This is a genomic window from Rhizobium terrae, from assembly GCF_003425685.1.
In the GTDB taxonomy this organism is placed as follows: Bacteria; Pseudomonadota; Alphaproteobacteria; order Rhizobiales; family Rhizobiaceae; genus Neorhizobium; species Neorhizobium terrae.
The window spans coordinates 1-57,492 of sequence record NZ_QJKM01000012.1; the positions used below are offsets into that span (position 1 = coordinate 1).

General features: G+C 60.5%; 53 protein-coding genes and 1 pseudogene (1 of these 54 only partly in view). 21 read left to right on the forward strand and 33 right to left on the reverse strand.

Annotated features, from left to right (window positions below; genetic code table 11):
* From DMO26_RS21830 to DMO26_RS21840, 3 genes are all read left to right on the forward strand, one after another.
* The coding region (locus DMO26_RS21830) for an MOSC domain-containing protein (RefSeq protein WP_162895019.1) at positions 1-558 on the forward strand (558 nt) is incomplete at its 5' end.
* Positions 555-1,028, forward strand: coding sequence for a GNAT family N-acetyltransferase (locus DMO26_RS21835; RefSeq protein ID WP_226951380.1), 474 nt, complete (start codon positions 555-557; stop codon positions 1,026-1,028). The genes DMO26_RS21830 and DMO26_RS21835, both read left to right, overlap by 4 nt.
* A gap of 292 nt (positions 1,029-1,320) precedes the next feature.
* Positions 1,321-2,877 carry a putative bifunctional diguanylate cyclase/phosphodiesterase gene (locus DMO26_RS21840; RefSeq protein WP_117194281.1) on the forward strand — a complete coding sequence of 519 codons (1,557 nt, stop codon included), beginning with the start codon at positions 1,321-1,323 and terminating at the stop codon, positions 2,875-2,877.
* Between the two features lie 132 nt (positions 2,878-3,009).
* Here DMO26_RS21840 and DMO26_RS21845 read toward each other — a convergent pair whose 3' ends face one another.
* Entirely contained in the window at positions 3,010-3,456 is a 447-nt protein-coding gene (locus DMO26_RS21845) for a CBS domain-containing protein (RefSeq protein WP_117194282.1), read from the reverse strand.
* A 134-nt stretch (positions 3,457-3,590) separates the two neighbouring features.
* Here DMO26_RS21845 and DMO26_RS21850 point away from each other — a divergent pair.
* A pseudogene (locus DMO26_RS21850) lies at positions 3,591-4,015 on the forward strand (NuoB/complex I 20 kDa subunit family protein); the annotation flags it as partial.
* Between the two features lie 345 nt (positions 4,016-4,360).
* On the opposite strand, the gene DMO26_RS21855 reads toward DMO26_RS21850, so the two are convergent.
* The 6 genes from DMO26_RS21855 to DMO26_RS33815 all read right to left on the reverse strand — a co-directional run bounded on the left by DMO26_RS21855 (position 4,361) and on the right by DMO26_RS33815 (position 9,070).
* The gene (locus DMO26_RS21855) at positions 4,361-4,747 is read right to left on the reverse strand and encodes a DUF982 domain-containing protein (RefSeq protein ID WP_226951381.1); all 387 of its coding nucleotides are present in this window, start codon (positions 4,745-4,747) and stop codon (positions 4,361-4,363) included.
* A 1-nt stretch (position 4,748) separates the two neighbouring features.
* A complete protein-coding gene (locus DMO26_RS21860) occupies positions 4,749-5,126 on the reverse strand; it encodes a hypothetical protein (RefSeq protein ID WP_226951382.1) in 378 nt (125 codons plus the stop codon).
* Between the two features lie 4 nt (positions 5,127-5,130).
* Positions 5,131-7,125, reverse strand: a complete 1,995-nt coding sequence (locus DMO26_RS21865) for a protein-L-isoaspartate(D-aspartate) O-methyltransferase (RefSeq protein WP_117194284.1) — start codon at positions 7,123-7,125, stop codon at positions 5,131-5,133.
* A 104-nt stretch (positions 7,126-7,229) separates the two neighbouring features.
* Positions 7,230-7,379: a hypothetical protein gene (locus DMO26_RS33810; RefSeq protein WP_162895020.1), complete on the reverse strand. Its 150-nt coding sequence runs from the start codon at positions 7,377-7,379 to the stop codon at positions 7,230-7,232.
* A 231-nt stretch (positions 7,380-7,610) separates the two neighbouring features.
* Positions 7,611-7,862, reverse strand: coding sequence for a YMGG-like glycine zipper-containing protein (locus DMO26_RS21870; RefSeq protein WP_117194285.1), 252 nt, complete (start codon positions 7,860-7,862; stop codon positions 7,611-7,613).
* Positions 7,863-8,839: 977 nt separating this feature from the next.
* Positions 8,840-9,070 (reverse strand): hypothetical protein, encoded by a 231-nt coding sequence (locus DMO26_RS33815; protein ID WP_162895021.1) that lies wholly within the window; start codon positions 9,068-9,070, stop codon positions 8,840-8,842.
* On the opposite strand from DMO26_RS33815, the gene DMO26_RS21875 reads away from it, so the two are divergent.
* Positions 9,069-9,551, forward strand: coding sequence for a ProQ/FINO family protein (locus DMO26_RS21875; RefSeq protein WP_117194286.1), 483 nt, complete (start codon positions 9,069-9,071; stop codon positions 9,549-9,551). The genes DMO26_RS33815 and DMO26_RS21875 overlap by 2 nt on opposite strands.
* On the opposite strand, the gene repC is transcribed toward DMO26_RS21875, so the two are convergent.
* From repC to DMO26_RS21925, 10 genes are all read right to left on the reverse strand, one after another.
* Positions 9,544-10,818, reverse strand: coding sequence for a plasmid replication protein RepC (gene repC, locus DMO26_RS21880; RefSeq protein WP_117194287.1), 1,275 nt, complete (start codon positions 10,816-10,818; stop codon positions 9,544-9,546). The genes DMO26_RS21875 and repC overlap by 8 nt on opposite strands.
* Positions 10,819-10,974: 156 nt before the next feature.
* Complete coding sequence (gene repB, locus DMO26_RS21885) at positions 10,975-11,952, reverse strand: plasmid partitioning protein RepB (RefSeq protein ID WP_117194288.1); 978 nt, start codon at positions 11,950-11,952, stop codon at positions 10,975-10,977.
* 71 nt (positions 11,953-12,023) lie between these two features.
* Positions 12,024-13,232 carry a plasmid partitioning protein RepA gene (gene repA / locus DMO26_RS21890; RefSeq protein WP_404947073.1) on the reverse strand — a complete coding sequence of 403 codons (1,209 nt, stop codon included), beginning with the start codon at positions 13,230-13,232 and terminating at the stop codon, positions 12,024-12,026.
* A 201-nt stretch (positions 13,233-13,433) separates the two neighbouring features.
* Positions 13,434-14,876, reverse strand: coding sequence for an amidohydrolase family protein (locus tag DMO26_RS21895; RefSeq protein ID WP_117194290.1), 1,443 nt, complete (start codon positions 14,874-14,876; stop codon positions 13,434-13,436).
* A gap of 80 nt (positions 14,877-14,956) precedes the next feature.
* Positions 14,957-15,340 (reverse strand): hypothetical protein, encoded by a 384-nt coding sequence (locus DMO26_RS21900; RefSeq protein ID WP_117194291.1) that lies wholly within the window; start codon positions 15,338-15,340, stop codon positions 14,957-14,959.
* Entirely contained in the window at positions 15,337-16,197 is an 861-nt protein-coding gene (locus DMO26_RS21905) for a DODA-type extradiol aromatic ring-opening family dioxygenase (RefSeq protein ID WP_117194292.1), read from the reverse strand. Before DMO26_RS21905 ends, DMO26_RS21900 begins: the two co-directional genes overlap by 4 nt.
* Positions 16,198-16,233: 36 nt before the next feature.
* A complete protein-coding gene (locus DMO26_RS21910) occupies positions 16,234-17,424 on the reverse strand; it encodes a CaiB/BaiF CoA transferase family protein (protein ID WP_117194293.1) in 1,191 nt (396 codons plus the stop codon).
* A gap of 9 nt (positions 17,425-17,433) precedes the next feature.
* Complete coding sequence (locus DMO26_RS21915) at positions 17,434-18,246, reverse strand: citryl-CoA lyase (RefSeq protein ID WP_117194294.1); 813 nt, start codon at positions 18,244-18,246, stop codon at positions 17,434-17,436.
* Between the two features lie 22 nt (positions 18,247-18,268).
* On the reverse strand, positions 18,269-18,844 hold the full coding sequence (locus tag DMO26_RS21920) for an NADPH-dependent FMN reductase (RefSeq protein WP_117194295.1): 576 nt from the start codon (positions 18,842-18,844) through the stop codon (positions 18,269-18,271).
* Between the two features lie 129 nt (positions 18,845-18,973).
* Entirely contained in the window at positions 18,974-19,789 is an 816-nt protein-coding gene (locus DMO26_RS21925) for an IclR family transcriptional regulator domain-containing protein (protein WP_117194296.1), read from the reverse strand.
* Between the two features lie 119 nt (positions 19,790-19,908).
* On the opposite strand from DMO26_RS21925, the gene DMO26_RS21930 reads away from it, so the two are divergent.
* The 5 genes from DMO26_RS21930 to DMO26_RS21950 are packed head-to-tail and all read left to right on the forward strand — an operon-like array spanning position 19,909 to position 24,493.
* The gene (locus tag DMO26_RS21930) at positions 19,909-21,177 is read left to right on the forward strand and encodes an amino acid ABC transporter substrate-binding protein (RefSeq protein WP_162895022.1); all 1,269 of its coding nucleotides are present in this window, start codon (positions 19,909-19,911) and stop codon (positions 21,175-21,177) included.
* Between the two features lie 53 nt (positions 21,178-21,230).
* On the forward strand, positions 21,231-22,109 hold the full coding sequence (locus tag DMO26_RS21935; protein ID WP_117194298.1) for a branched-chain amino acid ABC transporter permease: 879 nt from the start codon (positions 21,231-21,233) through the stop codon (positions 22,107-22,109).
* Complete coding sequence (locus DMO26_RS21940; protein WP_117194299.1) at positions 22,106-23,056, forward strand: branched-chain amino acid ABC transporter permease; 951 nt, start codon at positions 22,106-22,108, stop codon at positions 23,054-23,056. Before DMO26_RS21935 ends, DMO26_RS21940 begins: the two co-directional genes overlap by 4 nt.
* Entirely contained in the window at positions 23,053-23,766 is a 714-nt protein-coding gene (locus DMO26_RS21945) for an ABC transporter ATP-binding protein (protein WP_226951383.1), read from the forward strand. The genes DMO26_RS21940 and DMO26_RS21945 overlap by 4 nt, the downstream gene beginning before the upstream one ends.
* Positions 23,759-24,493, forward strand: a complete 735-nt coding sequence (locus DMO26_RS21950; protein ID WP_117194300.1) for an ABC transporter ATP-binding protein — start codon at positions 23,759-23,761, stop codon at positions 24,491-24,493. Before DMO26_RS21945 ends, DMO26_RS21950 begins: the two co-directional genes overlap by 8 nt.
* A gap of 119 nt (positions 24,494-24,612) precedes the next feature.
* Here DMO26_RS21950 and fhuB read toward each other — a convergent pair whose 3' ends face one another.
* The 12 genes from fhuB to DMO26_RS22015 all read right to left on the reverse strand — a co-directional run bounded on the left by fhuB (position 24,613) and on the right by DMO26_RS22015 (position 40,652).
* Positions 24,613-26,586, reverse strand: a complete 1,974-nt coding sequence (fhuB, locus tag DMO26_RS21960; RefSeq protein ID WP_117194472.1) for a Fe(3+)-hydroxamate ABC transporter permease FhuB — start codon at positions 26,584-26,586, stop codon at positions 24,613-24,615.
* 7 nt (positions 26,587-26,593) lie between these two features.
* A complete protein-coding gene (locus DMO26_RS21965) occupies positions 26,594-27,478 on the reverse strand; it encodes an ABC transporter substrate-binding protein (RefSeq protein ID WP_117194302.1) in 885 nt (294 codons plus the stop codon).
* 60 nt (positions 27,479-27,538) lie between these two features.
* Positions 27,539-29,761, reverse strand: a complete 2,223-nt coding sequence (locus DMO26_RS21970; RefSeq protein WP_117194303.1) for a TonB-dependent siderophore receptor — start codon at positions 29,759-29,761, stop codon at positions 27,539-27,541.
* 163 nt (positions 29,762-29,924) lie between these two features.
* The gene (locus DMO26_RS21975) at positions 29,925-30,809 is read right to left on the reverse strand and encodes a helix-turn-helix domain-containing protein (RefSeq protein ID WP_117194304.1); all 885 of its coding nucleotides are present in this window, start codon (positions 30,807-30,809) and stop codon (positions 29,925-29,927) included.
* A 202-nt stretch (positions 30,810-31,011) separates the two neighbouring features.
* On the reverse strand, positions 31,012-32,568 hold the full coding sequence (locus DMO26_RS21980; protein ID WP_117194305.1) for a flotillin family protein: 1,557 nt from the start codon (positions 32,566-32,568) through the stop codon (positions 31,012-31,014).
* A 22-nt stretch (positions 32,569-32,590) separates the two neighbouring features.
* Complete coding sequence (locus DMO26_RS21985; RefSeq protein WP_117194473.1) at positions 32,591-34,072, reverse strand: aldehyde dehydrogenase family protein; 1,482 nt, start codon at positions 34,070-34,072, stop codon at positions 32,591-32,593.
* Between the two features lie 13 nt (positions 34,073-34,085).
* Positions 34,086-35,375 (reverse strand): ABC transporter ATP-binding protein, encoded by a 1,290-nt coding sequence (locus tag DMO26_RS34975; RefSeq protein ID WP_117194306.1) that lies wholly within the window; start codon positions 35,373-35,375, stop codon positions 34,086-34,088.
* Positions 35,368-36,096, reverse strand: coding sequence for an ABC transporter ATP-binding protein (locus DMO26_RS21995; RefSeq protein WP_117194307.1), 729 nt, complete (start codon positions 36,094-36,096; stop codon positions 35,368-35,370). Before DMO26_RS21995 ends, DMO26_RS34975 begins: the two co-directional genes overlap by 8 nt.
* Complete coding sequence (locus DMO26_RS22000; protein ID WP_117194308.1) at positions 36,093-37,034, reverse strand: branched-chain amino acid ABC transporter permease; 942 nt, start codon at positions 37,032-37,034, stop codon at positions 36,093-36,095. Before DMO26_RS22000 ends, DMO26_RS21995 begins: the two co-directional genes overlap by 4 nt.
* On the reverse strand, positions 37,031-37,897 hold the full coding sequence (locus DMO26_RS22005; RefSeq protein ID WP_117194309.1) for a branched-chain amino acid ABC transporter permease: 867 nt from the start codon (positions 37,895-37,897) through the stop codon (positions 37,031-37,033). The genes DMO26_RS22000 and DMO26_RS22005 overlap by 4 nt, the downstream gene beginning before the upstream one ends.
* Positions 37,898-37,960: 63 nt before the next feature.
* Positions 37,961-39,163, reverse strand: a complete 1,203-nt coding sequence (locus DMO26_RS22010) for an amino acid ABC transporter substrate-binding protein (protein ID WP_117194310.1) — start codon at positions 39,161-39,163, stop codon at positions 37,961-37,963.
* A gap of 31 nt (positions 39,164-39,194) precedes the next feature.
* Entirely contained in the window at positions 39,195-40,652 is a 1,458-nt protein-coding gene (locus DMO26_RS22015; protein WP_117194311.1) for an aldehyde dehydrogenase family protein, read from the reverse strand.
* Between the two features lie 159 nt (positions 40,653-40,811).
* Here DMO26_RS22015 and DMO26_RS22020 point away from each other — a divergent pair, with 159 nt between their 5' ends.
* From DMO26_RS22020 to DMO26_RS22030, 3 genes are all read left to right on the forward strand, one after another.
* The gene (locus tag DMO26_RS22020; protein ID WP_117194474.1) at positions 40,812-41,735 is read left to right on the forward strand and encodes a helix-turn-helix domain-containing protein; all 924 of its coding nucleotides are present in this window, start codon (positions 40,812-40,814) and stop codon (positions 41,733-41,735) included.
* A 173-nt stretch (positions 41,736-41,908) separates the two neighbouring features.
* A complete protein-coding gene (locus DMO26_RS22025) occupies positions 41,909-43,243 on the forward strand; it encodes a Gfo/Idh/MocA family protein (protein WP_117194312.1) in 1,335 nt (444 codons plus the stop codon).
* A 138-nt stretch (positions 43,244-43,381) separates the two neighbouring features.
* Positions 43,382-44,197, forward strand: a complete 816-nt coding sequence (locus DMO26_RS22030; RefSeq protein ID WP_117194313.1) for an ATP-binding cassette domain-containing protein — start codon at positions 43,382-43,384, stop codon at positions 44,195-44,197.
* 76 nt (positions 44,198-44,273) lie between these two features.
* Here the strand turns inward: DMO26_RS22030 and DMO26_RS22035 are convergent, their stop codons facing one another.
* A complete protein-coding gene (locus tag DMO26_RS22035; protein WP_117194314.1) occupies positions 44,274-44,966 on the reverse strand; it encodes a GntR family transcriptional regulator in 693 nt (230 codons plus the stop codon).
* A 169-nt stretch (positions 44,967-45,135) separates the two neighbouring features.
* Here DMO26_RS22035 and DMO26_RS22040 point away from each other — a divergent pair, with 169 nt between their 5' ends.
* From DMO26_RS22040 to DMO26_RS22075, 8 genes are all read left to right on the forward strand, one after another.
* Positions 45,136-47,070, forward strand: coding sequence for an ABC transporter substrate-binding protein (locus DMO26_RS22040; RefSeq protein ID WP_117194315.1), 1,935 nt, complete (start codon positions 45,136-45,138; stop codon positions 47,068-47,070).
* Between the two features lie 205 nt (positions 47,071-47,275).
* Positions 47,276-48,262: an ABC transporter permease gene (locus DMO26_RS22045; RefSeq protein WP_117194316.1), complete on the forward strand. Its 987-nt coding sequence runs from the start codon at positions 47,276-47,278 to the stop codon at positions 48,260-48,262.
* On the forward strand, positions 48,259-49,413 hold the full coding sequence (locus tag DMO26_RS22050) for an ABC transporter permease (protein WP_117194317.1): 1,155 nt from the start codon (positions 48,259-48,261) through the stop codon (positions 49,411-49,413). The genes DMO26_RS22045 and DMO26_RS22050 overlap by 4 nt, the downstream gene beginning before the upstream one ends.
* Complete coding sequence (locus DMO26_RS22055; RefSeq protein ID WP_117194318.1) at positions 49,410-51,134, forward strand: ABC transporter ATP-binding protein; 1,725 nt, start codon at positions 49,410-49,412, stop codon at positions 51,132-51,134. The genes DMO26_RS22050 and DMO26_RS22055 overlap by 4 nt, the downstream gene beginning before the upstream one ends.
* Before the next feature lie 3 nt (positions 51,135-51,137).
* Positions 51,138-52,346, forward strand: coding sequence for a D-mannonate dehydratase ManD (gene manD / locus DMO26_RS22060; protein ID WP_117194319.1), 1,209 nt, complete (start codon positions 51,138-51,140; stop codon positions 52,344-52,346).
* A gap of 13 nt (positions 52,347-52,359) precedes the next feature.
* Entirely contained in the window at positions 52,360-53,514 is a 1,155-nt protein-coding gene (locus DMO26_RS22065; RefSeq protein ID WP_117194320.1) for a mandelate racemase/muconate lactonizing enzyme family protein, read from the forward strand.
* A gap of 170 nt (positions 53,515-53,684) precedes the next feature.
* Positions 53,685-54,170: a type II RES/Xre toxin-antitoxin system antitoxin gene (parS, locus tag DMO26_RS22070; RefSeq protein WP_117194321.1), complete on the forward strand. Its 486-nt coding sequence runs from the start codon at positions 53,685-53,687 to the stop codon at positions 54,168-54,170.
* Positions 54,167-54,676, forward strand: a complete 510-nt coding sequence (locus tag DMO26_RS22075; RefSeq protein WP_117194322.1) for an RES family NAD+ phosphorylase — start codon at positions 54,167-54,169, stop codon at positions 54,674-54,676. The genes parS and DMO26_RS22075 overlap by 4 nt, the downstream gene beginning before the upstream one ends.
* A gap of 67 nt (positions 54,677-54,743) precedes the next feature.
* On the opposite strand, the gene DMO26_RS22080 is transcribed toward DMO26_RS22075, so the two are convergent.
* The 3 genes in view from DMO26_RS22080 to DMO26_RS22090 are tightly spaced (at most 4 nt apart) and all read right to left on the reverse strand, a layout consistent with a single transcriptional unit that may run on beyond the window.
* Positions 54,744-55,625: an ABC transporter permease gene (locus DMO26_RS22080; protein WP_117194323.1), complete on the reverse strand. Its 882-nt coding sequence runs from the start codon at positions 55,623-55,625 to the stop codon at positions 54,744-54,746.
* 2 nt (positions 55,626-55,627) lie between these two features.
* Positions 55,628-56,569, reverse strand: coding sequence for an ABC transporter permease (locus DMO26_RS22085; protein ID WP_117194324.1), 942 nt, complete (start codon positions 56,567-56,569; stop codon positions 55,628-55,630).
* 4 nt (positions 56,570-56,573) lie between these two features.
* Positions 56,574-57,492 carry the 3' portion of an ABC transporter ATP-binding protein gene (locus DMO26_RS22090; protein WP_117194325.1) on the reverse strand. Its footprint extends 200 nt past the window's final position, so 919 of the gene's 1,119 nt are visible here — the last part of the coding sequence; the start codon falls outside the window, past its right edge; the stop codon is at positions 56,574-56,576.

Sequence of the window (57,492 nt, forward strand, 5' to 3'; positions counted from 1 at the left end):
CTCACCCTGCATCCCTCTCGACAATGCAGGATTCACCGAAATCTCAATCGTCATCTATTGCTCCTCTCAAAACAGAGGGGTCACTTCTTTATGCCGTCCGGGGGTCAATTGTGCATGTCGCCCGACAAAAATGTCTCTACCGCGGGCTTGACGGAAGAGAATATCGCTATCGGCGATGTATTCAGGCTGGGGTCGGCTGTCCTTGAGGTCAGCCAGGGCCGCCAGCCCTGTTGGCGGCTGAACGAGCGCTTCGGCAGAAAAATGATGGCGCGCCATGTTCAGTCGACGGGCAGAACCGGGTGGTATTATCGCGTGCTTCAGCCTGGAACGGTGGAAATCGGAGATGGCCTCATGCGAATCGAGCGTCTCACGCCGGACTGGACGATTGCCCGCATCTGGCGGTGCTTCTACATAGATACGCTCAATCGTGACGAACTCGCCGGGATTGCCGGCCTCGCCCGCTTGGCGGCGGGTTGGCGCGCCTACGCTGCCAACCGTCTTGCCAGCAGCAGGATCGAAGACTGGACCAGACGCCTCGACGGCCAGGAGACAATATGAAGCCGGACACGATGCGAATTCGGGCGGCCGAGAGCGGAGACGTGATCGCCATCAGCGAGATGCTGCAGCAACTGGTTGCTGTCGGCAAGCGCTCGTCTCCGATCGATCCGGATTTCGTGACGGACACTTACATCCACAATCCCCACGGGATCTTGTGCTCACTGGCCGAAGATGATGACGGCCAGCTGCTTGGTTTTCAGTCGCTGATCCGGGCGCATGAAGACAATCGATACGGAACGCCGGTAGGATGGGGCATCATTGGCACCCATGTCTCTCCTCTCGCTGCCCGTCGGGGCGTCGGCTCCCGGCTGTTTGAAACCATCGTGGCAGCAGCGGTCGGGGCTGGGCTGGACAAGATCGAGGCCTTCATTACGTCGACCAATCTCGAAGCCCAGGCCTTTTACGAGAAGATCGGGTTTCGAACTCACCGCATCGCCGACGGTGCGGTATGCAAGGTCTGGTCGACATGAAAACTCTACAGCCGAGACGGCGGCTAACTCTGCGCTTAGATCTTCAACAAAGCGACGAATGTGCCATCCAGTGCGTCAGACATGGCTTTGGATCATCAGCCTGCGCCGGGCGCTCTGAACACCCCCTCATCTGAGATCAAGAACTGAGATCTATATCAGGAGTTGACGGCGCACCGTTCGAATGCCGTCAGCCCCCTATGTTGCCACTCAATTGCGCCGAGTACATAAGGAAAGGCTTAATGGAGCCGTGTTACCGTCGCTCGGTCGCCGATGAATGGCGTGAGCCGCTGCCATGACCGCAGCCTCGACGGTGTGTTGTATGGCGTTCTTTCGTACCAGGGCTGGCTGGCAAGCCTCGATCATTCTCTTCTGTGGAACTGCCGTTCTTGTTTTCGCGCACGGAACGGATGCCCATGAGAGAATCCTAATTTTCCTTCATCGCTACGAAGCCTTTGAACTGGACGAGTTGCTCCTCGCTCTCGATGTCGTCGGCCTGATGAGCATCGTTTACGCATGTCTCCGATTGTTGGACCTGCGGCAGGAAAAACGGCGACGTGACCACGCGGAAGCGCGCGCCGATTGGATGGCGCGGCATGACGCCTTGACCGGGCTTTACAACCGCCACGCCCTTTCGGAGCGGCTGGAAATTCTGCGGCAAAAGCGGAATCAGCGTTTCGGCATCATCCTTCTGGATCTCGACGGGTTCAAGAAAATCAACGATGCTTTCGGGCACGCCGCCGGAGATTGCGTGCTGCAGGAAGTTGCGTCCCGCATCACCTCGTTGACCGCGGCGGGTGACACATTTCGCTTTGGCGGTGACGAGTTCGTCGTCATCATACCCGAACCGTCGAAGCTCGTAGAAACAGCTCAGCAGATCGTTTCCGCGCTTTGCGTACCGATCGCGTTCAACGGTATCGTGCTCGATATCGGAGCCAGTGCCGGGTTTGCGGAACACCCGAAGAACGCACCGACGCCGGCGGAATGTCTGACAAACGCGGATGCGGCAATGTATGCGGCGAAGGCTTCGGGGCGAGGTCGCGTCTATGCCTATGACCAATCCATGCAGGAGCGTCAGTTCGCAAAGGCCCGTTTGGAGCACTCGCTGCGAGAGGCGCTCCGCGCGGGCGAAATCAAACCTTATTATCAGCCCATTTTGGATCTTCAGACCGGAGCCGTCATGGCGTTCGAAGCCCTGGCACGGTGGGAGCAGGCTCCGGGAAAGTTCGTGCCTCCATCTGAATTCATATCGATTGCCGAGGACATGGGGCTTATCGTCGAACTGACGGACCAGTTATTGCGCATGGCCTGCCGAGACGCTCTTCACTGGCCGGAGCACGTCATTCTCTCATTTAACATTTCGCCGACGCAGCTTCAGGAACGCGGTTTGGGTCTCAGAATACTCAATATCCTCATGGAAGCGGGGCTCACTCCGAACCGGCTCGAGATCGAAATCACCGAGACGGCACTGGTCCACGAATTGGAAACGGCTGCTCTGATCCTGAACGACCTCCACGAGGGTGGGATCAGGATTGCCCTGGATGACTTCGGAACCGGATATTCCAGCCTGGCGCAGCTTTCAAACTTCCAGTTCGACAAGATCAAGATCGATCGCAGCTTCGTCTCCTCTTTTCAAGATCAGGAGAAGCAGGAGAAAATCGTCAAAGCCATTGTCGGTTTGGGAATTGGACTTGATGTTCCGACAACCGCTGAGGGCATCGAAACACCGGAGCAGCTTAGGTCGCTCATCGAGATGGGTTGCAGATTCGGTCAGGGATATCTTTTCGGAAAAGCGGTGCCCGCACACGAGATTCCAGAAGCCGTCCTGCAAATTCGCAGCGCCGTCGTCTAATCGACAGCAGTACTCGCTCCCGTACTGCGCCTGTCTGCAGCCGGGAATCCTCAAGCGATTGGGTCCACCGCCGCCATGCAAGCGGTGAGCATCGTGAAACGATGTCACGCTGGGTTCGGATTGCCTTACGGATTAGAGCATCGCGCCACCGGTTTGGGAATGTTCGCCGCCCGGTCGTGATATTCCGGAGAGTGCCGATCCAGCCGCACCGTTACCGGATGTCACGGCGATGTCTCCGAGTGAGAGAATGCCGACAAGCCGCTTGTCTCGATTGACCACCGGCAGACGACGGATTTGCTGATCGCCGAGATTCTGCAGCACGTGATCCACATCCTCGTCTTCAAAACAGTATTTCACTTCGGCGGTCATAATATCTGCGATCTTCACCTCGGGTCCCTTGCCGCGGGCGACGGCTCGGACAGCAATGTCCCTGTCGGTGATCATTCCAACCAGACGATCATTGTCGCCGACAGGAACCACGCCGGCATCGATTTCGGCCATAATGGTCGCGGCATCCTGGATTGACTGTTCGGGACGCGCAAGGCGAACGTCGCGTGTCATAGCTTCACTGACTTGCATGATGGGTCCTCCATTGGCTGATTACGGCAATCGAACTTTCGGGCTGAACCATTGTTCCCCTTTGGTTGTCGTTTTGACTTCTTAGCTGCCTTCGCAACACGGCGGCGATGAAATCTCCGGCACGATCTTTCCACGACCTGATTACGTGGGCGCGAACCGGGTCGCTCATGTGGATGACCTTTGGTCTGGCCTGCTGCGCAATCGAAATGATGCAGGTTGCCATGCCGCGCTACGACATGGAGCGGTTCGTCGTGGCGCCGAGAGCAAGCCCTCGGCAATCCGATGTGATGATCGTTGCCGGAACGGTCTGCAACAAGATGGCGCCGGCGCTGCGTAAAGTCTACGATCAGATGCCGCAACCTCGCTAGGTGATCTCGATGGGCTCGTGCGCCGCCGGCGGCGGCTATTATCACTACTCCTATTCGGTGGTGCGCGGCTGCGATCGCATAATCCCGATCGACATCTATGTTCCCGGATGCCCACCGACCGCAGAGGCGCTGCTTCATGGTGTCATGCTTCTGCAAAAAAGATCAGGCGAAGCGGTTCGATCGAGCGTTGAGGAAAACACTGCCTCTTGAGCAATCCGCCACAGACTCAGTGGCCGCAATCATAGCTTTCGCCGATGTTGATGACGTGAAATATTCCGAGTTCCAGCGTCGTTGAGATGTGCTGCAGCGTCACGGAAACTCACTCAAACGCGCGGCAGAGGCCCGGCGATCCCCTTTTGCCAGGCCTCTTGCACCTGGAACAACTCTTGCGACGTCAATGTTTGGAAGGAACTGCTGCAAATTCCCTTCCATAAGCCACAGTCGGAGACCGGTCTCGCTTTACTGTGGGCACGCCAGCCATCTTGAGCAACGAGCCGGGCAGCAGGCAACGATGAAGCAATAGCTTAGTGAAAGCGTTAAGCACCGCCGATGTTGCGGTCGTTGGCGCCCTGCGAGAGGAACGGGATGTCCTCGATAGAGGCCAGCATGTCGTTCTTCCTGAGAAACCGTTCGAAGTTATCCCTCACGGCATCCAGCGGAAACTTGCCAACTGCGGCATCTCTGCAGGCCCGCAGCATCGTGTCGTGCGCGACGCCTCGCTTTTCCTCCGGCCATTCCTCAAGGAAATCGAAGATGTCGTCAAGGCACCCTATTTCCTGGATGAAGTGCTTCTTTTTAACGAAAAGAGGGCGGTCAAACATGTCTCTTGTCATTGCTTCCTCCTTCACTTGGAATGCCGATGCCCAAAATTTAGAAAACGTATTCTTCTCCGCAAGAGGCTGAAACTCGCGACTCTTCTCCAAATCACGCCGCGCCCGGGCAGGACGAAGGCAGAATGGATCGCCTTTGCGATCGCAATTCCCCTCGCTCGATAGTACAGCTTGATATCGCCCAGTCTGGCGAGCGCGAACAGCTACATGGCGAGATAATGAAAATACTGACCATCCCGGTCTTCCGCTTCTCCGATACGATAGCCACGCGGTCGTCCCTGCACGCGGTCGACTTCCGCGACCAGTTCTTCGGCCGCATCAGCCAGCGCTCTTCGCCCCTCTCTTCATAAAGCGACAAATAGAGCACGACGCCAAAGGCGTCGGTCCAGAGATAGCGTAACCCGTTCGGCCAGATGCCCTCGGTGCGCATCCAGTCGATCTTGGTCAGGATATAATCGACGTCGCGAAGCATCGCTCTATTCACCGAACGGATACGTTTCCGGCATGCCGCGATGGTGCTCAGGCCCGAGCGGCGTCACCGCCTGGGTCTCATCGAACCAAATATAGGCATCGAATTGCTCGGGAAGGATCGCCTGACTGTAGTGGCTCCACAGCTCTGTGTCGGGCCTGTAGATGACGCCGATGAAGCGCTCAAGCCGCGGCTCCGAGAGGCGACGTCTCAGCGGCTCGTGCTGGCCGGGCGAAAGGTCAAGCAGGAACGGGGTCTTGCCCGCCTCATGGCACATCCGCTCGTAGCTATCCCGGCGCGAGGGATTGATACGCATGACTTCCATATCCCCGTCCCAGTCGTTCGCGGCAGCCACCGTGCCAGTATGGGTGCCAAAACCGATGAGAACCGCCTCGTCTCCGAAGGCCTCGCGGCAGAGCTGGCCGATGTTGAGTTCGTCACGCGTTGCGCCCATATCGGTAAAGCGTGCGTCGCCGATGTGACTGTTGTGCGCCCACACGATCGCCTTGGCATCCGGCCCCCTGGCATCAAGAAGATGCCGCAACGTTTCGAACATGTGGGTGTCACGCAGGTTCCAGCTTTCCGCTCCGCCATAATACATGATGCGATAGTAACGCTCCGCGAATGCAATCAGCCGAGCGTTCTGGGCGGCATCGAGGAAGGCATCGCCGTCGTTCCCGGCATAGTCCAGCCGCCTGCGTAAGAGCTCCTGACATTGGTCGATCACCGCCTGCTCGCATTCAGCATAACCGCGGCTGAGCGCCGCCCGGCCATAGGTTGCGGGGTTCTTCTGCCAAGGCGTCAGACAACCATAGCGCTCGCGCGCGACCGCTGCCGCCTGCGGATCGACCCGATCCAGATAGTCCAGCACCGCACCGATAGAACCGGACATGTTGTAGATGTCGAGCCCGTAGAAGCCGGCGCGATCCTCCATGGCGCCGATTCCCATATTATGCTTGCGCATCCATTCGATCAGCGCCTGGATCTCCGTGTTGCGCCACATCCAGGTCGGGAAGCGCTGGAACGGTGGCTCGTCACGTTCCGACGCCGGTCTGTGTCGAACGTACCGATCAACCCTAGCCGCATCCGGCCAATCCGCCTCGACCGCGACAATTGTATATCCCCGATGGACGATCAGGTGACGCGTGATCGCGGCACGGGCTCGATAGAACTCGGCGGTCCCGTGGCTCGCCTCCCCCAGTAAAACCAGGCGTCGGTCGCCGAAGCGGTCGAACAGGCGGCCGAAAGCTGGATCGTCGAAATCCGGCAGGTCTTCGGCCGCTTCGGCAATCATTGTCGGCAGGCTCTGCTTGCGAGAAACGCCCGGCTTGTGATTGCTCGCCGAGCGCCGGCCGTCCTCAACCCAGCCCTGCTCGCCAATGAGCGGCACGAACATCACAGCCCCGAGATCCGATTCCTCATAGCTGGTCGCTGTGCGACGGATAATCTTGCAGAGCGTCTGGCTTCGTTCTTCTCCCACAGGGATAACAAGCCGCCCGCCGATCACAAGTTGCTCCTTCAGCGCTTCCGGCACCACAGGGCCGCCCGCCGCCACCAGAATGGCGTCGAACGGCGCTTGCTCGGGAAGTCCCCGGGTGCCGTCGCCGGCAAGCACCTCCACATTGCCATAGCCGAGATCAGCTACGCGCTGCCCTGCCGATGCGGCCAAGGCTTCGTGGCGCTCGATCGCATAGACGTGCTCCGCGATCTGGCCGATCACCGCGGCCGCGTAGCCGGAACCTGCTCCGACCTCAAGCACACGATCGCCCTGGCGCACCTCCGCCGCCTCGATCATCGCAGCAACGATATAGGGTTGCGAAATAGTCTGCCCCTCCTCTATGGGAAGAGGCGCATCCTCATAGGCGAATTCAGTCATGCCCTCGGCGACGAAGCGCTCTCTCGGCACGGCACGCATCGCATTCAGAACATGATCATCCCGTATCCCGCGCCGCCTTATATGCACCTCGACCATATCATCGCGCATGCGCTGGTAGTCCGCCATCCTGGCTTCCTCTTCTCGTGCTCACCTCCCGTTCCGGTCAGCAGGCAGGGACGAATTCGGCCGAGGCGGATCAAGTCTTGGTCAGCGACGTTGCCGCTCGGGGATCATTTTTCGTCCTTCATGATCTTCTCGGTCGCCCAGGCAGCTTTTTCCCGGGCCGCCTCCCGTTCCTTACGGCTCCGCTCCGTATCAGCGGACCTTGCGTCATCCGTCCCCGGCTCCGGCGGAATACGTCGTTCCTCCTTCTCTTGCATGCAGATCTCCTCAGGCGTCGACTATCTATTGATTCGATGGACTCGTTCTGGCCTCCTCAACGGAGGCATCGCCTACCCTATGGTTCTGGAAATCCTCCATCAGCTCGCGCGGCCAAAGCTAAATCCATCACCAGCATCGTTGCGATGTAGCAATTCCTGCTGGTCACCGAGTATGTTCAGCCCGTGTCAAGGGCCGGTCTAACCCCCTTGCCGACGAAGATCGGGAAGAACTCAGCATCGATCGACATAGCGGTTTCCGTTGCGGTCGCGGTAATAGCAGCGGCCGGGTTGCCCAGCGACATTCCCGATCAAGGCGCCGGATACGCCACCCACGACCGCACCAACTGCGGCGCCGCGAACATTCCCCGTTGCTGCGCCGCCGATGACGGCACCCGTGGCGGCGCCGATCCCAGCACCCTGTTCTGTCGAAGTGCAAGCTGTCAGGCACAACCCTACACACCCGATGACGATAAGCTTCTTCATTTGAACCTCCGTTTCATTTTTGTTGGCTGATAGATCCGGCTTGTCTCTTTGCGCCGTCATGGCTACCCGACAGGCCAGGTGTCGGTTTTGGCTGGACCGTCACGTTGAGGCCATCAAACCGAGTCAGCTGCCGGAAGTTCCAAAGCAATTGAAGGCCCGCTCAGAGGGACCTGACACTCAACGCATATTGGGTAGCTCCCCGCGCTCATCTGGGTTGAGATCAGCTGCCTCGTCCGGCAATTCCCCAATCGTTTGTCGCTGAAGGCACATCGCGTAGTATCGTGTACACGGCATGAGCCGAATTGAGCTTCGAAGAACTGATTTGCCGGTCTGGACCGGATGAGATTAGGCGCAGCTTTAGCTTGCGCATCGAGTGCCGCCATCGCCAACCGCAAAGTCGCCATATTGCCACCGTTCTCGCCGGCATTCGCAATACCCATGCCGCCCCTCCCCGTCAAAAGAAAGCCGTGCTGCCGGAGCATCCGACTGACATGCTGGAGATGTTTGATCGCGACACATTACGGGCTTGCGTAACCGGACGATGCTGCTCTGGATTTCGTCGTCCCGAAATTATCAGCCTCGACGTCTGCTTCTCACTGACACTGAACGTGCAGAGAAATCCTCAGGTCACACGCTGCGTGCCGGCCTTGCCTCGTCGGCGGAGGTCGACAAGCGCCACGCACAGAAGCAGCGCGCGACCCTTCCGCTTAGCTGACGCGAGGATATCACCGCCGGCGCGACTACTTTCGGATCAACCTGTCAAGACGTTGATTTCATCGGTGATGCAACAGTCGCCATGCCGGATAAATAATTTCGATAAATCTAGTCTATTGAATTCATGGTAAATGAATTCTTAAATGGACGGTATTCAATGTTTAATGTCCGTCACCGCCCATTCATTCGAAGCCTCTCCAACCATCAACAATAAACCCTTCATCGATGAACGTGGCATGCGCCTTCCATCTCACTTTCTCGCCTTACCGGAGTTCAAACTGGTAGGCTTTCGGCTGTAGAGAGAATAACAGGGGACCTGTCACCGCTTTGCTTCCAGAAACGGCAGCTTGCAAGCCGCCTTTGCAGATGCCAACTGGGTGCGACCAAGTTTTCTCACGGAGAAAAACATCAAAAACATTCATATACAACGCCTCTTCCGTCAAAATCACTACACAAACAAGCCATACAGAGATCGGCGAGAGGTGAAAATTCATGGACGAACCTTGGACAACCAAACGCGGGCCCGTTGCTTCGAACGAAGTCGATATCCGAAAAGCCGAAGCGATCAATGCCCTGCTGGTACGTCCGATCGGCATTCTTCCGGCCGTACCAGGCGATCCTATCCGTCCGTTCGCGATTGGCCTCTTCGATGACATTCGTCTGCTTATCAAGCCGGATATAGGTATCACTGTCCTACGCCGTGCAGTCGGCGCGTTCGTCCATTCGAAGCGTTATTACCTAGCGAGCGCCCTGTCCGATGCCTTCCGCCATGATATCGACGGCATGCCCGTGGAACCGGTTTCGGCCAGCGACAGGCTGGTCGCCCAACGACGCTTCCTTTCCTTGAAACACAATAATGGCCAGACCGCCACGCCTGCTCCCGAGCCCGCGCCGCCGCCTGCCCCAAGCAAGGCCGATCAAATTCGGGCGGGCTTGCTCAGCCGCAACAGGCAGGCTCGGCACTCGGTCAGCTGACACGTTTTGCCGGCCCGCTGGTACGCACCAGCGCCATCAGCATCGGACCGAGTGCAAATTCACCCCGCTCGGTCCGCCGTGTGAGATCGCGCAAATAGCCTCCCGCAGAGTTGATGTGCCCTCCCCTTTCGAGAATGCAGGCAATCACCGTCGCGGCATTTTCCGGTCCCATCACCGAACACGCATCCTGATAGGCCGACGGACTGACGCCGAGCATGGAACGAACCACGACTGCGGCCGACATCAGGTCCCGCCAGCTGCCGACCGCACCGCCCGGCCCATAGTCGGTGATTTGCGGGCAGGCCTGCAAAACCAATCCCAGTGGGAAGGATTTGAGCGGGCCATATCCTTCGGCCGCCTCTTGCCTTGGCAAGTGCCTTTCCTTCTGTTGACCCTTTTGCGGCACGCTCAATGGTTCGGTTTGATCCGCCGACTTTGCGTTCTGCTTCGTTTCGAAGCGTGGTTCAGATTCATAGTTGGAGTCGGGGTTTGAATTCTGTATGTGCCGCTCGAAATGATAGGCATTGCCGCTACGATTTCGTGTTTTCAGCTGTATTTGCAGCTGGTTGACGATTTCCTCACGCAGCAGTTCCATTTCGCCGAGCGTTGCCTCGATTTGCGCAGCGGCCGGAACCCGCGGCAATCTTTGCAAGAGGTTCTGCAAGCGCGCGAGGACAAGCGTCCAATCACCATCGGCCCCCTCTTCTATGGCGGCTTCGATCAACTTCGTGATGTCGCGCCGGCAAAGTGTCAGCCGCTCACGCAGCCGCTGAAGATGCATCCGCTGCGCCATCACGTCAGCAGCCATATGCTCGATCTCCTCCGATCGGGCAAGCAGCGGCGCCAGGGAGAACCCGAAGGCTTCATTCACTTCTCCTGCTCTGCCTTTGTGAGCATAACGTTTGCCGTTCGGGCTATCCTTGCGCACGACGAGGCCGGCCTTGATGAGAACCGCGAGATGCCGCCGGATCGTTTGCTCGGCCATGCCGTGCGAACGCAGCGAGAGCTGTGCATTCGACGGAAAGACAATCAGCCCGTGCTCTTCTGCAAGTTCATTCTTGGGATAAAAACTGAGCAGCGCGTTCAATACCGCCAATGCCCGGTCAGGAACCCCCAGCAATGGCTTTGCCTCGCACAGCGTCCGGTATAATTTCCACTTGTCGACCGACTTGCCCGCCTCGATCTCACGAGACGCCATCTGACTTGCAAGCATGCCAAGCGTCATTGACCGCCGCCCAAAGGGCGTCGTTACATTTCCATTCTGCATTTTCCTTCACCTTCCTGAAGGCAAAAGAAATCCGCCTACCGAAAACGGTACCAAAGACTCTTGACTGTGATTCGGGGAAATGCGATTCTCTGGTTGCTTAGGTCAGAGGAAGGCTTCCACGACGGTAACGTTTGGGGGCCTTTTTCTTTTGCTGTTCTAGTCTCCTTTGCTTCCGCCCTCTGCCAGGAACTGCTCATAGAGAGCATCCAGATTTCGGGAGAGATATTCGCCGAACGGGCCGGCATTTCTCGCTTTCATCGAAATCGAAAACGCCTTGCCCGTGTTCTTGATTTCCGCCATGATTGCCTTGTCTTTCGGCTGCCACTGGGCTTTTCGCGCGGAGGCCCCGGCCTTCTTGACCGGCCGTGCGGTTCTGTTGAGCGCTGCATAGAGTGCCGAGAACCGTTCGTCCGAGATCATAGCGTCAAAGCCGGCACTGGCCAAAACTTCTTCGACCCTGGCCGCGTTTCCAGCCTTTCCGGCCAATAGGGAAAGCTCGACCCATCGCTCGCGGCCGACGCCTGGCGCGGCTCCGATCCTTTGGATGACGCCCGATGAAATCCGCTCGGTCACCGACATCATCTTCGAGACCGACGCAGCATTGGCTGCAAGCGCAGTCGAGATGACCTCGCGGTCATAACCCAGTTCTTCGAGGCGCCTGGCGAACAGAGCCCGCTCGATGAACGTGAGATTGGCGCGCGCGGAGTTTTCCTGCCCCTGAGCAATGACATGCGTACGGTCGTCCATCGACTTGACCACCGCCCTGACCTTCCGGCCGAGTTCACGTGCTGCCCTGACGCGGCGGTGACCGAACACGACCTGATATCTGCCATCGCGCGTGGAATGTGGACGCACGAGAATAGGTGAATCCTGCCCTCGCGCGCGTATTGCCTCGACCAGGTCCCGGAAATCCTGATCTTCTTCTGCAAGCCGGTCCTTGACGAAGGAACCATCGATCTGATCCGGATCGAGCTCTACGATCGTCTCGCCTTCCAGAAACTTTTCCGCCTGCTTTGCGATTTCGTCGAGCGACCGCACCAAGGATTTTCCGGCACCCCGCATCGGATAGGCTGCGGCAATCCTGTTGTCTTCCGGCAGATCGGCAAGCCCCTCAAGCAGATTTTTCCTTGCCATCTCAATTGCTCCGATTGGTCACTAGGCACTTGTTTTTCTGCGCCAAATTCCGGTTTTTGTCAGCTGACAAGTTACCGCCCCCACGATTGGTGGATGAGGGCGGCAATCTCGCTGTTGACGGCATCCACCGATTCCAACGCCCTGTCATATGTACCCCGGTTCATCGAGGATCGTTCCACCTCGTACAAAGTCTGCTTAGTGATGCCTGCATCGGAAATCGCTGTGGACTTCACCATCTGGTTCTTCAGCATGAACTCGTGGAACATCGTTGACATGAATCCGACCATCTGCGCCTGCGGAACATCCGTCGGCTCGTAGCGGGTGATCAGATATCGGTACCAGGAAAGGTTCACTTCCGCGCCGGCAGCACGAATAGGTTTCAGGATTCCGCCCAGCATCAAAAGAAACTGGCCCATCGACATCACGTCCAGCATCTGGGGATGAATCGTGATCATGACGCTGGTAGCAGCCGTAAGCGAAGTGAGGGTCAGATAGCCGAGCTGCGGAGGGCAGTCGATAACTACGACGTCGTAACAATCGTCGACCTCAGCCAAGGCCCGCGAGATGCGGGTAAAAAACGTCTTGCCTTCGTTGGAGCTCTTGTCTGCCATGGCAAGCGGCGTATCGTATTCGTATTCCTGCAGGTCGAGATTCGCCGGTACGATGTCAAGTCCGGGAAAGTTCGTGCTCTGGATAATTTCAGAAAGAGGTTTTTTGTCGCCATCATATCGGATGGCGTCATAAATCGATGGCATCTGGTCGAGTTCCGGCTGGAACCCGTGGAGTGAAGACAGCGAGGCCTGCGGGTCGAGATCAACCGCAAGAACGCGATGCCCCGTCAGGGCCAGATACTGAGCAAGATGGGCAGCAGTCGTCGTCTTGCCTGAGCCGCCCTTGAAGTTGACAACCGCGACGACCTGAAGCTTTTCGCCGTTGCGTCGATGGGGTAGGTACATGCGGCTTTCGGAACGACCGTGCGCGTCAAGATACTGTCTGAGGTCCAGCATCTGTTCTGCCGTGTAGGAGCGGCGGCCGGAAGAAGAGGTTTGAGGAGAGGGGCCTTTGCCCTCCAGATGCAGTTTCTTCAAAGTGCTTTGCGAGACCCCAACGTAGTTGGCGACCTCGGCAAGCGAAAAGCTCCGCAGCGTCTTCTTTGCATTCGGCGGGAAGCGTTGAACGCTCAGCAGATGCAACTTCTTCGAAATCAGATCGCCCTGTTCTAGGATCTGGTCTTCGAAATGCATCCGTGTCTCTGGCGAAGACATCAAATTAGCGTTCATTCTGCGCAATCTTTCAGATAACGATTTTCAAGCGAAAGGACTTTGAGAACCGTTATTATGCGCGATTCCCCGATTCCAGCAAGGAATTTTAAGGTTAACCAACAGTAACCCTTTCCCTCATCAGATCGCACGCAGATGTCGAGGTGGAACAGGTCGGCTCTTGTCTTCCGGAACCGGCCACCGATTTCGGTGGTGACAGACTCAAAAGAGGTCTGGTCTGATCCCGGCTGCATTCAGGAGATAGTCCCGACTCAACTCCAGGTCCGACCTGAGCTTGGCGACGTCATGGCCAAGAAGCACGCCCCGCCACTTGCGGACCTTGCCGGCGCACAGCACCGTTGAGACGTTCGACCGCTCCATCAACGTCACCACCGATCCCGGCACATGATTGAGCGGCGCGACATTAATGGCATTCGCATCGAGCAGAATGACATCGGCCTCTTTGCCGGGCGTCAGCGTACCGGTCTTATGGTCGAGCTTCAGACCGCGAGCGCCTTCGATCGTCGCGAAGCGGATGACGTCTATGGCCGACAGCAGCTTCGGATAGTCCTCACCGCGCAATGCCTTGTCATTGGCGAGCATACGCTGCAGGGTGATCGCCGAGCGCATCTGAGTGAACATGTCGGCGGTCATCGTGCATTCCACGTCCGTCGATAGCGACGGCTGGAGGCCAAGATCAAGCGCCTGCTGCAGCGGCGGGTTACCATGCCGCATCTGCATCTCGACCGGCACGGAAAGCGAGACATGCGCACCGGCTTCCGCCACGCGCTTCCAGGCCATATCACTCATGCCGGTCATGTGGATGAAGATATTGTCCGGTCCGAATGTTCCAGCTTCCGCCAACTGATCGAACACCGGCTGCATGCCGAACGTGCCGACCACGTGTAGCGCGATCGGAATAGCGAGTTCGCGGCCGAGCGCCCAGGCCTCCTCATGGAAGGGCAGGTAGATCTCGCCGCCCATGACCATGGTGAGCAGCTGGTCATCGCTTGCAAAATGCTCGGTCTTGATGCGCCGCGCATCGCCCGGATATTTCGCCGCGTCACCCCAGCCTTCGAAATAACCGAAAGCGGCACGACGTCCGGCATTACGAAGTGCGGCGATGGCCGCATCGGAATGCTCTGGAGAATGATGGATCTGGCTGACATCCATGACTGTCGTCACGCCAGCATCGATCTGCGACAGTCCCCCGAACAGTTCCGAGATATAGACGTCCTGCGGCCGGTAGAGGACCGAGAACTTTTGGAGCATCCACTCGTAATAGTTGACGGCGCTCTCCGGCCGCCCATCATTGATAAGGATCGCGTCCGCGAGCAGGCTTCGGAGTGCAGTCTCAAACTGGTGGTGGTGCGTATCGATAAAGCCTGGCATGACGACCGTGCCGGATGCGTCGATAACGGCGGCTTCGGATGCGTCGATCGAGGCGGCCACCTCGACGATCTTCGCGCCACGGATCAGCACATCGCCCTTGGCGAAATTGCCGACCATGCTGTCCATCGAGAGCACTGCGCCGCCGCGGATGAGGGTTAGGCGATCGGCATCGCCAATGCCGGCGGGCATATTGGCCGGCACCGCAGTGATTTTACCGGAACCGCCAGCGAGTTCGGCCGGCGCATGCGTCCGGTTACCGCAGAATTTGCACATGATCTTTCCCCTCCCGATCAAAAATCATGATACCCTCCGCCTTCGGATGGACGATGGAGAGCCTTGCTCGGACATTTTTCTCAGCGCGGGGTTGCCTGCCACAGTGCTACGGATGGATAATCCTTGCCCGCCCAATGCTGCAGCTTCTCGGCGAACTCGCGCTGGAAAGAGAGGGGGCCGCTCTTCGCCATGTAATCATCGTCGTAGATGGCGATGAAGATTGTCAATGACAGGAAAAAGTGCGCGCCCATCTCGAACAGCGCGACGTAATCGTGGTTGATCAGCGCCTCGCGTTCGGCATCCGTCAGCGAATTGATGGTCGAGAGTTCCGCATCGTTCAGCCGCGGGCCGATCGACTGTTCCCAACTTTCGACGAGCGCCCGCGGGTTCTCCTTGTAGCGGCGGAGCAGTTCCGGGTCCCGGTCGACGGTGAAAAGGAACTTGTTCACATAATACTTGCTCATGCGGCTGCTCCTTCCGGATACCAGGTGAAATAGGCCTCCATCGTATGGAAGAGGTCGAGATTGTCGTGATAGGCGGTTGGCACCGGTCCGGCGATGCCCATCATCAGGATGAGGTCCATGAAACCATGCGTGGCGTTGCCGCTCTTCGTCATGCTCTCGTGGGTGACGTTTTGAAGGATCGCGTCGATATTGCCGGTAGACAGCCATTCGATCGCCTTGCGGTCGAAGTCCGGATCGGGACCGGTCTCCTTGAACTGGCGCGGTCCGCCGAGCTCCAGCGACAGATGCCCGCTGCCGACGGCGGCGATCCGCTTGCCGGAGGGGTAAGCGTCGATGATCTCGCGGATGGCGCGGCCGAGATCCCAGAAGCGTCTGGGGGAGGGGAGAGGTGGCGCGAAGATATTGGTATAGATCGGCACGACCGGCAGGTCGGCATCCGGCCGCGTGGTGATGATCGGGCATATGATCGAATGGTCGAGCTTCAGTTCGTGGCTGAAGGCGAAGTCGAAGCCGCGATCCATCAGCCCCTGGTGCATGAAGTTCGACAGTTCCTCATGGCCTTCCAGCACGTATTTCGGAATGCCGAACTCGCGCTCCTCGTTATAGAAAGTGGCGTCGTAACGCGGCGCCTTGCCGATCAGGAACTGCGGATAGTTGTCGAGGAAGAACTGGTGGAAATGGTCGGCGCCGACCATGACCAGGATGTCAGGTTTGGCACGCGTAAGGGTTTCGCGATAGGCCTCGACCTTGCGCTTCCATTCTGGAGCCTGCGGCATCTGCTGCTCTGGCGGCATGGTGGTCGCCTTCAGGTAAAATGGGTGATGGGTGGTCGCCAGGACCGCTGCCAGTGTCGCCATGTCTCTCCTCCAAATCCGCTAAGTGAATACACCGATTTATTGCGCAGCTGCCATCGATTCCGCTTCCGGTTTCATGGCCGGCCATATGCCGGGATTTTGCGTGAGAGCGGAACGGATTTCCTCGCTATGCTGATTGACGACGGGTGCGGCACGAACGGTCCTGGCGCGCTTGCCGTCGAAGGAATAAGCGGGGCGAACCGTCTGTTCGGCGCCTTCGATGCGTCCGGAAAGCGGGACGAACATTTCGAGGTGCTGCGCCTGCGGGTCGCTGATGACATCGGGTATCGTGTTGATCGGCGCAAACGGCACGTCAAATTCGGAGAAGCGTTCCACCCATTCCGGCCGCGTCCTTGTCGCAAAGATGGCGTTCAGCTCTGCGTTCAGCGCCTCGTAATTGTCGATGCGTCTCAGGCGCTGCGAGAAGCGTTCGTCCTTGGCCAGCTCATGGCCGTCGATCGCATCGACAAGGGCGTCCCAGAACTTGTCGAGGGAGGAAAGGTGGAAGGCGAAAAGCTGGCCGTCCTTGCAGCGGACGATGAAGGCCTGAGCGAGGCGGGGACGGTCGACGCCGCTCGGCTCCTCGCCGAGCGCGAAATAACCCATGAAGGGTTCAACGGCGAAATGCATCATCGCCTCGACCATCGAAATGTCGATGCGCCGGCCCTTGCCGGTACGGCTGCGTTCGACGAGCGCCGCGGATATGCCCAGCGAGGCATAGATGCCGGTGATCGCGTCGGCGAGTGCGGGGCCGATGAAGCGTGGCTGTTCCGGGTCGATGGAGACGCTGAGGAAGCCGCTGACAGCCTGGGCGACGGAATCATAGACCGGCCGCTGCGCATAGGGGCCGTCCGGGCCGAAGCCGCTGATCGAGCAGTAGATCAGCTTCGGATTGATCTTGGACAAGGTCTCGTAGTCGGCACCGATACGCGCGGCAGCACCAGGCCGGAAATTCTGGATGTAGACATCCGCCTGGGCGATAAGCTGGTAGAAGACCTCCCGGTCCTTCTCGCTTTTCAGATCAAGGCCGATCGCTCGCTTGTTGCGGTTATAGGCCTGAAAATGGGCGCTGTAAAAACCGGTCTTGAAGCTGCGATAGGGGTCGCCGTTTCCGGCCGATTCGATCTTGATGACGTCGGCGCCAAGATCGGCGAGCATCATGCCGGCGCAGGGACCGGTAATGAACGTACCCTGTTCGACGACGCGGATTTGATTCAAAGCAGTCAGCATTTCCGGATCCTAGTTCTCGTTCGCGACGAAGCCTTCGGGGACGGGGCCGTCGTATTCGATGGCGGCAGCCGCCGCATGCGACATGATGAAGCCGATCGGGCGTGTCTGTTCTTCCAGCAGATGGCCGATCAGGCCCGCGGTGCGGGCCAGAAGCGGCACGCCCTTCAGGCCCAGCAGCGGATAGCCCGCATCGAGCAATACGCAGGGAATGGCGCTCGAGACATTCATGACGAGCAGCTTGCCGATGATGTCAGGGATCAGCTTCTCGACCGTCTTGGCGATCTCGCAGTGAATGCCTGCAAGGCCGACTTCACGGGCGATGGCAAGCAGCCGTTCGGCGCGTGGATCGCGCCCCTTGTGCAGCGGGTGGCCATAACCCGGCACGACTTTCTTCTGTTCCTTATAACGGCGCAGCAGCTTTTCGGCCGCAGCTTCGGTCGAACTGCCGCTCGCCTCCTTTTCTTCGCGGATATCGCGGAAGAAGGCGCCCGAAGTCTCCGATGCGCCGAGGATGACGGAGCCGCAGCCTAGCAGGCCAGCGGCAACAGCGCCTTGTACCGCTTCGGGAGAGGCAGCAAGCGTCATGCGAGCAGCCTGCACGCTCGGCACCAGGCCGTGTTCGGCGATCGCCACCAGTGTCGCGTCGAGCATGCGGCGCTGGTTCTCGTTCGGCAGCGAGCCTGCGACCAGCAGCCAGGTATATTCGGTGAAGGAGATCGAACCGACCAGGTTTTCGACAAGATCATGGCCGCGAACGATGATCGTCTCGGGATTGGAGGTGCAGATCGCCTGATAGGGTGCAGACTGCTTGCCGATTTTCATGCTGATTTCCTTGATCTGAAAGCTAGGCCGCAGCACTCGCCCTGTCGGCGAAGCGGGTGGCCCATCGGCCAAACTGGTCCATGAAACCCTGCAGGAAGAGGCGGGTCTCGTCGTTGGTGACCTCACCTTCCGGCGTGACCAGTCCGGGATAAAGATGGATGAAGGCTTCCGGCTGGCCCATAACAGCGACATCTAGGCAACCGAGGATGGCGCGCAAGTGCTGCTGCGCCGCAGCCGTCCCGATGCGTCCGTAGGAAGCGCCGGTGATCGCCGCCGGCTTGCCGGCCCAGACACTAGAGTCTCGTGGCCGTGAGCCCCAGTCGATCGCGTTCTTCAGCATGGCTGAGATGGAGCGATTATGCTCCGGCGTCACGAAGAGCAGCGCGTCGGCACGGGAAATTTCGGCCTTCAGGCGTTCGACCTGCGGCGGCGCGCCGGCATCCAACACTTCCTGATCGAAGATCGGCAGGTCGCGGATGGTCACCCACTCGAATTCCATCTTCAGCGTATCGAGTCTCGTCAAGGCAAGCGCCAACAGCCTGTTCAGCGACGCCTGGCGTGCGCTGCCGACAATGACGGCGACCCTCAATCGCGCCATAGTAACCTCCCAAATCGCTTCAAATTATTCGCTCAGCGAATTTATATTCGTATAATGAATTCGCAAAATCGGAAGAGTGTCAACCCCCGCCAAGAGAGGCCCTGAAAAATTCCGGGGGATCGAAGCAGGTCAGCGGGTCGGAGCAGCCGTCGGCGTCAGCGAATGCAGCAGCGCCGGAAAACGGGTGAAAAGCTGCGAAAGACGGTTCGCTGCAAGCCGCATTTCCGGAAGGCGCTGCTTGATCAACTCCTCTGGCGTCAGCCGCGGCGTATAGCCGGAACTGTTGATCGAACAGACGGTGCGGCCGCTATTGTCCTTCACCGGCACTGCAATTGCGGTAATTCCGTAATCGAGCTGATCGACGGTGATCGAATAACCCTTGGCGCGGGTCTCGACCAGGATGTCGCGCAACTCTTCTTCCTCGGTCACGGTGTAGTCGGTGAGCTTCACCGGATTATAAGCCCGGAAATATCGGGCGATCTCCTCTTCCGGCAAGGCGGCGAGCAGAACGCGACCCATGGATGTCGCATAGGCCGGATAGGTGACGCCGAGCGTCGCGTTACGCCGAACGCCGCGGCTTTCGGAAAGATGGGCGATGTAGAGCACGTTCGTCCCGTCCAGCACCGCCATGTTGGCCGCATCGCCGAACTGCGAGGTGATGCGCTGCAACTCGGGATTCACCGCTTCCTCGACGTTGAAGGCGTTGAGATAGGCAGAACCGAGGGTGAGGATACGCGGCGCCAGCAGGAAATGCTTGTTGTGCCGTCGGATGAAGCCCAGTGCTTCCAGGGTGAGCACGTTGCGCCGGACAGTGGCAATCGACATGCCGACTTTTCGGGAAAGCTCGGCAAGCGTCATTTCAGGATCCTGGGCGTCGAAAGCTTCCAGAACGGACAAACCCCTCGCCAGTGCCTCGACGAACTCGGGCGAATTGCTGTCGATCATCAGAATTCTCCTGCGCTTCTTTTTTCGTTCGCACACGGGATTGACAAGCGCAAGGCCTGCTGCATATCGTTATGCGAATATTTATTCGTCTAGCGAATTTTTCTTGGGAGGGAAAAGTTATGAAAACAAGGCGTGAGTTTCACAAGCTCGCGGTCGCCACGGCCGCGGGACTTGTTGCTCCTGCAGTCTTGGGGAGCAGGGCTTTTGCACAAGACAAGCCGATCCGCGTCGGTGCGAGCGTTTCGCTGACGGGCCCGCTCGCCAGCACAAAGAATGGCCTGATAGGCTACGAGCTGTGGCGCGACGACGTCAACGCGGCCGGAGGCCTCCTCGGGCGCAAGGTCGAGCTGGTTATCTACGACGACCAGAGCAGCGCGGCCAACGTGCCTGCGATCTATTCCAAGCTCGTTGATGTCGATGCCTGCGACGTGCTCTTCTCGCCCTACGGCGCCAACCTGTCGGCACCGGTCATGCCCTTCATCAAGCAGCGCAACCTCTTCATGATCGGCATGTTCGGTCTGGCCGGCAACGATGTAGCCAAGCATGACAAGTTCTTCCACAGCGGCCCTTGGGGACCGAATTCCGGTCGTGACTGGGCACGTGGCTTCTTCGACCTTGCCAAGGCGCAAGGGGTCAAGAAGATCGCCATCATCAATGCCGATCTGGAGTTTTCGAAGAACGCCGCCAAGGGTGGCGCGGAAGTCGCCAAGGAATACGGCATGGAGATCGTCTTCAACCAGAGCTATCCGCCGAACACGACCGATTTTTCGGCGATCATCCGCAATATCAATGCCGGCGATCCGGAAGCGATCTTCATCGCCTCCTATCCAGCCGACAGCACGGCGATCATCCGCGGCGTCAAGGAGATCGGCATTTCCGACAAGGTGAAGCTCTTCGGCGGCGCTATGATCGGCCCGCAATATGGCGCTCTGCTCAGCTCGCTTGGGCCGGAACTGAACGGCCTCGTCAACTCGCATACCTTCGTTCCCGAGCCGACCATGCAGACCCCGGCGATCAAAGGTTTCTTCGACCGCTATACGCCGATCGCCGTCAAGCAGGGGGTCGATCCGCTCGGCTACTACATCCCGCCCTTCTATTATGTCGCCGGCCAGCTCGCGGCAGCCGCGATCATCGGCTCGAAATCAGTCGATCCAGCCAAGATGGCGGCGTTCTTGCATGCCAATACGGTCGATACGATCGCCGGCAAGATCGCTTTCAACGAGATCGGCGACTGGAAGGATCGACGTGTGCTGATGGTGCAGCTGCGCGGCATCAAGGGTAACGATCTCGAACAGTTCCGCAACCCGGGCCATCAGGTCATCCTCGACCCGCCGTCGCTGAAGACTGGAGAGCTTGCCGCTCCCTACAACAAGGCGCGCACGAGCTGATCCTATTAACAGATCCAGAGAGCCGGCGAGCTGCCGGCTCAAGGACCCAATAAATGTTATCGATCGATATTCTGCTGAACGCCGTCGTGACGGGCATTCTGTTGGGCAGCGTTTATGCATCGCTCGCCCTCGGGCTCGGGATTACTTTTGGCATTCTCCACATCCCCAACATCGCGCATCCGACCCTGGTGATCGCCGGCGCCTTCTTTGTCTACACGTTTGGCCAATGGGGGTTCGATCCGATCTTCGCAGCGCTGATCGGCCTCGCGCCCTTCTATATCCTCGGCGTTGCGCTCTACATCTTCTATTCCCGCGTTTTCGAACGGCGGGGCGGCGCTAACGTGCTGCAGAGCCTGACCCTGTTCTTCGGCCTGTCGCTGGTCATTGAAATCCTGTTGGCGCTGAGCTTTGGCTCGGAACTGAAGTCGGTCAGCGTCTCCTATATCGGCTCCAGCCTGAAACTCGGCCTGCTCACCATTCCCTACCGGCTGCTGATCCCGGCACTGCTCGGCCCGGTCATGATCGCCGCCGTCTGGCTGTATCTGAGCCGCACCAATTCCGGCACCGCGATCCGCGCTGTCGCGCATGAGGAACGGGCGCTGTCGATCGCCGGCCTCAACCCGGCTTCGGTCAAGCAGCACGCCTTCGGTATCGCCACCGCGACCGCCGTAGTCGCCGGCGCCGCGCTGATCATGATCGGCCCGGTCGAACCCTTTGCCGGGCGCTTTCAGATCGGCCGCGTCTTCGCGATCGTCGTGCTCGCCGGCATGGGCTCCATTCCCGGAAGCCTCGCGATCGCCATCATTATCGGCGTCGCCGAGGCTCTTGTCGCCAGCTACCTCAATCCGTCCTGGGCGCCGGGCGTGGCCTTTGCCATCCTGCTCCTGGGTCTCGCATTTCGCCCGCAGGGCCTGTTCGGAGCGGCGAGATGAGAAAGAATTCCATCCTGTTCCTTGCCGGCATCGTCATCATCCTGGCGCTCGGCTTTCTCCTACCTTGGACGATTCGCAACCCGTTCTATTTCTTCGTCGGTTACGTGGTCCTGCAATATGTGACGATCGCCACCGGCTGGAACATCCTTGGCGGCTATGCGGGCTATATCAATTTCGGCGCGGCCGGCTTCTTCGGTGCGGGCGTTTATCTGGCCGCCTTCCTGTACACGACCCTCGGTCTGCCGCTGCCGCTTTGCATCCTCTCCGCGGCTGTCCTCGGTGCCATCCTAGGCGTGCTGATGGGATACCTGACGCTACGCATCCAGGGCGTCTATTTCGCTATCGCCACGCTCGGCCTCGTCATCGTGCTGGAGACGATCGTCCACAACATCTCGGCGCTCGGCGGGGCGAGCGGCATGGCGGTTTACGGTCCCCGCCCACCGGGCTGGAGTCCTGGTCCGTCGCAATACAATTTTACCGTCATGCTGATGATCGCCGTTGCCAGCGTTGCGCTCGCCCGTTTCGTCGAAATCTCATGGATCGGCCGCGGCCTGCGCGCCGTGAGGGCCAGCGAAGACGCGGCAGAATGCTCCGGCGTGCCGACACTGCGCCTTAAACTGCTCGCCTGCGCATTGAGCGGCGCGGTGCTGGCGGCTGCCGGCTCGCCCTATCCCTTCTATACATCCTATGTGGAGCCGGTCACCGCCTTCAGTCTGATCATCGGCTTGAACGCCATCGCCATGCCGCTGATCGGCGGCACGAAAAGCTGGGCGGGCCCGGTGCTCGGCGCACTGCTGCTCGCCTCCGTGCAGCAGATTGCCACCGTCACCATCTCGTCGGAGCTCAACATCCTCTTCGTCGGCCTGGTGCTGATCGCCTTCGTGGCCTTCGCGCCGGGCGGGCTTGCCGATCTTTTCAGCCGCAAGCAGGGGAGGGCGAAGCCGTGAACGATATCGTTCTTTCAATGAAGGCCGTGGAAAAGGCCTTCGGTGCATTCCGTGCGCTCGGCCCGGTCGATCTCGATCTTCGTCCCGGCGAACGGCTCGGCATCATCGGCCCAAATGGTTCCGGCAAGACGACATTGATCAACTGCATCACCGGCGTCTACCGCCCCGACAAGGGTTCGGTGCATTTCGAGGGCCGCGATATTTCTCATATCGAAGCTCACAAGCGAGCAAGACTGGGCATTTCCCGCAGCTTTCAGATTCCGCGTCCCTTCGCCGGCATGACGGTGCTGGAAAACCTGTTGGTGCCGCTCGACTACTGCCATGTGGACGGCAGCAAGGAGGAGCGGGCGCGCGCAGTGCTGACGAGTGTGGGGCTCGCGGGCCGCATCTCCCATCCGTCCGAAAGCCTGTCGCAACTAGAATTGCGCAAGCTGGAACTAGCCCGCGCACTGGTCGGCAATCCGAAAGTGCTGATCGCCGACGAGGCGATGGCAGGTCTCTCGGGAGAGGAGATCGACGAGGTCCTGTCGATCCTCTTCGCGCTCAACCGCTCCGGCGTGGCGGTGATCATGATCGAACACATCATGCATGCGGTGATGCGCTTTTCGGAGCGGATCGTCTGCTTCGAGACCGGTCGGCTGATCGCCTCCGGCACATCCGCCGAGATCGCCGAAAATCCGCTCGTTCAGAAGGTGTATTTCGGTGAATAGGCTGGTCGTCGACAATCTGTCTGCCGGATACGGCGCCGTTTCCGTGCTCCGCAACGTCTCGCTGGAGCTGAACGAAAGCGAGATGGTGACGCTGCTCGGCATGAACGGCAACGGCAAAAGTACCCTGCTCAACTGCGTGCTCGGCTTCGTGCGGGCAAGTGCCGGCCGCATTCTGCTCGAATGGGATGGCAAAACCACCGATCTCACCAAGCTGCAGCCGCACGAGATCGTCCGGCTCGGCCTGTCGATCGTGCCGGAAGGGCGGCGTCTCGTGCCGAACATCTCGGTCGAGGACAATCTGAAACTCGCGGGCAGCAATCCGCTCGTCGTCGGACGGATGAAGGAAAATCTCGCCTATTGTTTCGAAACCTTCCCGCTGCTTCTCGAGCGCCGCAAACAGATCGCCTCGACCATGAGCGGCGGCCAGCAGCAACTTTTGGCAATCGCCCGTTCGCTGATGACCTCGCCAAACATCATCATCATCGATGAACCGTCGGTAGGACTCGCGCCGATCGTGGTGCGGGACGTGCTGAATGCCATCACGCATCTGCGCGAGAAGAGCAACATGACGATCCTTATGGCGGAGCAGAGTTTCTTCCAGGCGGTCGACGTCTCCTCACGCGCCTATGTTCTGGCGCATGGCAGCATTTATCGGGAGTTCAAGCGCTCGGACGGCGAAATCGCCCATGAAGAGATTCGTCGCGCGATGCTGGGTACGACACATTGAGGAAGTTTCCATGGAGTTCGGACTGAAGGGTGGGGTGGCGCTCGTCATCGGCGCCAGCAAGGGTATCGGCAAAGCAACGGCGGTTTCGTTCGCCGAGGAAGGCACGAAATGTTCCGCCATCATATCGAGGTTTTCCTTCCGAACAGCCAGAGAAGGTAGGGACCGCCGATCAGCGCCGCGAAGAGGCCGACGGGGACCTGGTAGGGATAAATGATGATCCGCGACAGCCAGTCGGCGACCATCAGCACGCCGGCGCCGATTAGAATTGCCGCGACGAGCTGATGATATGGCTTCTGGAAGCCGATCAGCCGGGCAAGATGCGGTGCGATCAAGCCCGTCAGGGACAATGGCCCAACCAGGAACGAGGAGATTGCCGTCATCAGCGCCGCGATAACGGCCAGCAGCAGCCGGGACGGCAGGACGCGCAGTCCGACGCTGCGGGAAAGGTTCGGTCCAAGCGGGAGGATCGAAAGCCAGCGCATCATCAGAAAAAGCGGCGCCGTCAGCACGATCAGCGAGATCAATGCCGTCCAGGCTTCGAAGCTGCCGGCACGATTGGTGGAGCCGGAAATCCAAGTGAGCAAAATATAGCTGCGCATGTCGCCCTGAGCGAGAACCATGCTCACGATCGCCATGGAAAAGGCGCTGATCGCGATTCCGGCAAGCAGCAGTCTTTCACCTGAAAAAACTGAACGGGCGGCGATGGCGATCATGACCAGAAAGGCGGCGAGCGCCCCAAGCGCCATGCTGAACAGCATGACCGGCGGCGAGGGGAAGCCGAAGAGCATCAGCGCCATGGTCAAGCCCGCGCCGCCGCCGGTGGAGACGCCAAGAACCTCGGGACTGGCGATCGGATTGCCGGTGACGCGTTGCATAATGAAACCGGCAGCCCCCAGCATCGCGCCCGCACCACCCGCGGCAATGATGCGCGGCAGGCGAAAAGGCAGGAGATCAGTAAAAAGCGTACCGCCGGCAAGGTCCCAGCCGTCATCGGTGGGGCCGAGGATCAGCACGACCGCCAAAACGAGGGTCAGCGAAAAGGCGAGCGTGGCCAATGCGGCGATGGGCCTGCGGAGATGCCGCAAGACAGCGTCGGCATTTGCCGTGACATCCGAGAAACTGCGCACACCGGGCAGAAGGACAAGCAACAGAGGACCGCCCAGCAGAGCGGTGGCGGCGCCTGTCGGAACCAAATCCGAAAAGCCCGATCCCAGCAGTTGCGTCAGGCAATCGGCAAGGAACAGGATCGCGGCTCCCGTCAGCGGCGCGGCCACGATCACATGCCCCGTCGTGCGGGCTCCACAAAGCCTGGCGATAGCGGGTGCCGCCAGGCCGACGAAGCCGATGATCCCGACCGTAGCGGTGACCGAGGCTGAAAGCCAGACTGCAAGGACGAGAATACCGAACCGGGCCGAATGCAGTGCGACACCAAGGCTTCTGGCGCTGGAATCGTCGAGCGCCAGGACATTGAGCGGCCTCAAGAGCAGGAAAGCGACCGCACCACCGATAGCAAGGCGAGGCGCCAGCGAAATTACGCCGTTCCAATCCTGCTGGTTGAGGGCGCCGGCACCCCATATATGGATGGACAGAGCATATTCGCCGCGCGCCAGCACCAAGGTGACGCTCAAGGATGCAGCGATCAGGCTGACGATCATGCCGGAAATCGCGATCGTGACGGGGTCGAGCCCGCGCCGCCAGCTCAGAGCCAGGACGATCGCAACGGCGATGAAGCCGCCGGCGAAGGCGACAAGCTCACGTGAGAAATCGGCAAGCAACGGCGAGAAACTCAAACCCAGCGTGAGTGCCAATTGCGCGCCGGAAGCAATGCCGAGAGTGGACGCATCGGCAATCGGATTGCGCAATACGCGTTGCAGCAGAACACCCGCAAGGCCGAGTGCCGCGCCGCAAATCAACGCAATGGCCGCTCGCGGCATCAGACTGTTCCATAGCAGAACCGTATCGAGCACTTCAGCCGCTGCCACATCTCCGGGCACCCGCGGGCGGAGCATCAAAAGCAGTGCGAAGGCTCCAGCACACGCGATGCCGAACAGGACCGCGGCAAGGAGCGATGTCCGCAGGCGTCGCATGGGCATCGGAAGATTAACCATTGCGGACACGGATCAATCCTTCCGCCAGAAAGTCGGCAAAACGGCTCGCTGCCGGCAGCGCGCCGTAGGGATTGATCGAGCCGATCGTCACCACCCGGTCTTCCCGCACGGCCGGCAGGGCCTTCCAGAAAGCGCTGCCGGTCAGGGCCCGATAGGCATCGGCGGGATGCGGCGGGATGAGAACGATCCAGGCGTCCGGCATGGAGGCGAGAGTCTCGATGCCCACCGGAGCCGTGGCCGAATAGCTGGTCGCACCGGTCCAGGCATTGGCAAGGCCGACGCGGTTCAACACTTCGCCGAACATGCTATCGGAACCGAAGACGCGATAGTGACGCGCATCGCCGAGGTTGATCGGCAAGACGGGCCGGCGGTCACTCTCGGCAAACCGCAGTCTATAGCGATCGAGGCGCACCGAAAGATCCTCGATGAGCCTGCGGCCGGCAGGAAGCCGCAATCGCTCACCAATTGCAAGCGTTACCCGTTCTGCAAGCGCGTAGGGGCTTTCGCCGAGTTTGTAGATCGCGTGGCTTTCGACCGGGGCGATACGGCCCATCAAATCATCGGCCCAGGTGTAGAAATTCGAGTTGAAAATCAGGTTCGGGCGGGAAAAGCGCAGTGCCTCGAAATTCGGCGTTCCGCGCAGACCGAGATCCACGGTGGTTTCAGGAACTTCAGGCTTCACTGCGATCTGGGCGAACTGTCTAAGCTCGGTGGCAGCCACCACATTGGCGCCGATGGCGAGCAAAGTTTCCAGCAGCGCCCAATCGAGCGTCGCAACCCGCGGAGCCGTCGCCTGCGCCCGGACGCTTGTCGCGGCAAACAGAGCAGCGGTGCCGGAAAGCATGGTCCTGCGGGTAAGCTGCGGCACTCCGGACATGTCTCCTGTTGCACAGGAAAGCCCAAAGGGCTCTCCTGGATTTTGCCTCAAGCTGCCGTCTTACCAGGCTTTGCTGAGCTTGAAAGTGAATGTGCGGGCATCGCCGTATCCGCAGGTCGCCGATCCGCCGCAACCCTTGACATATTCCTTGTCGAAGACATTGCTGACGTTGAGTGAGCCTTCCCAGCCATCCTTCCTGTAGCGGATGGCCGCATCGAATACTGCAGCACCGGGAACCTTCAGCGCATTCAAACGATCAGCATAGCTCTCACCCTGGTAGCGCACGCCGCCACCAAGGCTCAACCCTTCAAGAGGACCTTGCATGACCGAATAGTCGAGCCATAGCGAAGCCTGGGTGTCCGGCACGAGATAGGGCTTCTTGCCCACATAGGCGGCAACGATGTCATCCTTGACTTCGAGATCGGTATAGCTGAACGATCCGAGGATCTTCCAGTTCTCGTCCAGGTTGACCTTGGTTTCCAGCTCGATGCCAAGGGATTCGACCTCTCCGATCTGACTCGACAGGAATAGAGGAGCACCGGTGCTGACCGCAACATTGCGCTTGGTCAGCTGGAACAACGATGCGGTGAACGTGCCGTCGATGAAGGTCGGCTCGTATTTCAGGCCGATCTCGTATTGCTCGCCCTCTTCCGGTTTGTTGTACGGTGTCGCGCTGACGACGACGGTCGGGTTGAAGAAGGTCCCGACGCTTGCGTAGGGGGTCAGGCCATTGTCGAACTCGTAAGCCAAACCGATACGCCCGCTCAAAGCGCCTTTATCGTAACTGTAGCTGAACGAGGTCGCACTATAGGCCGTCGGCCGATTGTCGGTATCCGTGTGGACGAAGTCGTAGCGGCCATTGAGCGTTACCAGCCATCCATCGCCGAAACGAAGCTGGTCCTGCGCATAAATGCCGACCTGCTGTTGTGTGACGAGCTGGTTGCTATAGACCAAGTTGGCCGGCTGCACGGCGCCGTAGACGGGATTGGTGGCGCTGATCGGCGTCCCAGGGGACGACGCCTGAAGATTATCAAGCTGATAATATTTGTAATCGAACCCGACCATCAGGTCGTGGCTCACCGGACCGGTATCGAATTCACCTTCGAGGCGGTTGTCGGTCGCAAACGTATGAACCTTCGACGTTGCCTCGAAACCAAGCCGGTGAAGCTGGAAATCCGGCGTCTGCGGCGTATCGTAGGAGCCATAGATATCCAGCGGGTCGGCGCCCTGATAGCCGTAGAGATAAGGGCCTTCCTCATGCTTGTAGAGATGGCCGTAACGGACGTTCTGCGAAAACTTCCAATTGCTTGTAAACTCGTGCTCGAATTCGTAGCCGATCATCTGCTGGGCATATTCGCCTTCGTCGATGGAAGGCTCGCCATAAAACGCATCCCGGTCGATCTTGCCGAAAGGCGCATCGACGACGGTACCGACATAGGGGAAGAAACCGTTGCCGACATGCACTTGGTCGAGACCGGAAACGAAACCCCAGACCGTGAATTTCGTCCCTTCATCCGGCGAAACCGTCAGCTGCGGCATGATGAACCCGCGCAGGTCGTGCGAGTAGTCCGAGTAGTTGTCCCCGCCGGCGATCTTTCCGGTCAGGCGATAGCTCATCGTGTCGCTGTTGCCGATCTTATCGGAGATGTCGAAGCCCCCAAAGGCATTGCCGTTACTGTTGATCCCGGTTTCCGTATAATAAAAAGGCTCGTCGGTCGGGCGCTTGCGTACATAGTTGACAATGCCGCCGGCATTGCCGCCACCATAAAGAACCGACGAGGGACCTTTCAGCACATCGACACGTTCCAGCATGAAGGGATCGAGCTGAAATCCGCCGAAGCCGTAAGCGAAAAGATTGAGGCCGTCGAAGAACGCGCCGGTTTGCGTCGCGTCGAAACCGCGAATGTAGATCCAGTCGGTATCTGCATCGGTGCCAAAGGGCTCGGCCGTCACGCCCGGAGTATAACGCAGGGCTTCGTCGATCTTGTTAACGACGCCGCGGTCGTTCATCTCCTGCTTGCCGACGACCGAAACTGCCTGCGGAATCTCATTCAACGGCGTATCGGTCTTTGAACCGGCGTTGGATTTTTTGGCGACATAACCTTTGACCGGCCCTGTCGCCGGTTCCCCTTCGCCTTGCAGCACGATCGGCGCCAAAGTCGTATCGGCGTTCTGCGCCTGCGCCGACCAGCCCGCGCAAATGCCGATGATCGCGACACTCGCGCCTAGTCCACACCTTGCAGCTCTCGTCCTGGCTCCAAGCGCTCCCTTCCGTTTCGTCATCTCTGACCCCCACTCGTCCTACCTGACATAACCGCCCCTTGGATGCGGCATCACAATAAGATGAGTAGTTAACTCAATTTTATTCCCTGGGATTGGCCCGATCAATCGCAATTGAACGATTTTGGGCAAATTTCACTACTGCGAGCGAATCTTTACAGAAGCCTCAAGCCTGTCTGGCCTTTCTCCACCGGGCCGGTGTCGTGCCGACGTGTTTGCGGAACACGCGCGTGAAATGCGCCTGGTCGGAAAATCCCGTTTCGGCGGCAACGGACGTCAGCGGTTGATTATTGGACAGCAGCAATTCCCTGGCCCGCTCCAGCCGCGCATTCATCTGCCATTCGTGCGGCGCCATACCGGTAGACGCCTTGAACGAATGGCTGAAGTGGGATTGTGAAAGGCCGGTCAGATCCGCCAGTTCCTGCAAACGGATATTGCGCATGCAGTTCTCGGTGATGAAATCGGTCGCGCGCTTCAGCTGCCAACTGGCGAGCGCACCGCGCTTGCGGGCAGGCATCTTCATCATCTTGAGGACGTCGATGACGAGAGCCAGTGCCAGACCATCCCCATAGAGATCGTGCAATGGATCGGGATTGGCGATCTCCGCGGCGATCAGATCCGCGAGCGCCATGACACGCTGGTCGAAGAACAGAAGCTGCGGATCCTTCAGCTTCTTCGGATCGATGTCCTCCATTAGCCGGCGGCTGACGATATCCGCGTCGAAATGAATATCCAGATGGCGCACATACTGCACCTCGGTGATATCCACCCAGAGGTCCATATTGGCTGGAATGTAGGAGATCGGGCTCTCCCGGCTGTCCTGTGCCGCACCGCGCCCCTTCGGAGAGAGCTTGACGTTCGGGCGGCCTTTGCCCCGTTGGTCGAGAAGGATGAAGAGGCGCGGATCGCGCGCGAGATAGTGGCCGCCTGCATAAGAGGCGCATTCCACATCCCATAGGTCGGCGGTGATGCCGTTCCATTGACGGCGCCGCAGCCCTCCGATGACCGAGAAGCCTTCGATACTGTTCTGCATCCGCGGCTGAAATGTCATGCGGTCACCTTGCCATAAACTTGCGTTCTTTTATCAAGTTTACGACAAATCAGCAATGCGGATGTCACACCTCCGTGTCATCGACACCTGGAAATACGGCCGTTGAGTGCGCTTCCGCACCAGAACGCTCGACCGTTGGACCGTTCCCACCATCACATCCTTGTTTTCGCCGAGCGCGTCTTGCTGGCCGAACCATGCGGCTTCAGCCTTGCTTCGGCTCTCCCGGGATCAGTTTTTCGAGGTTCATCCCCACGGCATCGCCAAGTTTTTTCATCGTCGGAAGAGCAACGGCCATATCGAGGATCGCACCGACGGTCTGGTCGACCGGCGAGGGCGCGCGCTCGGTGACATCTCCGACCCGGCCGAGACCGGTAATGTGATTGATCGAAATGCCTTTGATCTTTTCCGCGGGCTTGACCATTTCGCCAATGATCGCCGGCAGGGCGGCAAGCCGCGCCTTTTCGAGTTCCATGGCGGCAAGCTCCGGCGAACGGCTGTTTTCGGCCTCGATCCGGGCGGCCTCTCCATCAGCCTCCGCCTTTTTCTGGATGCGCAGTGTTTCGGCCTCTTCGCGTTTGATCAACCCGCGCGTCTTGGCAGCGATCTGGTCGCTTTCGGAGGTGATGCGAATGCGGGTGGCCTGGGCCTCGGCTTCCTGCTCGGCCGCCATCAGAGCGAGCTGCTTGCGGCGCTCGGCTTCGGCCATCTGTCGCAGGGTCGAAAGGTCTTCCTCTGCCTTGATCACCGCGGCGCGAGCCTCGGTCGCTTCCGCTTTAGCGCGGCTTTCCTCTTGGCTTTTCGCGGCGATCTGGATGGCGCGGTCCTGTTCGGCGATTTCGAGCGCGCGCGACTGTAGGATTTCCGCTTCCCGGATAATCTGTTCGCGGGCAAGCGAGGCAGTCTGGATGGCGCGCTCCATCTCGATGCGGGCCTGCGCGGCGGCCGCTTCCGCCTCTGCCTTGCGACGGGCGACTTCGGTCAGTTGTTGGGCAAGCAGAAGCTCGATTTCCTGGGTCTGCTGGATTTCGGCGCGGCGCTGTTCAAGCTCGATATCGAGCTTGCGGCGGTTCGATTCCACCTCGGCACGGCGCACAGCGACCTGGCTTTCACCCTCGATCTCGGCGCGTTCCTTCTTCGACTTCGCTATGACCTCGGCGAGCTTGCGCATGCCGACCGCGTTGAAGGCATTGTTCTCGTCGAGCGCCGAGAACGGCGTCTGATCGAGAGAGGTAAGCGATACGCTGTCCAGTTGCAGGCCGTATTTCACCAAGGTGCCTGCGAGTGCTTCATGCACCTGACGGACGAATTCGCCACGGTTTTCATGTAGCTCGTCCATGGTCATCTGTGCCGCGACGGCGCGAAGCGCATCCACCATCATCCCGTCGATCAGTGATTTGAGCTGATCCGGCTGAAACGTACGCCGACCAAGCGTCTGCGCAGCACGCACCACGGCCGCCTCTTCCGGCACGACGGAAGTGTAGAACTCCGCGCCGACATCGATGCGCATGCGATCCTTGGTGATCAGCGCGTGGTCGCCGGTGCGGGCGACATCCATGCGGATCGTCTGCATGTTCACGCGGCTGACCTCGTGGAAATAAGGGATAGCCAGCGTGCCGCCCTCGATCACCACCTTGCGGCCGCCGATGCCGGTGCGCACCAGGCTCACCTCGTTCGTCGCACGTTCGAAGAACCACGCAGCCAGCACGATCAGCACCGCCGCAAGGATGAGAAGGATGATGAACCAGCCCAAGGCGCTCATTGTCTTTTCCTTTCAGTATCGGTCAGAACTGCGGCGGGAAGTGACGGCCGCCGCGATCGAGCGTGATCCAGCGAAGTTCGGTGAAGGCATCCAACGACCAGCGGCCGCCGTAACGGCCGACGCCGCTCGCCTTGGTACCGCCAAACGGCACATGCGGTTCATCGTTGATGTTCTGACAGTTGACGTGGCAGATGCCGGTTTCCAGCCGCTCGGCCATCCGCAGCGCGCGGGCCTCGTCGCGAGACCATACGGCGGCGGTGAGGCCGTATTCGGTGTCGTTGTTGAGCGCCACCGCCTCGTTCTCGTCGCGGAACGGACAGACGACGACGACGGGGCCGAAAGTCTCGTCATGCCAGATGTTCATCGAGCTGTTGACGTTCGCAAGCACGGTCGGCTCGACGAAATTGTCCCAGGCGCGGCCGCCGAGTTCGACGGTGGCGCCCTTGGCGACCGCATCATCGATCAGCGCCTTGACACGCAATGCCTGGCGGTTGTTGACCAACGGACCGATGACATTCGACGGATCGTTGGTGTGGCCGGTCTTCAGCTTGCGGGCGCGGGCGAGGAAGCGCTCCATGAAGGGCGCATAGACCTTCTCGTGAACCAGGAGTTTCTCTGTCGACATGCAGACCTGCCCCTGATGCATGAAACTGCCGAAATTCGCCGCGCGCGCGGCGGCATCGAGATCGGCGTCCTCGAGCAGGATCATCGAATCCTTGCCGCCGAGCTCGACGCAGACCTTCTTCAGGTATGCGCCGCATTTCGCCGCGATATGGCGGCCGACAGCGGTCGAGCCGGTGAAGCTGATCGCCTTGACCTTCGGATTGCCGATCATCTCGTCGCCGACGGCGCCGACGCTTTCGCGCGAGCAAGTGACCACGTTGAAGACGCCGGCCGGCACGCCTGCCTCTTCCAGAACTTCCGCGAAATAAAGTCCGCCGGAATAGGGCGTGTCTTCGGAGGGCTTGAGCACGATCGTGTTGCCGACGGCAAGCGCTGCGGCAAAGCCGCGCGAGGTCAGAATGCCCGGCATGTTCCAGGGGCTGATGACGCCGACGACGCCGAGCGGGAAACGGGTCGCCATCATGAACTTGTGGTGTTCGGAAGGCAGCACGTCGCCGATTGACTGGTAGCAGAGCGCCGCGGCGGAGCGGAAGACTTCCGCGACATAACCCGCCTCGAACAGGCCCTTGCCCTTCCAGCCGCCGCCTTCGGCCATGGCCGCGTTGCAGAAATCGGCTTTGCGGCGATCCCAGACATCGGCGATCTTCAAAAGGAGATGCGCGCGCTCATGGAAGGCGCGGCCGGACCATTCGCCGAAGGCCGCCTGCGCGGCATCGATCGCCCGGCGCATGTCAGCGGCGGAACCATCGGGAATACGGGCGTAGAGGCTGTTGTCCGAGGGGTTCAGATCCTCGAAGGTGCGGACGGCGGGAACCCATTGCCCGCCGATATACATGCCCTTGACCGAAGGCGCGGTGTTGTTGGCGACGATATCAAGCATGATCGGTCTCCTTTTATTGCGGATCGCGACGCCAGGCCCGGGCGCGGGCGGCGGCATCCTCGATCTCTTTCAGAACGGATTTCAGACGGTCTTGGCCATTGCCCAAGCCCGTCGCGGGGATAGGCGGCGGAGCGAGGCTGGGCGAGGGAAGGCCGGAACGGTTTGCCGAGCCATTGCTCGTTCCCGGGTTCGGCATATAGGTCCGCGGCGGAGCGGCAGGCATGCTTCCGCCGTATTGGGCACGGCTTGCTTGGCTGGCCTGCGCCACGAGATCGCCGACAGACAGGCCGCCGAGCAGCGCATCCGCTGTGCCGCGCATGGCAGGGGTGGGCGAAGGGGCCGGAGGCGAGGTCGGGCGCGGTACCGCAGCCGGTGGGGGCATGCGCGGCGGTTCGGGCAGAGGCTGCGGGGGTGGGGCAGGGGAAACAGGTCGTGCCGGTGTCACGGCAGGAAGGGCTGCCAACGCTGCGGCTGCAATATCCTGTGGCGAGGGGCCAGTTGTTCGAGGTGGTACATGAACTCTTGCGGCAGCGCCAGCGGCCACGGGCGCTGCCAGGAGTGATGTCGGACGAGGAGTGGAAGCCGGCCGGCTTCCGCCGCCGCCGAGATAGGCGGCCTGCACGGCCGGGTCGTTGCGCAAATCCTGCGCCCTGCCTTCATGGACGATTCGGCCGTTTTCCAGGAGATATCCCCGGTCGGCGATCGCAAGACTCTGCTTGGCATTCTGCTCCACCAGCAAAATGCCGATGCCGGTGTCGCGCACCGCCTTCAGCGCGTGGAACAGTTCCTTGCAGAGAAGCGGCGAGAGACCAAGCGAGGGTTCGTCCAGCGTCAGCAGCGCCGGGTTCGACATCATCGCCCGGCCGATCGCCACCATCTGCTGCTCGCCACCCGACATGGTGCGGACGATCTGGCCGCGCCGTTCGTGGAGTTTCGGGAAAAGCCGGAGCACGCGGTCGAGATTACCTGCCTCTTCGTCGCGGGCACGCGGCGCATGGGCGCCGAGTTTCAGGTTTTCGGCGACCGTCAGGTCGCCAAACACGCCGCGGCCTTCCGGCACCAGCGCGATGCCTTCCTCGACAATACGGTTCGGGGCAAGCCCGAGGATCTCCTTACCCTGCATGGTGATCGTGCCGGCGGCGCGGCCTTCGCAGATGCCGGAAACGGCCTTGAGCAGGGTGGATTTCCCGGCGCCGTTGGCGCCGAGGATAACGACGATCTCGCCGCGGCCGATCTTCAGCGAAGCACCTTCCAGCGCCCGGTGCTGGCCGTAGGATACGGAAAGCCCTTTCACCTCAAGCATCGTCATCCCCCAGATAGGCGCGGATAACGGCCGGATCGGAAAGCACGTCCGTCGGCGTACCCTCGGCGATCTTGGCGCCGGCAGCCATGACGACACAACGGTCGCAGAGCGAGCGAATCGCGTCCATCACGTGCTCAACGAGAATGATGGTGCGGCCCTCGTCGCGCAGGCTGCGGATCAGGCGGATGCCTTCTTCGAGTTCGGTCGGATTGAGACCGGCAAGCCACTCGTCCAGCAGCACGATACGCGGTTCGCCGGCGAGCACGCGGGCAAGCTCGACCCGCTTGGTATCGATATAGGTGAGCTGCCCGACCATCATCTGGCTGCGGCCGGCAAGGCCGACCTTTTCGAGCATGGTATTGGCGATCGCCTCCGCTTCATGCCCCCAGTGACGACGGTGACCGAAGACGGCGCCCGCCTTGACGTTTTCCAGCACCGTCATCGACGGAAGGAGGCGGACGAGCTGAAAGGTGCGGGCAATGCCTCGTCTTGCGATATCCTGGGCCGGCAGGTGGGTGATCGGCTGGCCACGCAGACTGATCGTGCCGGCCGTCGCAGGGAAGGCACCGGAAATCAGGTTCAGCGTCGTGGATTTTCCCGAGCCGTTCGGGCCGATCAGGCCCAGGACCTCGTGTTCGGTGACATCGAAATCCATGCGGTTGACAGCCGTCAACCCGCCGAAACGCTTGGAGACGCCGCGGAGCGAGAGAAGCGCGCTCATGCAAAACCCTCCGCGTTGTTCATTCGCTTCCTTGCAGCGTCGATCAGGCCAACGAAACCCTTCGGCAGCAGGTAGACGATGACAAGGAAGCAGAGGCCGAGGAGAAGCGTGGTCTGGTTCGGAAACGACGCCGAGATCGCTTCCCACAGGAACGTGAAGGGAATGACGCCGACGAGCGGACCCCAGAGCCGGCCGGTGCCACCGAGCAGCGCCATGATGACGACCTGGAAGGAAAGCATCGGCGTGAACGCAAGCGACGGTTCGATATAGACATAGCGCGGTGCAAGGATCGCCCCGGTGATCGAGGCCATGGCGCCTGGCACCATGAACAGCAGGATTTTCGCTCGCGCCGTATCAATGCCGGAATGTTTGGCCACCGCTTCGTCATCGCCGATGATGCGCAGTGCGAAGCCGAGACGCGACCGCCCGATGAGCCAACCGAGCAGCAAGACGACGGCCGCAAGGCCGAGAAGCTGCCAGTAGATATGCACCTCGGTGATCGAGGTCAGAACGTAGATGCCCTTGGTGCCGGAGACATTCTGGCCCCAGGTGATGATCTGCCGAACGAATTCGGCAAGACCGAGCGTGAAGATCACGAAATAGACGCCTGAAAGCCGAAGCGTTGCGAGCCCGACCAATGCCGCCATGAGCGCGCCCATAACGCCGGCAATGGGCAGCAGCGCCCAATAGGGCAGGTGCTGGATGCCGATCCCGGTGACATAGGCGCCCACACCGAAAAAGGCGGCGGTCGCAAGCGAGATGTAATGGGTTGGGCCGGAAAACAGCGCCCAGCTCGTGGCGAGCACCGTGTACATGGCGATCGTCACGCCGATCGTCAGGCTGTAGGCGCCGGCCGTCCATGGCAGGCAGGCGGCAGCAATAAGGGCGAGGGTGCAAAGGGCGAGATTGCCCCAGTCGCGGGAGGAAAGCGCGGTCACGTCGTAGGCCTCCCGAACAGGCCCTGCGGGCGCCACAGAAGGATGATGACGAAGAGCAGATAAGCTGCAGCCAGCGTCAGGCCGGGGTCAATGACGCGGGCGACGAAGGTTTCGAGCATGCCGAGGAGCACGGCTGCGACGATCGTGCCGCGCACATCTCCCACGCCGCCCATGATGACGATGACGAGCGCCTTCAGCGTGAAGATCACACCGGTCGAGGCATCGAGTGTCAGGAAGGTGGAGATCAGCGCGCCGCCGGTGGCGGTCACGGCACCGCCCAATGCGAAGGCAAGTGCCGCCGTCTTGCGCACATCGATGCCGACCAGACGGGCGCTATCCGGCGCGACAGAAATCGCTCGGATGGTCATACCGGCACGGCTGCGGGCAAGCCAGAGCCACAGTGCGCCGCAGATGATGACCGCCGAGAGGAAGGCCGTGACGCGATTGGCGCCATAGGTATCGCCGAGGATATTCACCGGCGTCGAAAGATAGGAATAGCTGAAATAGTCGCCGCCGAAAAAGGCGAGCATCAGCCCGACGGCCACGAAGGAGAGGCCGAATGTCGTCAGGATCGCGTCCACCTCAAGCTGCCCGCGCGACTTGGCGCGTTTCACGAGCGGACGCAGGAAGATGATGTAGATCAGCCAGTTGAACAGAAAGGCCACCGGCGCGACGAGAAACACGGTCAAGAGCGGGCTGACCTGGCTGCCCGTCCAGAACCAGAAGGCGACGAAGCCGCCTGCAACCAGCATCTCGCCATTGGCGAGGTTCATGATGCGGGCCATGCCGTATTGCAGGTTCAGACCCATCGCGATCAGCGCGTAGGTCCCGCCCAGCAAGAGCCCTGTTACGATAACGTCCATGCCATTCCCCGGTGGAGGTCAATCCCGGGGTTCGGTAAGGAACCCCGGGGTAGGAGTTACGGATTACTTCCAGGCACCCTTCTTCACCGGCGCGACGGCACCTTCGCGGCCGGTCGAGGCGACGCCCTTGAACACGCCGCCCTGCCACTGGCCGACGGTCCAGAAAGCGGGGTTGTTGTTGTGCGCGTCGAACTTGATCGGGCCGATCACCGTATCGAAGCTGTTCGCCTTGATGTGCTTGATGATCGCGGCATTGTCGAAAGCGCCGACGGCTTCGATCGATTTTTCGAGAATCTGGAAGGACGAATAGACCATGGCGCTTGCCCAGTAGTCCGGCTTGGCACCCGTCACCTTCTCGTGACGCTGCGCATATTCCTGGAAGGCCTTGCCATCGGCATAAACGCCGCCGATGCCGAGGACGCCTTCGGCAGATTTGCCGAAGCGACCGGCATAGGCCGGGAAGGCGGTCGCGACGGCGGTGAAGAAGGCGCCGACCTTCAGGTCTTCGACGACGGCTTGTTCAGTGAGTGCGAACGTGTCGGGCGGATAGGACCAGGCGATGAAGGCATCCGGAGCCGCAGCCTTCACGGCCTTCATGACCGGCGAAAGGTCCTGCGTGCCGAGCGGATAGGAGGTCTCATAGACGAGGTCGAAACCGGCGGCCTTGAAGGCGGGTTTCGCCTCGCCCATCAGTTCGATGCCGAACGCGTCGGCGACGTTGACCATGGCGAGCTTCTTGCCGATATCGCCGCGGTCACGCAGCTTGACCATGGTTTCGACGACGCTCTTGACCGTGGGCTTGGCGCCGCCGAGCGTGATGAAGACGTTGGGGAACTGCTTGGCAAGCTCGTCCGCCTTGTCGGTGGTTGCCGTCGAGGTGATCATCGGCAGGCCGTAGCGCGCGTAGATCGGTGCGGCCGCAAGGTTCAGGCCCGTCGAATAGGGCGGCAGCACGACCTTGACCTTGTCCTGGTCGACGAGGCGCTGCACAGCCTTGATCGTTTCGCCCGGATTGGTCTGGTCGTCATACTCGATGGCTTCCAGCTTGTAGGTCTTGCCGCCGACCTTCAGGCCGCCGCGGCCGTTGACGTCGCTGATCCATAGCTTGACGTTCGGCCAATAGCTGACGGCGGCGCCACCCGCAAGCGGACCTGTCTTCGGGGCCACGGCGCCGATCTTCAGCACCTCCTGTGCCAGAGCCGGGGCTCCGGCCACGCTCGTTGCCAGTGCAAGAGCAGCAAGCTGGGTAAATGTCCTGCGTTTCATGTCTTCTCCTCCCGTTGTCACACTTCAAGAACTATTGCCGGTCCAACTGATCGGCCGCCGGTTCGTCACGCTCGGTCATCCATTGGATCTCCGTGAATTCGTCGATCACCGCGCGACCACCGAAACGGCCGTAACCGCTTGCCTTCATGCCGCCGTAGGGCATGGTCGGATCGTCGCAGACGGTCGTGCCGTTGATGTGGACCGCACCGGCTTCGATCTGCCTGGCGATCGTACGGGCCTTGCCGAGATCGCGGCTGAAGACCGCGGCGGTCAAGCCGTATTCGGTGTCGTTAGCAACCGTGACGGCCTCTTCCGCATCCGCCACGCGCACCACGCCGACGACGGGGCCGAAAATCTCTTTTTCGTAGATCCGCATGCCATAGGCGACATGGTCGATGACCGTCGGCTGCATCAGCGTCCCGGCATGCTCGCCTCCGGTGATCAGCACCGCGCCTTTACCAAGCGCATCGTCGATCAGCCCGTGCAGGCGCAGCACGGCATCCGTGCCGATGACGTGGCCAAACGGCGCCTGTCCGGTATGGGGATCGCCGCGAAGTTTTTCCGCTTCGGCCTTCAGGCGGTCGACGAAGGCATCGGCGACAGCCTCCTCGACTACGATCCGGTCGGTCGACATACAGACCTGTCCCTGATTGAAGAAGGCGCCGTGGGCAACTGCCTTCGCAGTTCCATCGAGATCGGCATCGGCGAGCACGATCGAGGAGGCCTTGCCGGAAAGTTCCAGCAGGCAGCGCTTCAGATGTTGGGCCGCGGTCGCCGCGACCTGGCGGCCGACACGGGTCGAACCGGTAAAATTCACCCTTCTCACCGCCGGATGGGCGATCAGCACCTCGACCACATCATGGGCGTCCTCGGGCGCACTGCTGACGAAGTTCAGCACGCCCTCGGGCAGGCCGGCATCGATCAGCGTCTGTGTTACGGTCTCATGCATCTTGGGGCAGAGTTCGGATCCTTTCAGCACCACGGTATTGCCAAGCGCCAACGGCGCGGCGACCGCGCGCACGGCGAGCGCTACCGGGGCATTCCAAGGCGCGAGGCCAAGCACCACGCCTGCGGGGCGGCGGATCAGGCGGTAACGCACACCGGCGGGCGCTCCTGTCGCATTTTCTTCGCCAATGGCTCCGGCAAGGCTTGCCGCATGCCGCAAGGTCGCCTGGGCGATTTCCACATTGAAACGGATCCAGCTCGGACAAGCACCGACCTCGCGTTCACCGATGTGACAAAGCGTGTCGAGTCGCGTCTCCAGAAGTTCGGCACCCTTCACGAGCAGGGCCGCGCGATTGGATGGATCAAGGCCGGACCAGCCGGGAAAGGCGCCCGCCGCAGCATCCGCGGCGGCTTCCGCTTCGGCCGGCCCAAAGGCTGCGGCCAGCGTCAATATGGCGCCTGTCGCGGTGTCGCGACGTTCGTAACAACGCTCATCCAAAGCGGAAACGGCAATGCCTCCCACGATGCCCCGTGCACCGAACATGCGTCCTCCCAAACGGCTGTTCGTAGATCCCCCTCAACGGCCGGTAGGCTTTTCACCCATCTTTTCAGTATTTCCGGCCTATGGCACACATTGTGGTTGACGTGCAGGGAGAGTAAATGGCGAATTGTGGGAATGTATTTTCTCGATGTGGGATTCTTGATGCCAGATCGCCGTCCATTCATCCAGCAGACAGCCTCCCGGCCGGAAGTGCCGGTTCGGGCCGAGCGTTTTCGGGCCGCTCTGCAGACCCGTGTGCTGGGCAGGGCAGGTCTCGGCGAGGCTGAAAATTTCCGCGCCCTCTTCCTGGAGAAGGGAGAGGCAATGCTGCGCGGCGCCGACGACGATGCCCTGCCACTCTCCGGCCCGACCATGGGGTGGTTTCCATGGCGTGATGGGATGAGGCTCGAGCTTGGGGCAGGTGCACAGGGCACCCACCTTCTGCTTGGCGCCTCCACGCTGAACAGGGTGTTGCAGCGGCGCGCCGAGGCCGGCGAATTGCGGTTCATGACCAGAAGGCCAACTTTTATCCGCCTGGGAGCGGATAGCGCTGCGCGGGAAGCGATTGCAGCTTGTTTCACAGGCGTCCTGGCAGAAACGCTCCACCCCGGCCTCATGTCGTCGGCCATAGTGGACTCGCTCCTGCATATCCTGCTCGTGCATCTTCACCGCGGCCAGCCGGGCCGGATCGGCGCAGGGGCTGAAACGGGAGGAATCAGGGCGATCGCCGGGCAGTTCACAGTGCTGGTCGAAACCCATTTCCGCGATCAGTGGGCGGTGGCGGATTATGCCGCGGAACTCGGCATTTCCCGCGACCGGCTGAACGACATCTGCCTCAGAGCCTATGGCCGCCCGCCGGCCCGCCTGATCCGCGAAAGGTTGGCGCTGGAAGCGCGCATCTATCTGGAAAACTCGTCCCTGGCGCTGGGCCAGATCGCCGGCGTCCTGGGCTTCGCCGGCGCTCCGCAGTTCAACCGTTTCTTCAAGGCGCTGCTGGGGCGCACGCCCGGGCGCTATCGCCTGGAGCTGCACCGTTCGGCCCAGGCCGGGCCTGCTGCGCCGAATGCCCACTATGCCTGGCCTTGAACCACAATAACGTCACCCGGATCATGGCGGAGGCCGCAGACCGGAACGCCGCTCGAATTCTACAACACCCCGGCCAACTGTCATGCGTTCAGACAGGACAGAACGGCAATCCGCACCCGAAATCAATTTATTGGCAGGATCGCAAGAGTCCAGGCCGCTTGAAGGGCAGTATCATGAAATACGCTATCGTTGGGACCGGCTCACGCCACAAGATGTTTCGCCGCGCGGTGACCGAAACCTACGGCGACGAAAACACGCTGGTTGGGCTGTGCGATGTCAACGAGAAGCGCCTGGCGCTTTCGGCTTCCCATGTTTCGGTCGGCGGCAACGGTATCGCGACCTATCGGGCGGAGCAGTTCCAGGAGATGGTGCGCGAGCAGAAGCCCGACACGGTGATCGTCACGGTTCCCGACTACCTACACCACGAATATATCGTGGAGGCGATGCGGGCTGGCTGCAACGTGATGACGGAAAAGCCGATGACCATCGATCTCGAAAAACTGAAGGCCATCCTCGATGCACAAGCCGAAACGGGCCGTTCCGTCACCGTGACCTTTAACTATCGCTACACGCCGGCACGCACGCAGATCAAGGATATTCTGATGTCGGGCGTCATCGGAGATGTGACGGCTGTCGATTTCTGCTGGTATCTCGACCGGGTCCACGGCGCCGACTATTTCCGCCGCTGGCACCGCTACAAGAACCAGTCGGGCGGCCTTTTGGTCCACAAGTCGACCCACCATTTCGATCTGGTCAACTGGTGGCTCGGCTCTTCACCGACTTCGGTGACGGCCCATGGACGCCGCGCTTTCTACACGCCGCAGACGGCAGAAAGCCTTGACCTTGCCAGCCGCGGGCCGCGCTGTCACGTCTGTCCGAGTGCCGGACGGTGCGACTTCCGCCTGAATCTGGAGGCTGACCGCGCTCTGCGCGAACTCTATCTGGAGGCTGAGGATGTAGACGGCTATATGCGCGACCTCTGCGTCTTCGACGACGACATCACGATTGAAGACACGATGCAGGTTCACGCCCTCTACGCCAACGGTGCAAGCCTCAATTACACGCTTTGCGCCTACAGCCCGTGGGAAGGGCTCGAGATCAAGTTTCACGGAACCAAAGGGGAGCTCTCGCACCGCCATGTGGAAGTCCATGGTGTCTTCGGCGGCAAACAGAACAAGTCCAGGGGCTCCAAATCCATGACAACGGTGTTGCATGTCGCCGGGCAGGCACCGCAGAATATCGAGGTGTGGGCGGGCGAAGGCGACCATGGCGGTGCAGACCCCGTCATGCTTGCCCATCTCTTCGATCCCAAGGTCGCGCCCGACCGCTATGGCCGCGGTTCGACCTATATCGACGGGGCATGGTCGATCCTGACCGGCATTGCCGCCAACGCATCGATCGACCGGGGCGAAATGATCCATGTGGACCGTTTTCTGGCGGAACATGGCATTCGTCTTCCGCAGAAGAAGTGGCAGACGGGGCGGAAAGCGACGGTCGTGCCGGCTTGACAAGCGAAATGCGGTATGCCGCGGTTCTTCAAGCGTTTCGACTGTCCAATCTGGGCCGTAGTTGACCATGGCCAAGGATTCCGCGAAACATGAGAACAATTCTCCATATTCGGAGATATGTCCGAACGGAAATGCCCTATGACACTGAATGTAATTGCGCGGGAAGCCGCGGATGACAACGGACCAATCCTTTCGCTGAAGGATGTGAGCTTTGCGATCGAGGGCCGCATCCTTCTGCACCCGCTGACCCTCGATCTCGCGTCGGGCAAATCCATTGCGCTGATCGGTCATAACGGCTCCGGCAAATCGACGCTCTTAAAGATTATCGGACGACAGCAGTCACCAACCGGCGGCACGATCCATTTCGAAGGAAAACCGCAGGAGAACTGGGGAACGCGTGCCTTTGCCCGCCGGCTCGCCTATCTTCCGCAGCGGACGCCGGCGGCGCCCGGCATGCTGGTGAAGGAACTGGTGGCGCTTGGCCGCTATCCATGGCACGGGGCGCTAGGCCGTTTCAGCGCCACCGACAAGGCCAAGGTGGAGGAGGCGATCGAGCTCACGGGTATCGGTCCGTTTTCCGAACGGATGGTGGATACGCTCTCGGGCGGCGAACGCCAGCGCGTCTGGCTTGCCATGCTGGTCGCGCAGGATGCAACCTGTCTGCTTCTGGACGAGCCGATCTCTGCCCTCGACATCGGCCATCAGCTCGAAGTGCTGTCGCTCACGCACGATCTCTGCCGTGAAAAGGGCATCACCATCGTGACGGTGCTACACGACGTCAACATGGCGGCCCGCTTCTGCGATGAAATCGTCGCGCTGCATTCCGGCCGGCTGATCGCCCACGGCGCGCCGGAAGATGTCATGACACCGGAAGAGCTTGCCCGCATTTATGACGTGCGCATGGACATCATCCATCAACCGTCGAGCGGAAGACTGGTGGCACTGGCCCGGTAGAGATTATCCTTTTTTCGAAAGGCATCCCGGCCTGCGAAGGGCGATGGGGCCGCCTCGAATGCACACAGCGATCGCTCTAGAAGCGACGGGCCCGCATGCGTTCAATGATGTGCCTGCCGGAGCCCTCCACATGCCGGCCGATGGCGCGCGCCGCGCCTTCCGGGTCCTGCGCCTTGATGCAGGCGATCAGTTCGCAATGTTCCTCCAGCACGTTCGACTGACGGCTGAGCGAAGTCGGAAAACCCCGGCTGATCGCCCAGAGGATCTGGCGATGACGCACCCAGAGATCGACTGCATGACGATTGTAGTGACGGTCATACATCAGCCGATGGAACTGCAGGTCGAGATTGGAATGCTTCATTTCGTCGGCGAAGTTCAGGGCCTCGATCTCGGCCTGAATGCGCTCCAGTTCGTCGACATCCGCCTTGGTGGCAATGCCGACGAACCAACGGGTCAGCGCGGGTTCAATCAGAACCTCGATCTCGCAGATATCGCGGACGAACTCCTCGTCGATTGGCCGCACACGGGCACCCCGGTTCGGCGTCATGATGACGAACCCTTCGCCGCGCAGCTGCTGCAGCGCCTCCCGAACCGGGTTCGTCGAGGTGCCCATTCGGCTTGCGAGCTCCGCCACCTTGAGCCGCTCGTTGGCCTTGACGCGCCCGTGAATGATGTCGTCGCGCAGCCGCTCGTAGATCGAGGACCCCGTATCCTCCGTCAGGACATCGTGCTCGGAACCAGGCTGCCGAATGGTGCTGATCGTATTCATGGCCCTGCTTTTAATGCACTTTCCCGCCACTTGCCAAGAGCAAAACGCCCTGATTTATACATTCATATTGACAAAGAATGTACGATCTGAAAACTTTCGTGCAACACAAGGGCCACCAAGGCCGTACTGGAGGATTCCGGCTGAAGGCCGGTGCAGAGGAGGAGAGAATATGGGTTACCAGCACACGCTGCGTGGCCTCGTCCTGTCGACGGGGCTTTTGACGACCGCGCTCATGGGCACGATAGCCTGGGCAGCGGATTACAAGCAGGCGCCTATGCTCGACGAGCAGGTGAAGTCCGGCAAGATTCCGGCCGTGGAACAGCGCCTTCCCGAAAAGCCTTATGTCGAGACCATGATCGACGGCGTCGGCAAGTACGGCGGCACGCTGCGCACCACGATTCTTGCCAATGGCGACCAGTACAACCTGACCCGCACCATCGCCAACGAACTGCTCGTCCGCTGGGACCCAAAGTGGCAGAAGGTCATGCCGTCGCTGGCCGAAGAGTTCAAGGCATCCGACGACGCGACGACCTATACGTTCAAGCTCCGCAAGGGTCTGAAATGGAGCGACGGCCAGCCGTTCAACGCCGACGACATCATGTTCTGGTACGAAGACGTATTCATGAACGCAGCACTTTCGCCGGCCAAGAACCCGACCTTCACGGTCGCCGGCAAGCCGGTCAAGGTCACCAAGATCGATGATCTGACCGTCGAATTCAAGTTCGAGTCGCCCTACGGCCTGTTTATCCAGCAACTCGCCTATGGCCAGGGTCACCTGCCGGTGATCTACCCGAAGCACTACCTCAAGCAGTTCCACGAGAAATACAACAAGGACGGCATTCCGGCGCTGCTGAAGGCCAATCCGGCCGCCGGCGACTGGGTGGCGCTGTTCAACTCCAAGGTTTCGCTGACCTTCCAGCCGCCCTATTGGCAGAACCTTGCCCTGCCGACGCTGAACCCGTGGATACTCACTGTTCCCTATGCCGACAGCGAGCGCGTCGTCGCCACCCGCAATCCCTATTACTGGAAGGTCGATACCGCCGGTAATCAATTGCCTTACATCGACGGCATCACCTGGGCGAAGCTCGACGACCCGCAGCTGATGGCGCTGAAGATGACGTCGGGCGAGTTCGATTTCGCCTTCCGCCACATCAACAACTCGACCTTCAAATCGGTCCTGTTCGACGGCCAGAAGACGGGCAATTATAAGTTCGTCGACGTCAAGGACCTGCCTGCCAACGACGCGGTCATCCTCTTGAACCTCAACTCCACCGATCCGGTGAAGCGCAAGATCTTCCAGAACAAGGATTTCCGCATCGCGCTCAGCCGCGCCATCAATCGGCAGGAGATCATCGATCTCGTTTATGTCGGGCAGGGGGCTCCGGCACAGGTCGCGGTTCAGCCCGAGCACGAGCTTTTCAACGAGCGCGAGGCCAAACAGTATACCGAGTTCGATCCCAAGGCTTCCGCGGCGATCCTCGACAAGATCATGCCGAAGAAGGATGCCGAAGGTTTCCGTCTCGACGAGACCGGCAAGCGTTTCACCATCAACTTCATGGTCGCCGACGTCTTCGGCCTGTCCTATCCGGACGTGATGCAGATGGTGCAGAAATACGCCAAGGACATCGGTATCGACATCCAGCTGCGCACCACCGACCGCGCCCGCCTCAACACCATGTGGGCAGCCAACGAGCAGGACGCCTATATCTGGAATTGCGTCGGCGGCCTTTCGGAAGTCTATACCGATCCGCGTTGCTACATGCCGTTCCAGAAGGCCGACATCTTCTTCGCCATGAAGTGGAGCGAGTGGTACTCCAACCACGCGACCGGCGAGGAACCTCCCCAGGCGATCAAGGACCTGATGGCCGCCTATGACAAGGTCAACGCCGCTGTCACCGACGACGACCGTCGCCAGAAGATGAAGGACTTCCTCAATCTCTCGGCCGACAACTTCCTGAACATCGGCATCTCGCGCCCCATGCCGAAATACATGATGACCTCGACCAACCTGAAGAATGTCGTGAACGGTATCCCGATCACCGGCAACCTCTGGCACCCGGCCCCGACGCTGACCCAGTGGTATTTCGACAAGCCGACCAAGTAAGTCTCCTCCCGAGACTGGATGGGAGGTTTTGCCAAGATAGCTTTGCCCCTCATCCGCCTGCCGGCACCTTCTCCCCGTAATGACGGGGAGAAGGACGCAAGTGGCAAGCTCTGACATTCCCTCTCCCCGCGCGCGGGGAGAGGGCCAGGGTGAGGGGCAAATCCCGCCCACCCAAACTTCTGCTGAAAACAGAACGGCAAAATTCATGCTCCGTTACGTACTCAAGCGGCTGGTGTTCGCGATCCCGACACTGTTTGCCGTCTCCATCATCGCCTTCATCATCATCCAGCTGCCGCCGGGCGACTATCTGACGACGCTCATGGCCGACTGGGCGAGCCAGGGCGGCGCGGTGGAAGCCGGTACTGTTGCTGCCATGCGCGAGCGCTACGGCCTCGATCAGGCTCTCTATTTCCAGTATTACAAATGGATGTGGGGCATCCTCACCCAGGGCGATTTCGGCATTTCGTTCGAACTCGGCAAGCCGGTGACGGAGCTGATCTGGAACCGCCTTGGCTTCTCGCTGCTGCTCTCCGTGCTGACGCTCTGCTTCGTCTGGGCGATCGCCATCCCGATCGGCATCCTGTCGGCGGTGCGGCAATATTCGATCTCGGATTATTTCGCGACCTTCCTCGCCTTCTTCTTCCTCGCCGTGCCGGACCTCCTGATGGCGCTGTCGGCCATGTACATCATGTCCACTTGGTTCGGCCAAAGCGTCGGCGGCCTGTTCTCGCCGGACTATGTCGATGCGGACTGGAGCTTTGGAAAGCTCATCGATTTCGCCGGACATGTCTGGCTGCCGGTCGTCGTCATCGGGCTCGGGTCGCTCGCGGCCCTGGTCCGCATCATGCGCGCCAACCTGCTTGATGAGCTTTCAAAGCCCTATGTCACCACCGCGCGCGCCAAGGGCATGTCGGAATTCGAGCTTTTGATCCGCTACCCGGTGCGGCTGGCGCTCAATCCGCTGATCTCGACGCTCGGCTGGATCCTGCCGGCGGTCATTTCGGGCGAGATTATCGTCTCGGTCGTCATGAGCCTGCCCACCACCGGCCCGCTGTTGCTGCGTGCCCTCCTGGCTCAGGACATGTATCTCGCCGGTTCGCTCATCCTGCTGATCTCGGTTCTCACCATTATCGGCACGCTGATTTCGGACATCCTGCTCGCTCTCACCGACCCGCGGATCCGGTTCCAATGACAGATATCACCAGCCTCCCGCCGGATACCGGCCCTTCGCTCGACCTGCGCAACAAGGACATTGCCGTTGCCGGCCAATGGCGCCTGTTCTGGCTCAAGTTCAAGAAGCACAAGATCGCGCTCGTCTCATTGGTCGTGATCGTCTTCATGTACCTCGTCGCGGCATTCGCGGATTTCATCGCGCCCTTCGATCCGAACGCGACGAATGCGCGCTTCACCTATGCGCCGCCGCAGGGCCTTTCGCTGTTCCATGACGGCTCGTTCCAGCCGAACGTCAAACAGCTGAAGATGACGCTGAATAAGGAATCGATGCGCCGCGAATTCCAGCCGGACCTGGCCAAACCGCTCAAGGTCGGTTTCTTCGTCAAGGCGGCGCAGCCTTATGACCTGCTCGGCTTCATCCCCATGCAGACCAAGCTCTTCGGTTTGACCGACCCGCAGATCGGCGACAGTCTTTATATCTTCGGCGCCGACCGCCTCGGCCGCGATATCTTCAGCCGCGTCGTGCACGGCGCCAAGATTTCGCTCTCCATCGGCCTTGTCGGCGTCTTCATGAGCCTCATTCTCGGGGTGACGATCGGCGGTATTTCCGGCTTCTTCGGCGGCTGGCTCGATCTCGGCATCCAGCGCGGCATCGAACTACTCCGCTCGATCCCGACCATTCCGCTGTGGATGGGTCTTGCCGCCGCGATCCCCGTCGGCTGGCCGCCGCTCCGGACCTATTTCGTCATCACGCTCATCGTTTCGCTGATCGGCTGGACAAGCCTTGCCCGCGAAGTGCGCGGAAAATTCCTGTCGCTCAGGAGCGAGGATTTCGTCATCGCTGCGCGGCTCGACGGCATGAGCGAGATCGGCATCATCTTCAACCATCTCGTGCCGTCCTTCATGAGCCACATCATCGCGACGCTGACGCTTGCCATCCCGTCGATGATCCTTGCCGAGACGGCGCTGTCCTTCCTCGGCATCGGGTTACAGCCGCCGATCATCTCCTGGGGCGTGCTGCTGCAGGAGGCGCAGAACATCCGTGCGGTGGCGCAAGCGCCCTGGCTGCTATTCACGCCGGCCGCCGCGATCGTCATCTCGGTCCTGTCCCTCAACTTCCTCGGCGATGGCCTCCGCGATGCCGCAGACCCATACGAGTCGGTGTCATGAGCAACATCTTATCTCCCCTTGGCGATACAATCCTGAAGGTCGAAAACCTCAAGACCTATTTCCCGACCCGCACCGGCATCTTCAGGGCCGTCGACGGCGTCTCCTTCGAGCTGAAGCGCGGCAAGACACTTTGCGTGGTGGGTGAATCCGGCTCCGGCAAGTCGGTGACGGCGCGCTCCATCCTGCAGATCGTCGACAGCCCCGGCCGTATCGAAGAAGGCTCGATCGAACTGACGCGCGCCGACGGTTCGGTGACCGATCTGGCGAAACTCGATCCACGCGGCAAGGACATCCGTTCCGTCCGCGGCAAGGAGATCGCCATGATCTTCCAGGAGCCGATGAGTTCGTTGTCGCCGGTACATCGCATCGGCACGCAGATCGGCGAGGCGCTGCGCATCCATTTCGGCACGCCGAAGAAGGAGCAACGGGAGAGGGTTCTGGAACTGCTGCGGCAGGTCGAGATTCCACGGCCGGAAACGGCAATCGACCGCTATACGTTCGAGTTTTCCGGCGGCATGCGCCAGCGCGTGATGATCGCCATGGCGCTCGCCTGCAATCCGCAGGTCCTGATCGCCGACGAACCGACCACCGCGCTCGACGTCACCACTCAGGCCGAAATCCTCGACCTGATCAAGAAGCTGCAGCAGAGCCATGGCATGGCGGTGCTGTTCATCACCCATGACATGGGCGTCGTCGCCGAGATCGCCGATGAAGTGCTGGTCATGTATCGCGGCAAGGTGATGGAGCGCGGGCCGGTCGAGCAGATTTTTCACGGGCCGCAGGATGATTATACCCGCCGTCTGATCGGCTCCGTCGTCAAGCTGGAGAAGAAGGCGGAGGTTCGTCTGGCGCGGCCGGAAATCCCGGCCGCGATGCCGCCGCTGCTTGATGTGAAGAACCTGTCGCTGACCTTCGCTTCGGGTCTCAAGGCCGTCGATGACGTCTCGCTCGTCGTCCGTCCCGGCGAAACGCTCGGCATCGTCGGTGAAAGCGGCTCCGGCAAGACGACAATGGGCCGCTGCTTGCTGCGCATTTATGATCCGCAGGCCGGCGCCATGTCCTATCGCCGCCCGGACGGCAGCACTGTCGACCTGCGCACCGCCGACAAAAGTGTGCTGAAGGACGTTCGCCGTGAAGTGCGGATGATCTTCCAGGACCCGGTCGGTTCTCTCAGCCCCCGCAAGACCGTCGGCCAGATCATCGCCGAACCTTTGAAGCTTGCCGGCATGAAGGGCAGGGAGGTCGAAGACCGTGTCGCCGAACTGATGCGGCAGGTCGGCCTCGATCCGCTCTGGCGCGAGCGTTATCCGCACTCCTTTTCCGGCGGCCAGCGGCAGCGCGTGGGCATTGCCCGCGCGATCGCCGTCAAGCCGCGGCTGATCATCGCCGACGAGGCGACCTCGGCGCTCGACGTATCGCTGCGTTCGCAAATGCTCGACCTGATGATGAGCCTGCAAGACCAGCTCGGTCTGTCCTACGTGTTCATATCGCACGACATGTCGGTGATCCGTTACATATGCGATCGGGTCGCGGTCATGTATCGCGGCAAGATCGTTGAGACGGGCGAGACCGATCAGGTCGTCCATAATCCGCAGCACGATTACACCCGCGCGCTGCTGTCGGCAATTCCGCATCCCGACCCGCGCGACCGGCGCATCCACAAGCGCTTCCGCTACGACCCCACCAGTACGCTCCCAAGCACTGTTTCAGCCAACGGATAAGTCATGAAAATTACCGACGTCAAAATTATTGTCTGCTCGCCGGGACGCAATTTCGTCACCGTCAAGATCTTCACCGACGAAGGCCTGACGGGGGTCGGCGACGCGACGCTGAACGGCCGCGAAAAGGCGGTCGTCGCCTATCTGCAGGATCATCTCGCACCGCTGCTGATCGGCCGCGATCCGAGCCGAATCGAGGATATCTGGCAGTATTTCTATAAAGGTGCCTATTGGCGCCGCGGCCCGGTGACCATGGCGGCGATCGCCGGCATCGATACGGCGCTCTGGGACATCAAGGCCAAGGCTGCCAACATGCCGCTCTACCAGCTTCTCGGCGGCGCCAGCCGCGAGAAGGTGCTGTGCTACACCCATGCGCAGGGCACGGATATCGCCGAGGCGATCGAGGCGGTCGGCACGCGCATCGAGCAGGGCTACAAGGCGATCCGCGTGCAGGTCGGCATTCCGGGCCTGCCGGACGTCTACGGTACCGGCAAGAAATCGGTGACCAACAACGCGGCCGACGACGCATTCCCGCATGAGGAAGTCTGGTCGACCTCGAAGTATATGCGGCACGTGCCGAAACTGTTTGAAGCGGTCCGCGAGGCCTATGGCCCGGATATCGAACTGCTGCACGACACACACCACCGCCTGACGCCGATCGAGGCGGCCCGGCTCGGCAAGGATCTCGAATTCGCCCGGCTGTTCTGGCTGGAAGATACGGTTGCTGCCGAACATCAGGAAGGTTTCCGGCTGATCCGCAAGCACACCACCACACCGCTTGCCGTCGGGGAGGTGTTCAACACGATCTGGGACGCGCGCCTTTTGATCGAGGAACAACTGATCGACTATATCCGCACCACGACGGTGCATGCCGGCGGCATTACCGCGCTTCGTCGCATCATGGATTTCGCCGGCGTCTACAATGTCCGCACCGCCTGCCACGGCGCGATGGACATGTCGCCGATCTGCCTCGGCGCCAACCTGCATCTCGACCTCTGGGTCCCGAATTTCGGCATTCAGGAATATTCCGGCTACCTGCCGGAAATCCTCGAAGTCTTCCCGAGCGCCTGGAGCCTCAATGACGGCTATCTGCATCCCGGCGAGGCGATCGGCCACGGCGCCGATATCGATGAAAAGCTTGCGGAAAAATATCCTTACCAGCGCGCCTATCTGCCGGTGAACCGTCTCGAAGACGGCACTCTTTGGCATTGGTGATTCGGGGGACAAGATGAAGATCACTGCGATCAAGAGCTATGCCGTCAAGGTCGGCATCCGCAACCAGCTTCTGGTGAAGGTCGAGACCGACCAGGGCATTTTCGGCTGGGGCGAAAGCGGTCTTTCCGGCCGCGAAAAGGCGGTCGTTGGTGCCCTCGAACATTACGCCGAATTCCTGCACGGCCGTGATCCGTTCAGGATCGGCGCGCTCTGGCAGGAAATGTACCGCAGCCAGTATTTCGAAGGCGGCCGGGTGCTGCAGGCGGCGATCTCGGCGATCGACATCGCGCTCTACGACATCAAGGGCAAGGCGCTCGGCGTGCCGGTCTACGAACTCTTGGGCGGCAAGCAGCGCGACCGCATCCCGACCTTCGCGACGACCTTCGCCGAGCCGGGGCCTGCCATGGTCGAACAGGCGCAGATGCTGGTCGAGCACGGCTGGACGGCGATGCGCCTGTCCCCCTCGGGCCATGAGAACAAGGAGATCTACGAACCGCGCGAGCATATCGCCACCACTGCCAAATGGTGCATGAAAACTCGCGAGGCGCTCGGAGACGACATCGTGCTCGGCATCGACTATCACCATCGGCTCTCGGTCGCGGAAGCCGCGAGCTTCTGCCAGAAGATGCCGAAGGGCACGCTCGATTTCCTCGAAGAGCCGATCCGCGACGAGTCGCCGGGTTCCTACGAGGCGCTGCGGCGGATGACCGACATCCCCTTTGCGATCGGCGAGGAGTTTTCCTCGAAATGGCAGTTCCAGCCCTATATCGAACGCGACATCCACCAGTTCAACCGCCTCGACGTCTGCAATGTCGGCGGCCTGACGGAGAGCATGAAGGTCGCCGCATGGAGCGAGACCCACTACGTCGATATGATGCCGCACAATCCGCTCGGGCCGGTCTGCACCGCAGCGACAGTGCATTTCTCGGCGGCGGTGCCGAATTTCTCGTGGCTCGAAACCCGCAACAGCCCGGCCGAAACCCATCTCGGATTCGACAATTCGGATTTCTTCCCGGCCCAGCCGCGGCTGGAAGGGGCGTATTATCCGGTATCGGATGCGCCGGGGCTTGGCATCGAGGTCAATGAGGAGCTGATCGCCAGGCAGAGTTTTGAATTCTGGGAAGCGCCGCATCTGCGGCGGCGTGACGGATCGGTCACCAACTGGTAGATATCGACAGTACCTGCGTCAGGTTTCCTGCTGAACCTTCGATGCAGATGCTGGTCTCTTCGTCGCCGTTCCGCAGGACCTCTGGGGAAACGGCCTGATTGCGCCGGCGCTATTGAAAGGCTTCGCGTCAACTGTCATATTAGAAGCGACAGATGACATGGAGACGCAACATGGCGGTTGCAGCAAAAACGATAAGCCTGGAAGAAACGAGTGGAGAACTGCAGAAAGTGGCGGCGCTGCTTGGCGGCAGCCGCCTCCTGTCGCGCCGGCTGACGAGCGCTCTCGATGCGCATGAGCTTCTGTTACACGGGTTGCCGGCCTCGGCGGTGGATCATCTGGTCGGACAGCTGGTGTTCATCGGCAAAACGGAATCGCTTGAAAAAGCGGTCGGCATGAGCTTGCGTACCTGGCAGCGCCGCAAGGATGCGCCTTCCAAGCCATTGAGCCAGGAGCAGAGTGGACGCGCCTGGAAATTTGCCGAGATCCTAACAAAGGCGACCGACATCTTTGGAACGCAGGCGGAAGCCGAACAATGGCTGGAGCGGCCGGCGATCGGACTGGACCAGCGTCGCCCCATCGATCTTCTCGGGACGCCCGCCGGTGTCGAGCTGGTCGAAGACTATCTCGAACGGCTCGAATACGGCGTCTATGCATGACGGTTCTGCCGATTGCGCTCGGCGGTTCCGAGCTCGTTGCCTGGCGACTCGATCAAACGGCTTACGCCGCAACGTGGGATAGCGGTGAAGGCGCTTATCGGGTCGGTGGCCGCTGGAACAGCAAGGGTATGCGAGCGGTCTATTGCTCGATCGACCCCGCGACAGCCATTCTCGAAGTTGCGGTCCATAAGGGGTTTCGAGCCTTGGACACGGTTCACCATACCCTGACTGCGGCCGTCATCACCGATATGTCGGCTGTCCACGTTATCGATCCGGCCGAGCTTCCAAACCCGAACTGGCTGCGCCCGGGCATTCCGAGCGCCGGGCAACAGGCATTTGGCGACGACCTTCTTCGCAGACATCGGTTCGTGGCGATCCCGAGCGCCGTATCGGCTCATAGCTGGAACCTGATCTTCACGGCAAGCCAGGCTGCAAGCGGTTATACGCTCAAATTCCAAGAGCCTTTTTCTCTCGATACGAGGCTGCACCCGCCGCCGGCGAGGTAAGCAAAAAGAGCGAGCAGGCACCGGCACGCCCACACATGAATGCATCCAGATTGCAGTATCGAAGTCGTCAGCGCGAGCGGGGATCGAGCGCGTCACGCAGGCCGTCGCCGAGTAGGTTGAACGACAGGACGGTCATGAAGATCGCCATACCGGACCAGAGCGCCATCCAAGGCGCATTACCCAGGAAGCGTTGGGCGGAATTCAGCATCGAACCCCAGGACGGCGCCGGCGGCTGAAGGCCGAGGCCGAGGAAGGACATGCTGGCCTCCGCAATGATCGCCGAGGCGATCGTCAGGGTCGCCTGAACCATCAGCTGCGGCAGGATGTTCGGCAGGATGTGCCGGACAGCGATGCGCCATTGCGGATTGCCGACCGCACTGGCCGCCTCAATATATTCCTCCGCCTTGATCGACAGGACCTGACCGCGTGTCAGCCGGATGAAGAGCGGCATGGCGGTGATGCCGATCGCCAACATCGCGTTCGTCAGGCTGGGTCCGAGAAAGGCGGCGAACGCAATCGCCAGGATGAGGAACGGGCAGGCAAGCATGGCGTCGGTGAAGCGGCTGATGAGGCCGTCGACGATGCCGCCGAGAAAACCGGCGGCCAGCCCGAGCGGCACGCCGATCGCCATCGCGATGCCGACTGAGGTGAGGCCCGCCATCAGCGAGGCACGAGCGCCCCAAATGATGCGCGAAAGCATGTCTCGCCCCGCCTCGTCCGTGCCGAGCCAATGTGCCATCGACGGAGCCTTGCGCACGGCCGTCCAGCTTTGTGCCGCCGGGTCATAGGGCGCCAGAAGCGGCGCGAAAACGGCGACGAACACCATGAGCAGCACGACGACGAGGCCGACGAGCGCGCTCTTGCGCTTCGACAGCCGCCGCCATAGGCGGCCGCGGAAGAAATTCGCGATGGGGTTCGCCGAAGGTTTGGTTTCCGAGATCGTCAGCACGGTCAGCTTCTCAGTCTTGGGTTGACGAGGATGTATCCGATGTCAGCCAGAAGGTTGAGGATGATGTAGAACAACGAGGTCACGAGCACGACGCCCTGCACCACGGGATAGTCACGAGTGAAGACGGCATCGACGATCAGCTTGCCGAAGCCCGGGATCGTGAAGATCTGCTCCGTCAGAACCGCGCCGGACAGCAGCGCACCGAATTCCAGCGCGCCGAGCGTGATGATCGGCGTCAGCGCATTGCGCATCGCATGCTTGAAGACGACGACCCACTCGCTGAGGCCCTTGGCGCGGGCAGTGCGGACGTAATCGCTTTCGAGCGCCTGCAACATGGCGCCGCGGGTATGACGCATGATGATGCCGGCGATGCCCGTGCCGAGCACGAAGGCGGGCATGACCGTCGTCGAGAGGTTCATCCTCAGGTCTTCCCAGGGGCTGACGAAGCCGGAGGCCGGTAGCCAGCCGAGATTGACCGAGAAGAACATGATCAGCATGATGCCGAGCCAGAAGTTCGGCAGCGAAATGCCGGCGAGCGACACGACATTGGTGGCGTAGTCGATCGGCGTGTTCTGGCGGAGCGCCGAGATGACGCCACCTGTGATGCCGAGCACCAGCGCCACGACAATGCCCATCACAGCAAGCTGCAGCGTGACCGGCAGTTTCAGGAGGATCAGCTCGAGAACCGGGCGGTTGTGGCGCATGGATTCGCCGAGATCGCCGGTCAGCACGCCCTTCACCCAGTAAAGATACTGGACGATCAGCGGCTGATCGAGATGGTACTGGGCGCGGATCGCTGCAAGGGTCGCCTCATCCGGATTTTCGCCGGCGAGCACCAGCGCCGGATCGCCCGGCAACAGATGCTGAAGCGAAAAGATGATCAGCGACAATAAGATGACCGTCGGAATAAGCTGCAGGAGGCGGCGCGCGAGAAGCGAAGACATGGGCTCAGCCTCCTGTCACGGTTTGGGCCGGCCGATTAGCAGCCATGGCCTCAAAGGCGGCGAACAGCTTTTCGAGCTTGGGATTGCGCGGTTCGCGTGCGACTTCCGCCGCATCCTGCGCTGGTAGTTCTCGCCAGAACGCACAGGCATTGGCATGGCCGCTGGCCTCCACATCCAGCTTCATGCTGACGATCTTGCATTCCGGCCGCACATGCGGACAGCGGGTATGCAGGCGGCAGCCTTCCGGCGGAGAAAGCGGGCTCGGCAGATCGCCAAGCAGCCGGGAGGCCTTGGGGCGCTGATGGCTTGGCGGCGCCGCGACCGGAATGGCGGACAACAGAGCCCGTGTATAAGGATGACGCGGAGCGGCGAAAATTTCGTCGGACATACCTGTCTCGACGACCTTGCCGAGATACATGACCGCGACGCGGTCTGCGATGTGCTTTACGACGCCAAGATCGTGGGAAATGAAGACGAAGGCAAGGCCGAGACGCTTCTGCAAGTCCTTCAGCAGGTTGAGGATCTGAGCCTGGATCGAGACGTCGAGGGCGGAGACCGCTTCGTCGCAGATGATCGCCTTGGGTTCCGAGGCGAGGGCTCTGGCGATCACCACGCGCTGACGCTGGCCGCCGGAGAATTCGTGCGGATAACGGTTTGCCTGTTCGGCACGAAGGCCGACCATTTCCAGAAGCTCGGCGACCCGCCTGGCGCGCTGATTAGCCGGCACGATATCGTGCAGCATCAGCGGTTCGGCGATCGTCTGGGCGATCGTCATGCGCGGGTTGAGCGAGGCGTAAGGGTCTTGGAAGATCAGTTGCACATGCCGGCGCTGCTCGCGCATGACCGCATGGCTGAGATCGGTCACGTTCTGGCCGTCGATGAAGACTTCGCCGGCACTCGGCTTGATCAGCCGCATCAAAAGA

Excerpts from the sequence above, each read along its gene's own strand:
- DMO26_RS22065 (WP_117194320.1), top strand. The coding sequence starts at position 52,360 with ATGAAGATCACTGCGATCAAGAGCTATGCCGTCAAGGTCGGCATCCGC.
- DMO26_RS21835 (WP_226951380.1), top strand. The coding sequence starts at position 555 with ATGAAGCCGGACACGATGCGAATTCGGGCGGCCGAGAGCGGAGACGTG.
- DMO26_RS21860 (WP_226951382.1), bottom strand. The coding sequence starts at position 5,126 with ATGCTTCGCGACGTCGATTATATCCTGACCAAGATCGACTGGATGCGC.
- DMO26_RS22040 (WP_117194315.1), top strand. The coding sequence starts at position 45,136 with ATGGGTTACCAGCACACGCTGCGTGGCCTCGTCCTGTCGACGGGGCTT.
- DMO26_RS22045 (WP_117194316.1), top strand. The coding sequence starts at position 47,276 with ATGCTCCGTTACGTACTCAAGCGGCTGGTGTTCGCGATCCCGACACTG.
- DMO26_RS22035 (WP_117194314.1), bottom strand. The coding sequence starts at position 44,966 with ATGAATACGATCAGCACCATTCGGCAGCCTGGTTCCGAGCACGATGTC.
- DMO26_RS22075 (WP_117194322.1), top strand. The coding sequence starts at position 54,167 with ATGACGGTTCTGCCGATTGCGCTCGGCGGTTCCGAGCTCGTTGCCTGG.
- DMO26_RS21935 (WP_117194298.1), top strand. The coding sequence starts at position 21,231 with ATGTTATCGATCGATATTCTGCTGAACGCCGTCGTGACGGGCATTCTG.
- DMO26_RS21895 (WP_117194290.1), bottom strand. The coding sequence starts at position 14,876 with ATGTGCAAATTCTGCGGTAACCGGACGCATGCGCCGGCCGAACTCGCT.
- DMO26_RS22050 (WP_117194317.1), top strand. The coding sequence starts at position 48,259 with ATGACAGATATCACCAGCCTCCCGCCGGATACCGGCCCTTCGCTCGAC.
- DMO26_RS21975 (WP_117194304.1), bottom strand. The coding sequence starts at position 30,809 with ATGACATTTCAGCCGCGGATGCAGAACAGTATCGAAGGCTTCTCGGTC.
- DMO26_RS21980 (WP_117194305.1), bottom strand. The coding sequence starts at position 32,568 with ATGAGCGCCTTGGGCTGGTTCATCATCCTTCTCATCCTTGCGGCGGTG.
- DMO26_RS34975 (WP_117194306.1), bottom strand. The coding sequence starts at position 35,375 with ATGCTTGAGGTGAAAGGGCTTTCCGTATCCTACGGCCAGCACCGGGCG.
- DMO26_RS33810 (WP_162895020.1), bottom strand. The coding sequence starts at position 7,379 with ATGCAAGAGAAGGAGGAACGACGTATTCCGCCGGAGCCGGGGACGGAT.
- DMO26_RS22025 (WP_117194312.1), top strand. The coding sequence starts at position 41,909 with ATGAAATACGCTATCGTTGGGACCGGCTCACGCCACAAGATGTTTCGC.
- DMO26_RS22055 (WP_117194318.1), top strand. The coding sequence starts at position 49,410 with ATGAGCAACATCTTATCTCCCCTTGGCGATACAATCCTGAAGGTCGAA.
- DMO26_RS22085 (WP_117194324.1), bottom strand. The coding sequence starts at position 56,569 with ATGTCTTCGCTTCTCGCGCGCCGCCTCCTGCAGCTTATTCCGACGGTC.
- DMO26_RS21940 (WP_117194299.1), top strand. The coding sequence starts at position 22,106 with ATGAGAAAGAATTCCATCCTGTTCCTTGCCGGCATCGTCATCATCCTG.
- fhuB (WP_117194472.1), bottom strand. The coding sequence starts at position 26,586 with ATGCCCATGCGACGCCTGCGGACATCGCTCCTTGCCGCGGTCCTGTTC.
- DMO26_RS22030 (WP_117194313.1), top strand. The coding sequence starts at position 43,382 with ATGACACTGAATGTAATTGCGCGGGAAGCCGCGGATGACAACGGACCA.
- DMO26_RS22020 (WP_117194474.1), top strand. The coding sequence starts at position 40,812 with ATGCCAGATCGCCGTCCATTCATCCAGCAGACAGCCTCCCGGCCGGAA.
- DMO26_RS33815 (WP_162895021.1), bottom strand. The coding sequence starts at position 9,070 with ATGAATTTTCACCTCTCGCCGATCTCTGTATGGCTTGTTTGTGTAGTG.
- parS (WP_117194321.1), top strand. The coding sequence starts at position 53,685 with ATGGCGGTTGCAGCAAAAACGATAAGCCTGGAAGAAACGAGTGGAGAA.
- DMO26_RS21905 (WP_117194292.1), bottom strand. The coding sequence starts at position 16,197 with ATGGCGACACTGGCAGCGGTCCTGGCGACCACCCATCACCCATTTTAC.
- DMO26_RS21970 (WP_117194303.1), bottom strand. The coding sequence starts at position 29,761 with ATGACGAAACGGAAGGGAGCGCTTGGAGCCAGGACGAGAGCTGCAAGG.
- DMO26_RS21930 (WP_162895022.1), top strand. The coding sequence starts at position 19,909 with ATGAAAACAAGGCGTGAGTTTCACAAGCTCGCGGTCGCCACGGCCGCG.
- DMO26_RS22015 (WP_117194311.1), bottom strand. The coding sequence starts at position 40,652 with ATGTTCGGTGCACGGGGCATCGTGGGAGGCATTGCCGTTTCCGCTTTG.
- DMO26_RS21845 (WP_117194282.1), bottom strand. The coding sequence starts at position 3,456 with ATGCAAGTCAGTGAAGCTATGACACGCGACGTTCGCCTTGCGCGTCCC.
- DMO26_RS21910 (WP_117194293.1), bottom strand. The coding sequence starts at position 17,424 with ATGCTGACTGCTTTGAATCAAATCCGCGTCGTCGAACAGGGTACGTTC.
- repA (WP_404947073.1), bottom strand. The coding sequence starts at position 13,232 with ATGAACGCTAATTTGATGTCTTCGCCAGAGACACGGATGCATTTCGAA.
- DMO26_RS21985 (WP_117194473.1), bottom strand. The coding sequence starts at position 34,072 with ATGCTTGATATCGTCGCCAACAACACCGCGCCTTCGGTCAAGGGCATG.
- repC (WP_117194287.1), bottom strand. The coding sequence starts at position 10,818 with ATGCAGAATGGAAATGTAACGACGCCCTTTGGGCGGCGGTCAATGACG.
- DMO26_RS22010 (WP_117194310.1), bottom strand. The coding sequence starts at position 39,163 with ATGAAACGCAGGACATTTACCCAGCTTGCTGCTCTTGCACTGGCAACG.
- DMO26_RS21995 (WP_117194307.1), bottom strand. The coding sequence starts at position 36,096 with ATGAGCGCGCTTCTCTCGCTCCGCGGCGTCTCCAAGCGTTTCGGCGGG.
- DMO26_RS21965 (WP_117194302.1), bottom strand. The coding sequence starts at position 27,478 with ATGTCCGGAGTGCCGCAGCTTACCCGCAGGACCATGCTTTCCGGCACC.
- DMO26_RS21920 (WP_117194295.1), bottom strand. The coding sequence starts at position 18,844 with ATGGCGCGATTGAGGGTCGCCGTCATTGTCGGCAGCGCACGCCAGGCG.
- DMO26_RS21915 (WP_117194294.1), bottom strand. The coding sequence starts at position 18,246 with ATGAAAATCGGCAAGCAGTCTGCACCCTATCAGGCGATCTGCACCTCC.
- DMO26_RS22005 (WP_117194309.1), bottom strand. The coding sequence starts at position 37,897 with ATGGACGTTATCGTAACAGGGCTCTTGCTGGGCGGGACCTACGCGCTG.
- DMO26_RS21870 (WP_117194285.1), bottom strand. The coding sequence starts at position 7,862 with ATGAAGAAGCTTATCGTCATCGGGTGTGTAGGGTTGTGCCTGACAGCT.
- DMO26_RS21865 (WP_117194284.1), bottom strand. The coding sequence starts at position 7,125 with ATGGCGGACTACCAGCGCATGCGCGATGATATGGTCGAGGTGCATATA.
- repB (WP_117194288.1), bottom strand. The coding sequence starts at position 11,952 with ATGGCAAGGAAAAATCTGCTTGAGGGGCTTGCCGATCTGCCGGAAGAC.
- DMO26_RS21840 (WP_117194281.1), top strand. The coding sequence starts at position 1,321 with ATGACCGCAGCCTCGACGGTGTGTTGTATGGCGTTCTTTCGTACCAGG.
- manD (WP_117194319.1), top strand. The coding sequence starts at position 51,138 with ATGAAAATTACCGACGTCAAAATTATTGTCTGCTCGCCGGGACGCAAT.
- DMO26_RS21875 (WP_117194286.1), top strand. The coding sequence starts at position 9,069 with ATGGACGAACCTTGGACAACCAAACGCGGGCCCGTTGCTTCGAACGAA.
- DMO26_RS21900 (WP_117194291.1), bottom strand. The coding sequence starts at position 15,340 with ATGAGCAAGTATTATGTGAACAAGTTCCTTTTCACCGTCGACCGGGAC.
- DMO26_RS21925 (WP_117194296.1), bottom strand. The coding sequence starts at position 19,789 with ATGATCGACAGCAATTCGCCCGAGTTCGTCGAGGCACTGGCGAGGGGT.